Origin of the sequence: Paraferrimonas sp. SM1919, assembly GCF_010993985.1 — a bacterium.
In the GTDB taxonomy this organism is placed as follows: domain Bacteria; phylum Pseudomonadota; class Gammaproteobacteria; order Enterobacterales; family Shewanellaceae; genus SM1919.
This window is the reverse complement of the sequence record NZ_WINH01000021.1, coordinates 1-57,671: the sequence shown is the minus strand read 5'-3', so window position 1 is coordinate 57,671 and position 57,671 is coordinate 1. Positions and strand designations below refer to the sequence as shown.

58 protein-coding genes and 1 pseudogene (1 of these 59 running past the window's edge) are annotated in these 57,671 nt (G+C 43.7%); 24 read left to right on the top strand and 35 right to left on the bottom strand.

Annotation, left to right across the window (positions count from 1 at the left end; genetic code table 11):
* From GFB48_RS13245 to GFB48_RS13215, 7 genes are all read left to right on the top strand, one after another.
* Positions 1 to 344: the 3' portion of a flavin prenyltransferase UbiX gene (locus GFB48_RS13245; protein ID WP_163936595.1), read on the top strand. 274 nt of this gene lie to the left of the window's left edge; the window shows 344 of its 618 coding nt (coding positions 275–618); the start codon falls outside the window, past its left edge; the stop codon is at positions 342 to 344.
* Between the two features lie 21 nt (positions 345 to 365).
* Complete coding sequence (gene hpt / locus GFB48_RS13240) at positions 366 to 896, top strand: hypoxanthine phosphoribosyltransferase (protein ID WP_163936592.1); 531 nt, start codon at positions 366 to 368, stop codon at positions 894 to 896.
* Positions 897 to 914: 18 nt separating this feature from the next.
* Entirely contained in the window at positions 915 to 1,850 is a 936-nt protein-coding gene (locus GFB48_RS13235; protein WP_163936589.1) for an ABC transporter ATP-binding protein, read from the top strand.
* On the top strand, positions 1,850 to 2,620 hold the full coding sequence (locus GFB48_RS13230) for an ABC transporter permease (protein ID WP_163936586.1): 771 nt from the start codon (positions 1,850 to 1,852) through the stop codon (positions 2,618 to 2,620). Before GFB48_RS13235 ends, GFB48_RS13230 begins: the two co-directional genes overlap by 1 nt.
* On the top strand, positions 2,620 to 3,270 hold the full coding sequence (locus GFB48_RS13225; RefSeq protein ID WP_163936584.1) for a tRNA (guanosine(46)-N(7))-methyltransferase TrmB: 651 nt from the start codon (positions 2,620 to 2,622) through the stop codon (positions 3,268 to 3,270). The genes GFB48_RS13230 and GFB48_RS13225 overlap by 1 nt, the downstream gene beginning before the upstream one ends.
* 11 nt (positions 3,271 to 3,281) lie before the next feature.
* Entirely contained in the window at positions 3,282 to 3,533 is a 252-nt protein-coding gene (locus GFB48_RS13220) for an accessory factor UbiK family protein (protein WP_163936580.1), read from the top strand.
* Positions 3,534 to 3,683: 150 nt separating this feature from the next.
* Positions 3,684 to 6,500: a TonB-dependent receptor gene (locus GFB48_RS13215; RefSeq protein ID WP_240464876.1), complete on the top strand. Its 2,817-nt coding sequence runs from the start codon at positions 3,684 to 3,686 to the stop codon at positions 6,498 to 6,500.
* Between the two features lie 182 nt (positions 6,501 to 6,682).
* On the opposite strand, the gene cysQ is transcribed toward GFB48_RS13215, so the two are convergent.
* From cysQ to greB, 10 genes are all read right to left on the bottom strand, one after another.
* Positions 6,683 to 7,495: a 3'(2'),5'-bisphosphate nucleotidase CysQ gene (cysQ, locus tag GFB48_RS13210; RefSeq protein WP_163936574.1), complete on the bottom strand. Its 813-nt coding sequence runs from the start codon at positions 7,493 to 7,495 to the stop codon at positions 6,683 to 6,685.
* A gap of 21 nt (positions 7,496 to 7,516) precedes the next feature.
* Positions 7,517 to 8,071: an ADP compounds hydrolase NudE gene (gene nudE, locus GFB48_RS13205; RefSeq protein WP_163936571.1), complete on the bottom strand. Its 555-nt coding sequence runs from the start codon at positions 8,069 to 8,071 to the stop codon at positions 7,517 to 7,519.
* Positions 8,072 to 8,181: 110 nt separating this feature from the next.
* Positions 8,182 to 9,261: a BamA/TamA family outer membrane protein gene (locus GFB48_RS13200; RefSeq protein WP_163936568.1), complete on the bottom strand. Its 1,080-nt coding sequence runs from the start codon at positions 9,259 to 9,261 to the stop codon at positions 8,182 to 8,184.
* A 60-nt stretch (positions 9,262 to 9,321) separates the two neighbouring features.
* The gene (locus GFB48_RS13195; protein ID WP_163936565.1) at positions 9,322 to 9,705 is read right to left on the bottom strand and encodes a VOC family protein; all 384 of its coding nucleotides are present in this window, start codon (positions 9,703 to 9,705) and stop codon (positions 9,322 to 9,324) included.
* A 79-nt stretch (positions 9,706 to 9,784) separates the two neighbouring features.
* Positions 9,785 to 10,072, bottom strand: coding sequence for a GIY-YIG nuclease family protein (locus tag GFB48_RS13190; protein ID WP_163936563.1), 288 nt, complete (start codon positions 10,070 to 10,072; stop codon positions 9,785 to 9,787).
* A gap of 6 nt (positions 10,073 to 10,078) precedes the next feature.
* The gene (locus GFB48_RS13185; RefSeq protein ID WP_240464875.1) at positions 10,079 to 10,954 is read right to left on the bottom strand and encodes a 23S rRNA (adenine(2030)-N(6))-methyltransferase RlmJ; all 876 of its coding nucleotides are present in this window, start codon (positions 10,952 to 10,954) and stop codon (positions 10,079 to 10,081) included.
* Positions 10,955 to 11,000: 46 nt separating this feature from the next.
* Positions 11,001 to 11,624 carry a Yip1 family protein gene (locus GFB48_RS13180; protein WP_163936560.1) on the bottom strand — a complete coding sequence of 208 codons (624 nt, stop codon included), beginning with the start codon at positions 11,622 to 11,624 and terminating at the stop codon, positions 11,001 to 11,003.
* A gap of 11 nt (positions 11,625 to 11,635) precedes the next feature.
* Positions 11,636 to 12,970: a two-component system sensor histidine kinase EnvZ gene (envZ, locus tag GFB48_RS13175; protein WP_163936557.1), complete on the bottom strand. Its 1,335-nt coding sequence runs from the start codon at positions 12,968 to 12,970 to the stop codon at positions 11,636 to 11,638.
* A complete protein-coding gene (gene ompR, locus GFB48_RS13170) occupies positions 12,970 to 13,692 on the bottom strand; it encodes a two-component system response regulator OmpR (protein ID WP_163936554.1) in 723 nt (240 codons plus the stop codon). Before ompR ends, envZ begins: the two co-directional genes overlap by 1 nt.
* A gap of 160 nt (positions 13,693 to 13,852) precedes the next feature.
* Positions 13,853 to 14,329 (bottom strand): transcription elongation factor GreB, encoded by a 477-nt coding sequence (greB, locus tag GFB48_RS13165; protein WP_163936551.1) that lies wholly within the window; start codon positions 14,327 to 14,329, stop codon positions 13,853 to 13,855.
* 123 nt (positions 14,330 to 14,452) lie between these two features.
* Here greB and GFB48_RS13160 point away from each other — a divergent pair, with 123 nt between their 5' ends.
* Together GFB48_RS13160 and GFB48_RS13155 are read left to right on the top strand one after the other, a co-directional pair.
* The gene (locus GFB48_RS13160; RefSeq protein WP_163936548.1) at positions 14,453 to 14,782 is read left to right on the top strand and encodes a potassium channel family protein; all 330 of its coding nucleotides are present in this window, start codon (positions 14,453 to 14,455) and stop codon (positions 14,780 to 14,782) included.
* Positions 14,783 to 14,888: 106 nt separating this feature from the next.
* Positions 14,889 to 17,201, top strand: a complete 2,313-nt coding sequence (locus GFB48_RS13155) for a Tex family protein (RefSeq protein WP_163936545.1) — start codon at positions 14,889 to 14,891, stop codon at positions 17,199 to 17,201.
* A gap of 1 nt (position 17,202) precedes the next feature.
* On the opposite strand, the gene GFB48_RS13150 is transcribed toward GFB48_RS13155, so the two are convergent.
* From GFB48_RS13150 to bioH, 4 genes are all read right to left on the bottom strand, one after another.
* Positions 17,203 to 17,691: a hypothetical protein gene (locus tag GFB48_RS13150; protein WP_163936542.1), complete on the bottom strand. Its 489-nt coding sequence runs from the start codon at positions 17,689 to 17,691 to the stop codon at positions 17,203 to 17,205.
* A 76-nt stretch (positions 17,692 to 17,767) separates the two neighbouring features.
* Positions 17,768 to 19,210, bottom strand: coding sequence for a cardiolipin synthase (gene cls, locus GFB48_RS13145; protein ID WP_163936539.1), 1,443 nt, complete (start codon positions 19,208 to 19,210; stop codon positions 17,768 to 17,770).
* A gap of 7 nt (positions 19,211 to 19,217) precedes the next feature.
* Positions 19,218 to 20,105: an endonuclease/exonuclease/phosphatase family protein gene (locus GFB48_RS13140; protein ID WP_163936536.1), complete on the bottom strand. Its 888-nt coding sequence runs from the start codon at positions 20,103 to 20,105 to the stop codon at positions 19,218 to 19,220.
* Positions 20,084 to 20,824: a pimeloyl-ACP methyl ester esterase BioH gene (gene bioH, locus GFB48_RS13135; RefSeq protein WP_163936533.1), complete on the bottom strand. Its 741-nt coding sequence runs from the start codon at positions 20,822 to 20,824 to the stop codon at positions 20,084 to 20,086. The genes GFB48_RS13140 and bioH overlap by 22 nt, the downstream gene beginning before the upstream one ends.
* 17 nt (positions 20,825 to 20,841) lie before the next feature.
* Between bioH and GFB48_RS13130 the strand changes: the two genes are divergently transcribed.
* Entirely contained in the window at positions 20,842 to 21,570 is a 729-nt protein-coding gene (locus GFB48_RS13130; protein ID WP_163936530.1) for a ComF family protein, read from the top strand.
* A 113-nt stretch (positions 21,571 to 21,683) separates the two neighbouring features.
* On the top strand, positions 21,684 to 22,262 hold the full coding sequence (gene nfuA / locus GFB48_RS13125) for a Fe-S biogenesis protein NfuA (protein WP_163936527.1): 579 nt from the start codon (positions 21,684 to 21,686) through the stop codon (positions 22,260 to 22,262).
* Positions 22,263 to 22,304: 42 nt separating this feature from the next.
* On the opposite strand, the gene GFB48_RS13120 is transcribed toward nfuA, so the two are convergent.
* Positions 22,305 to 23,654, bottom strand: coding sequence for an MATE family efflux transporter (locus GFB48_RS13120; protein ID WP_163936524.1), 1,350 nt, complete (start codon positions 23,652 to 23,654; stop codon positions 22,305 to 22,307).
* 15 nt (positions 23,655 to 23,669) lie between these two features.
* On the opposite strand from GFB48_RS13120, the gene GFB48_RS13115 reads away from it, so the two are divergent.
* Positions 23,670 to 24,710 (top strand): polysaccharide deacetylase family protein, encoded by a 1,041-nt coding sequence (locus GFB48_RS13115; protein WP_240464873.1) that lies wholly within the window; start codon positions 23,670 to 23,672, stop codon positions 24,708 to 24,710.
* Here GFB48_RS13115 and GFB48_RS13110 read toward each other — a convergent pair.
* From GFB48_RS13110 to GFB48_RS13090, 5 genes are read right to left on the bottom strand one after another with little or no spacing between them, the layout of a single operon-like run.
* Positions 24,707 to 25,339: an SCO family protein gene (locus tag GFB48_RS13110; RefSeq protein WP_163936522.1), complete on the bottom strand. Its 633-nt coding sequence runs from the start codon at positions 25,337 to 25,339 to the stop codon at positions 24,707 to 24,709. The genes GFB48_RS13115 and GFB48_RS13110 overlap by 4 nt on opposite strands.
* Entirely contained in the window at positions 25,336 to 26,235 is a 900-nt protein-coding gene (gene cyoE, locus GFB48_RS13105; protein WP_163936518.1) for a heme o synthase, read from the bottom strand. The genes GFB48_RS13110 and cyoE overlap by 4 nt, the downstream gene beginning before the upstream one ends.
* Positions 26,223 to 27,203 carry a heme A synthase gene (locus tag GFB48_RS13100; protein WP_163936515.1) on the bottom strand — a complete coding sequence of 327 codons (981 nt, stop codon included), beginning with the start codon at positions 27,201 to 27,203 and terminating at the stop codon, positions 26,223 to 26,225. The genes cyoE and GFB48_RS13100 overlap by 13 nt, the downstream gene beginning before the upstream one ends.
* Positions 27,204 to 27,752, bottom strand: coding sequence for a hypothetical protein (locus GFB48_RS13095; protein WP_163936513.1), 549 nt, complete (start codon positions 27,750 to 27,752; stop codon positions 27,204 to 27,206).
* A 3-nt stretch (positions 27,753 to 27,755) separates the two neighbouring features.
* Positions 27,756 to 28,481, bottom strand: a complete 726-nt coding sequence (locus tag GFB48_RS13090; RefSeq protein WP_240464872.1) for an SURF1 family protein — start codon at positions 28,479 to 28,481, stop codon at positions 27,756 to 27,758.
* Here GFB48_RS13090 and GFB48_RS13085 point away from each other — a divergent pair.
* Complete coding sequence (locus tag GFB48_RS13085) at positions 28,459 to 28,668, top strand: DUF2909 family protein (RefSeq protein WP_240464871.1); 210 nt, start codon at positions 28,459 to 28,461, stop codon at positions 28,666 to 28,668. The two genes, GFB48_RS13090 and GFB48_RS13085, sit on opposite strands and share 23 nt — an antisense overlap.
* A gap of 3 nt (positions 28,669 to 28,671) precedes the next feature.
* On the opposite strand, the gene GFB48_RS13080 is transcribed toward GFB48_RS13085, so the two are convergent.
* From GFB48_RS13080 to lexA, 6 genes are all read right to left on the bottom strand, one after another.
* Positions 28,672 to 29,547: a cytochrome c oxidase subunit 3 gene (locus GFB48_RS13080; protein ID WP_163936505.1), complete on the bottom strand. Its 876-nt coding sequence runs from the start codon at positions 29,545 to 29,547 to the stop codon at positions 28,672 to 28,674.
* A 2-nt stretch (positions 29,548 to 29,549) separates the two neighbouring features.
* The gene (locus GFB48_RS13075) at positions 29,550 to 30,107 is read right to left on the bottom strand and encodes a cytochrome c oxidase assembly protein (RefSeq protein ID WP_163936503.1); all 558 of its coding nucleotides are present in this window, start codon (positions 30,105 to 30,107) and stop codon (positions 29,550 to 29,552) included.
* The gene (gene ctaD, locus GFB48_RS13070; RefSeq protein WP_163936500.1) at positions 30,107 to 31,711 is read right to left on the bottom strand and encodes a cytochrome c oxidase subunit I; all 1,605 of its coding nucleotides are present in this window, start codon (positions 31,709 to 31,711) and stop codon (positions 30,107 to 30,109) included. Before ctaD ends, GFB48_RS13075 begins: the two co-directional genes overlap by 1 nt.
* Positions 31,712 to 31,722: 11 nt before the next feature.
* Positions 31,723 to 33,225 carry a cytochrome c oxidase subunit II gene (gene coxB, locus GFB48_RS13065; RefSeq protein ID WP_163936497.1) on the bottom strand — a complete coding sequence of 501 codons (1,503 nt, stop codon included), beginning with the start codon at positions 33,223 to 33,225 and terminating at the stop codon, positions 31,723 to 31,725.
* Positions 33,226 to 33,547: 322 nt separating this feature from the next.
* Positions 33,548 to 34,039 carry a hypothetical protein gene (locus GFB48_RS13060; RefSeq protein WP_163936494.1) on the bottom strand — a complete coding sequence of 164 codons (492 nt, stop codon included), beginning with the start codon at positions 34,037 to 34,039 and terminating at the stop codon, positions 33,548 to 33,550.
* Entirely contained in the window at positions 34,036 to 34,656 is a 621-nt protein-coding gene (lexA, locus tag GFB48_RS13055; RefSeq protein ID WP_163936491.1) for a transcriptional repressor LexA, read from the bottom strand. Before lexA ends, GFB48_RS13060 begins: the two co-directional genes overlap by 4 nt.
* A gap of 279 nt (positions 34,657 to 34,935) precedes the next feature.
* Between lexA and plsB the strand changes: the two genes are divergently transcribed.
* From plsB to GFB48_RS13030, 5 genes are all read left to right on the top strand, one after another.
* On the top strand, positions 34,936 to 37,341 hold the full coding sequence (gene plsB / locus GFB48_RS13050; protein ID WP_163936489.1) for a glycerol-3-phosphate 1-O-acyltransferase PlsB: 2,406 nt from the start codon (positions 34,936 to 34,938) through the stop codon (positions 37,339 to 37,341).
* 9 nt (positions 37,342 to 37,350) lie between these two features.
* Positions 37,351 to 38,583 (top strand): tryptophan permease, encoded by a 1,233-nt coding sequence (mtr, locus tag GFB48_RS13045; protein ID WP_163936486.1) that lies wholly within the window; start codon positions 37,351 to 37,353, stop codon positions 38,581 to 38,583.
* A 188-nt stretch (positions 38,584 to 38,771) separates the two neighbouring features.
* Positions 38,772 to 39,815 (top strand): plasmid segregation protein ParM domain-containing protein, encoded by a 1,044-nt coding sequence (parM, locus tag GFB48_RS13040; RefSeq protein WP_163936483.1) that lies wholly within the window; start codon positions 38,772 to 38,774, stop codon positions 39,813 to 39,815.
* A 50-nt stretch (positions 39,816 to 39,865) separates the two neighbouring features.
* Positions 39,866 to 40,477 (top strand): hypothetical protein, encoded by a 612-nt coding sequence (locus GFB48_RS13035; RefSeq protein WP_163936480.1) that lies wholly within the window; start codon positions 39,866 to 39,868, stop codon positions 40,475 to 40,477.
* 232 nt (positions 40,478 to 40,709) lie between these two features.
* Positions 40,710 to 42,047 (top strand): Na+/H+ antiporter NhaC family protein, encoded by a 1,338-nt coding sequence (locus tag GFB48_RS13030; protein WP_163936477.1) that lies wholly within the window; start codon positions 40,710 to 40,712, stop codon positions 42,045 to 42,047.
* A gap of 70 nt (positions 42,048 to 42,117) precedes the next feature.
* On the opposite strand, the gene GFB48_RS13025 is transcribed toward GFB48_RS13030, so the two are convergent.
* The 7 genes and pseudogenes from GFB48_RS13025 to GFB48_RS13000 all read right to left on the bottom strand — a co-directional run bounded on the left by GFB48_RS13025 (position 42,118) and on the right by GFB48_RS13000 (position 48,391).
* Complete coding sequence (locus GFB48_RS13025; RefSeq protein ID WP_163936475.1) at positions 42,118 to 42,597, bottom strand: hypothetical protein; 480 nt, start codon at positions 42,595 to 42,597, stop codon at positions 42,118 to 42,120.
* A 37-nt stretch (positions 42,598 to 42,634) separates the two neighbouring features.
* Entirely contained in the window at positions 42,635 to 45,769 is a 3,135-nt protein-coding gene (locus tag GFB48_RS13020) for an efflux RND transporter permease subunit (protein WP_163936472.1), read from the bottom strand.
* A gap of 9 nt (positions 45,770 to 45,778) precedes the next feature.
* On the bottom strand, positions 45,779 to 46,723 hold the full coding sequence (locus tag GFB48_RS13015) for an efflux RND transporter periplasmic adaptor subunit (protein WP_256377994.1): 945 nt from the start codon (positions 46,721 to 46,723) through the stop codon (positions 45,779 to 45,781).
* 72 nt (positions 46,724 to 46,795) lie between these two features.
* Positions 46,796 to 46,852, bottom strand: a pseudogene (locus GFB48_RS17765) (heavy metal-binding domain-containing protein); the annotation flags it as partial.
* Positions 46,853 to 46,911: 59 nt separating this feature from the next.
* Positions 46,912 to 47,379, bottom strand: a complete 468-nt coding sequence (locus tag GFB48_RS13010; protein WP_205597738.1) for a heavy metal-binding domain-containing protein — start codon at positions 47,377 to 47,379, stop codon at positions 46,912 to 46,914.
* A gap of 122 nt (positions 47,380 to 47,501) precedes the next feature.
* The gene (locus tag GFB48_RS13005; RefSeq protein WP_163936465.1) at positions 47,502 to 47,828 is read right to left on the bottom strand and encodes a hypothetical protein; all 327 of its coding nucleotides are present in this window, start codon (positions 47,826 to 47,828) and stop codon (positions 47,502 to 47,504) included.
* Positions 47,828 to 48,391: a chorismate lyase gene (locus GFB48_RS13000; protein ID WP_163936462.1), complete on the bottom strand. Its 564-nt coding sequence runs from the start codon at positions 48,389 to 48,391 to the stop codon at positions 47,828 to 47,830. Before GFB48_RS13000 ends, GFB48_RS13005 begins: the two co-directional genes overlap by 1 nt.
* Before the next feature lie 150 nt (positions 48,392 to 48,541).
* On the opposite strand from GFB48_RS13000, the gene GFB48_RS12995 reads away from it, so the two are divergent.
* Entirely contained in the window at positions 48,542 to 48,928 is a 387-nt protein-coding gene (locus GFB48_RS12995) for a flagellar basal body-associated FliL family protein (RefSeq protein ID WP_163936460.1), read from the top strand.
* Positions 48,929 to 48,969: 41 nt separating this feature from the next.
* Here GFB48_RS12995 and glpG (GFB48_RS12990) read toward each other — a convergent pair whose 3' ends face one another.
* Positions 48,970 to 49,812, bottom strand: coding sequence for a rhomboid family intramembrane serine protease GlpG (gene glpG / locus GFB48_RS12990; protein WP_163936457.1), 843 nt, complete (start codon positions 49,810 to 49,812; stop codon positions 48,970 to 48,972).
* Positions 49,813 to 50,018: 206 nt separating this feature from the next.
* On the opposite strand from glpG (GFB48_RS12990), the gene GFB48_RS12985 reads away from it, so the two are divergent.
* Entirely contained in the window at positions 50,019 to 50,609 is a 591-nt protein-coding gene (locus GFB48_RS12985; protein WP_163936454.1) for a hypothetical protein, read from the top strand.
* Between the two features lie 156 nt (positions 50,610 to 50,765).
* On the opposite strand, the gene glpG (GFB48_RS12980) is transcribed toward GFB48_RS12985, so the two are convergent.
* Entirely contained in the window at positions 50,766 to 51,608 is an 843-nt protein-coding gene (gene glpG / locus GFB48_RS12980) for a rhomboid family intramembrane serine protease GlpG (RefSeq protein WP_163936451.1), read from the bottom strand.
* Between the two features lie 645 nt (positions 51,609 to 52,253).
* On the opposite strand from glpG (GFB48_RS12980), the gene GFB48_RS12975 reads away from it, so the two are divergent.
* The 4 genes from GFB48_RS12975 to GFB48_RS12960 all read left to right on the top strand — a co-directional run bounded on the left by GFB48_RS12975 (position 52,254) and on the right by GFB48_RS12960 (position 57,534).
* Entirely contained in the window at positions 52,254 to 53,300 is a 1,047-nt protein-coding gene (locus GFB48_RS12975) for a sensor histidine kinase (RefSeq protein ID WP_163936448.1), read from the top strand.
* A complete protein-coding gene (locus tag GFB48_RS12970) occupies positions 53,297 to 54,052 on the top strand; it encodes a LytTR family DNA-binding domain-containing protein (protein ID WP_163936445.1) in 756 nt (251 codons plus the stop codon). The genes GFB48_RS12975 and GFB48_RS12970 overlap by 4 nt, the downstream gene beginning before the upstream one ends.
* Positions 54,053 to 54,222: 170 nt before the next feature.
* Positions 54,223 to 56,625, top strand: a complete 2,403-nt coding sequence (locus tag GFB48_RS12965) for an immunoglobulin-like domain-containing protein (protein WP_163936442.1) — start codon at positions 54,223 to 54,225, stop codon at positions 56,623 to 56,625.
* A 738-nt stretch (positions 56,626 to 57,363) separates the two neighbouring features.
* On the top strand, positions 57,364 to 57,534 hold the full coding sequence (locus tag GFB48_RS12960) for a hypothetical protein (protein ID WP_163936439.1): 171 nt from the start codon (positions 57,364 to 57,366) through the stop codon (positions 57,532 to 57,534).
* The last annotated feature ends 137 nt before the right edge of the window (positions 57,535 to 57,671 follow it).

Genomic DNA, 57,671 nt, shown 5'->3' with positions numbered 1-57,671 from the left:
CATCGGCCCCTAAGGCGATGGTTGTTTGCCCTTGCTCTACTGGTTCACTGGCGGCCATAGCAACAGGCATGAGTAATAACCTTATTGAACGAGCGGCCGACGTAATACTGAAAGAGCGAGGGCAGCTTATTTTAGTTCCAAGGGAAATGCCTTATAACGCCATTCACCTAGAACATATGCTAACGCTGACCAAAATGGGCGCAACGATTATGCCTGCGTCCCCTGGTTTTTATCATAACCCACAAACCATTGACGATATTGTGGATTTTGTTGTTGCAAGGATCATGGATCATCTGGGCATCAAACAACAACTTATGCAACCTTGGGGTTATAACCCTAAGTAACTGTATTTAAGCGAGTACTTTATGCAACATACTATCGAAACCATGATCAGCGAAGCTGAAATTTTACAGCGCGTTGATGAACTAGCAAAGCAAATCAATAAAGACTATGCCAATTCCAAGGGAATTTTAATGGTCGCCCTTTTAAAAGGTTCGGTCACCCTGATGGCAGATTTATGTCGTCGCTTAAATGGCGATATTGAACTCGATTTTATGTCTGTTTCAAGCTACGGCACATCAATGGAATCAAGCCGAGATGTGAAAATCCTCAAAGATGTTGAAAGTGATATTAATGGCCGTGATGTCTTGATTGTGGAAGACATTATCGATACTGGCAATACGCTTTCAAAGGTCTGTGAAATATTTCAAATGCGCGCTCCTAATAGCGTAAAAATCGTGACTTTACTCGATAAGCCTTCTCGCCGTGAAGTTGAAGTACCTGTAGACTATGTCGGTTTTGCGATACCTGACGAATTTGTGGTTGGCTATGGCATTGATTATGCCCAACGCTATCGCAACTTACCTTACATAGCCAAAGTCGTTCCGACTGAATAATATTTAAATTAAGGGATTATGACTCATTCATCGAATTTGGCGCTTTCCATTAGCGCTCTGACTAAAACCTATGCTGGCGGTACCCAAGCCCTTAAAGGCATTGACCTTGAAGTTCAGCAAGGTGATTTTTTTGCATTACTTGGTCCAAATGGCGCTGGTAAGTCCACCAGCATAGGAATCATCACTTCCTTGGTGAACAAAACCTCAGGCAAAATTGAAGTATTTGGCCATGACATTGATCGTCAACTAGAAGCCGCCAAACAATGTATTGGACTGGTTCCTCAAGAGTTCAACTTTAACCAATATGAAACCCTAATCCAAATTGTGGTTAACCAAGCTGGTTATTATGGCATCCCAAGGACTGAAGCCTACAAGCGTGCTCAAAAGTACTTAACACAATTGGATTTATGGCATAAAAAAGATGCCCCCGCCCGTGAGCTATCTGGTGGAATGAAACGCCGCTTAATGATTGCCCGCGCGCTCATGCATGAACCTAAGCTATTAATTTTGGATGAGCCTACTGCCGGGGTAGATATTGAACTTCGGCGCTCTATGTGGGACTTCCTGCAAAAGATTAACCGTCAAGGGGTAACCATTATTTTAACGACTCACTACCTCGAAGAAGCTGAGATGTTGTGTCGCAACATTGGCATTATCGACCAAGGCAAGTTGATTGAATGCACCAGTATGAAAAACTTACTCAGTAAGCTCAATGTTGAAACATTTGTATTGGATTTAGAGCCACAAGCAGAGCAATTTGCACTACGCAACATCAGCCATCGCTGGGTAAATGATCACACCCTAGAGGTAGATGTTGCCAAAGAAGAAGGCCTTAACGGCGCTTTTGAACAACTTAGCCAAGCGGGCATCAAAGTATTATCTATGCGTAACAAAGCCAACCGCCTTGAAGAGCTGTTTGTATCGCTAGTTGAGCAAGGCAAGGAGCAAGCATAATGAAAGCCAATTACTGGGTCGCTTTTACCAGTATTTTTATTAAAGAGTGGAACCGTTTCACCCGTATTTGGGCGCAAACTCTGTTGCCACCAGCAATCACCAGTACCCTGTACTTTATGATTTTCGGCACCTTAATTGGTGAGCGTATCGGCCCTATGGGTGGCGTAAGCTACATGGAGTTTATCGCACCTGGCCTGATTATGATGACGGTGATTTCGAACTCCTATGCCAATGTCTCTTCGTCATTTTTTAGCGCTAAATTGCAACGTAATGTTGAAGAATTATTGGTAGCCCCAGTGCCTAACTATGTAATTATTGCGGGCTATGTGGGTGGCGGGGTAGCCCGTGGTTGCTTAATCGGTTTGATTGTTACTTGTGTTTCATTATTGTACATCGATCTCAATATACATAATGTTGCCTTAATCATGATTACGGTACTACTAACCGCCACTTTATTTGCTTTAGCTGGGTTAGTAAATGCCATCTATGCTAAGACCTTTGATGACATTAGTATTATTCCTACCTTTGTGCTAACACCATTAACATACTTGGGCGGGGTATTCTACTCACTGTCATTACTGCCTGAATTTTGGCAGGGCGTATCGTCACTGAACCCAATTGTCTACATGATCAACGCATTTAGATACGGTTTCCTAGGGTTTGCAGATTTCAGTGTACCTTTCTCACTGGCTATTATTATTGGCTTTATTGCTGTGCTATACGCTATTTGTCACTACCTTATCGCAACCGGGAAAGGGTTAAGAAGTTAATGAACGATTCAAGGGTGATCACCACCAACCAAAATGGCCTAAACGAACAGTTGGATGAAGTGGTATTAAAGCACTTACAAACCCCGTTTAAAAAGCCAATATCGACCCATACCCAAGCTGCATTTGACGAGCTCGATGCAGTAGTAAAAGCGTCAACCAAGCCGCTTATCTTGGATTCTTGCTGCGGTGTGGGTGAATCTACCCGTGAGCTTAGTAAACGCCACCCTAAGGCGCTGATTATCGGTCTGGATAAATCTGCCCACCGCCTTGGCAAGCACGAAGCCAGTTCAGAACATGGTGAGTATTATCTGGCGCGAGTGGACTTAAATGACTTTTGGCGCTTGGCTGTTGCTGCAGGCTGGCAACCAAGCCACCATTACTTGTTGTATCCCAACCCTTGGCCAAAGGCGAAACACCTGCAAAGGCGTTGGCATGGAGCATCGGTATTTCCAAGTATTATTGCCCTAGGTGGTAAACTGGAATTACGCAGCAATTGGGCGATATACTTACAGGAATTCCAGCGGGCGTTGGAATTGGCAGGGCACCAAAGTCAGTTCAACGAGCTACTAACGGATAACCCAATCACGCCATTTGAACGTAAATATCAAGCAAGTGGTCAACAACTTTGGCAACTTCAATGCACTTTATAAGGTAAACAATAATGATTAATCCACAAAAACTGGAAAGCCTTGCCAAGCAGTTGCATGAATCTATGCCTGAGGGCATTAAGCAATTTGCCAACAATACTCAAGAAAAAGGACTAGGTCTATTAGAGCAACAACTGCAAAAGCTCGATCTTGTCAGTCGCGAAGAGTTTGAACTGCAAAAGCAAGTACTACAAAAGACACGCGCCAAGGTAGAAGCCCTTGAGCAAGAACTGGCAGCACTCAAAGCCAAATTAGAGCGAGACTAGGGTATATTACCCCAATGAAAGCCCTTTCATAGCAATAGGCTCCTTCTAGGAGCCTTTTTTTTTGGCTAAATTCCTGAGCTTTACTATCTTTTGAACAGTTAATTCTAATGTGGCAGTTATGCCCATAAGCACTTTCAAAGGGGAGTATTGATGAATTTTCGCTTAAACCAACTTACCAGTGCCCTCATCGCCATATGTTTAACCCCAAACGTCACCTTCGCCAATGAAGATGAGAACTATGTAGAAGTTATCGAGGTTAAAGGCTTTAGGGGCAGTATATTTAAAGCCTTAAATGAAAAGCGCACCAGTGACACCGTTGTTGATGCCATCTCTGCAGATGATATGGGCGCCCTACCTGATGCTTCCATTGCCGATGCTCTTACTCGGATGCCAGGGGTAACTGCGGTGCGCACTGGTGGCCAAGCCAGCGGCTTGAACATTCGTGGTTTAGATGGCAGTTTTATTCAAACCACACTCAATGGCCGCGAGCAGGTCACTACGGGTGGTAAGCGGGAAATTCAATTTGACCAATACCCCTCCGAGCTCATCAATCAGGCACAGGTGTATAAATCCCAGAAAGCCTCACTCATCGAAGGTGGCGTCGCCGGTACCGTTGAGCTGCAAACGGTTAATCCGTTAGACAAAGAACAAGATCATAACTTTAGTTACAACATAAGAGGTAGCTATAACGACCGAGCCAGTCAAGTGAGTGACGCTGACGAGTACGGCCGCCGTATCAGTTTCGCTTACCAAGGTAAATTCTTAGAAGAAACCCTCGGATTTTCCCTTGGCTATGCTCACCTGTATCAACCTTCTGTTGCAAACCAGTTTGTCGGGCTGAGATTTAACGATGGAAAAGCCACCATTGATGGTAAAGAAGTTAATATTTCCGAGGGCTTTGAGCTACAACAAAAAGGGGGCCAGGAAACTCGCGACGGCTATATGGCTTCATTGCATTACCTACCCAATGATAATTGGAAGATTGTCGGCGATTTTTTCTACTCTAAGTTTGATTCAGAAACCTTTTCCCGAGGTTTTAGGGTTAAACACCTAAAAAATGGCGATATTGTTGATCCTATTATTACCCAGGGCAGCGACAGCTATTCGATGACAGGGGGAACGGTTAACTCTATCCCAGGGCAAAACTTCTCAATTTTTAATATCAACGATAACGGTTCCACCTTCTCTAAACTTACCAATGCTGGTTTAAATATTGAGTGGAATGACGGCGATCGCTGGCTTGTGGGCTTTGATATAGCACTATCAAAAGCCGATGGTGAATTTGTAAACGGGGGCACTCGTGCCGTTATTTATGATGACTTCGCCAATCAAACTCGCCGCGCGGAATCGGTGAGCTATCGATTAAATCGTCTTAATCCAGCCAGTGTAAGCATGACCGAAAGCTACACAAACCTAAATACACTAGGTTTAAAACAAGTTGGAATGTGGCCTTACAACCAACAAAATGAACTCTATTCAGCCAAGTTTGATGCCAGTTACCAGTTCGATTTAAATTATTTGAGCAGCATTGAATTTGGTGTCAGATATGCCGATAGAAGTTACCAAGCGCAGCGCTCACAAGCTGGCTATGGTAATGAATTTGACAATAACAACAGCAACCAACCCGTGCTTCAATTGACGCCAAACATGGCTAAGACTGTCAATTTTTCAGGTGAATTAGGTGGTTACCCTGATTTCACGGCTATTGATTTTCAACAAGCCGTGGCACTAGTCAATCAACAAAATGCCGTTAACGGACAACCACCGTTTATGCCAACTCAAAATTGGGAAAATAATTGGACTATGATCCAGTCTGGGGGCGTAAAAGAAAAAACGATTAGCGGTTATCTTCAAGCAAACCTAGATTTCGAATGGGGCGATACACCTGTGACAGGTAACATTGGGGTTAGAGTAATCAATAGCGATCAATCCAGTGATGGCTTACAGCAGGTGGGCCCAGGTAAAGGGGTGGCAATTGCAGATGGCAAAGGCGTCATCAGTGATGAGTATCTGCCCATATTGCGTGGCAAAAAATATACCGATGTGCTGCCATCCATTAATCTCAATTTTATGATCACCGATGATTCACAGATCCGCTTTGCTGCGGCATCCGTCATGGCCCGCCCACCCATCAATAAAATGAAAGCGGGTATGGGTTCCTGGTATAGTCCCGATTGTGGTGATACCCCTATTGATTCTAATACCCAGCGTTGTTATAACGCCTGGGGGAATACCAGTCCACTACTCGATCCTATGTATGCCGACCAAATTGATCTGTCCTATGAATACTACTTTGGAGATGGTTCTGGTGCCGCTACCGTAGCGCTGTTTTATAAAAATATTAAATCCTTTATTGAAAATAAAACCGAACGCAACTTTGACTTTACCCAAGCAGGCATTTATGTCCCTGACACCATCACCCAAAACGGCCAAGAATATCAGGTAGTAAAAAAAGGCGGGCAATACCAAACCGCCTACAACAATACCAAAGGTGGCTATATCCAAGGGGTCGAATTAGCGTTAACTCATACCTTTGATTACTTACCAAGTTTTTTAAGCAACTTAGGTTATAACGGCAGTTATTCCTATTCCGATTCTGAAGTGAAATACAGCACGGACTTATCCGGTGGCAATCGTTTGATCCCGCTTCCTGGGTTATCTAAACATGTGTTTAACAGTACCCTATTTTATGCTGATGGTGGCTTTGATACCCGCTTAAGCGCCCGTTACCGCAGTAGCTATGTAGGGGAGCAGGTGGCGGTAGAACCACAGCTGACCTATTTTGAAGCGGAAACCATTTTAGATTATCAGGCCAGTTATTCCTTCGACAACGGTTTAAAAGCCTTATTTCAGGTGAATAACCTTACCGACGAGCCGAATAAAACCTACTTTGGTGAACCCCAGCAAACCGGCACCATCCAATACTTTGGTCGCCAATATTACTTTGGGGTGAATCATGCGTTTTAGACGAGCACGGCTATGGTAGGCTACTGGACGGCTTCGCGCTGACAGCAAAAAAGCGACCATTGAGGTCGCTTTTTTCATTGGATTACGGACAGTATTCAGTCAGCGGTATTGTGCCTACTTGGCACTCCAAGAGCCAAGCTCGCAGTCAGCCGGTGACGCTCTCGAAACGAAGTGTCCTGGTTTTAAGCCTTAATAATATCCTGCCAATCTAAGTTTGGTTCACCAATCACCACAAAATTCGGGTTTTCAAAGCTTTCCCTCTGGTTGTAACTTAGTGGTTGCAGTTCAAAGTTGGCAATACGGCCACCCGCTTCTTCGACAATACATTGGGTTGCGCCCGTATCCCATTCACCGGTTGGCCCCAAACGCATATAGCAATCAGCACCACCTTCGGCAATTAAACAGCTTTTAAGGGCGGCACTGCCAAGGGGGATCAGGTCATACTTTAAATCTGGGCTAAAGTGTCTTAATAGGAATTCGGTTTTTTGCACTCGCGATACTGCTAAGCGAAGACCAGTAAGCTTATCCACTTTAAAGCTAGTACTATTAATTCTATTAGTTTGACCGTCGGCTTGACGCTTAAAAGCCCCTTGACCTTTGACTGCGTAGTAGCAAACATCTGTCATTGGCGCATACACTACGCCCATTGCTGGTTGATTCTTTTCAACCAAGGCGATGATCACAGCAAAATCACCACTACGAGAAATAAATTCTTGAGTACCATCTAATGGATCGACCAACCAATAACGCTGCCATTGGCTTCGCACAGATAATGGGATCTCGGTATCTTCTTCAGACAAAACAGGAATATCAGGTGAGAGCTTAGCTAACCCCTCAGCAATAATTTTATGGGCAGCGAGATCGGCACTGGTAACAGGAGTATTGTCAGATTTGATTTCCTTATCATATTGACCCGCTAGATATATTGCCTTGATCGCCTTAGCGGCGTCCTTCGCAATTACTATTGCGCCTTCAATCAGCTGATTTTTATCCATAACCACTCCTACCACAATAAATTAGGATCTATCTAACTCTTGTTTTGCCAAAAATAAAGCGGCCACTGACCGAGCTTCATTAAAATCACTATCTGCCAATAACTTTGCTGTATCTGCGATCGCAAAATGGACACATTCTATAGGCTCGGGCTCATCACCCGGTAACTTACTTGGATACAAATCCAGAGCCAAGAAAATATGCATTTGACTACCAAAAAATCCAGGCGCCATAGCAAGAGTCTTTAGAGGGATTAACTGCTTGGCTCCAAAGCCTAGCTCTTCTTGCAATTCTCTGTTTGCCGCTTGAACAGGCGTTTCACCAGGATCAATTAATCCTTTCGGGAATCCAAGCTCATATTTTTCAGTACCAACGGCATACTCACGAGCAAGCAACCATGTTTGACCAGCTAAAACAGGTACTATCATCACCGCACCAGAGTTATTACCACGCATTCTTTCATAAATGCGCCGCTCACCATTACTAAAGGCTAAATGTACTTGTTCTATATTAAACAAACGACTTTTGGCGACAGACTCTGTAGCCAAAATTTTAGGTTTTTGCAACGGCTTATCCATAATTTAGCAGTAACTTAACTCATATTGATAATATTAAGTGTACCTCAACCACATTGAATATGAAGCGCTCAATAACACAATATATAAAAATTTTTGTACTGCTCATCTGATTAAAATGCTTCACCCATTCTTAGATAAAAACTGTGTTCAAATTCTGAAGCCGCCACATCAATACCAATATTCAACTTTTCTTTTGCGCTCAATAAATAACGGATCCCCGTGCCACCAGAGACAAAGACTTTGTCATTTACCGATGAACTTTGCTTTTTCTCGATACCGGCAACGCCAGCAAACCCTACCCAGGTCCATTTACCAGCGAACTTCCAACGGTATTCCGATTGTAACCAAGCGGCACTATTGCCCCTTAATTGTTCCCACTGAAAACCACGCATCTCAACATTCACTTGGGCATAATCCGGTGAATCGCCTAATAGTTGCTTGTAAGCACCATTAAAGGCAAGTACATGATTGGGCTGCAGCTCAATATAATGGGAGGCTTTAGCTGATAACTGATGGTAGTTATGCTGAGAACCCAGCGCCTCTAAATAATGCCAGCTTGAAAACTCGATATTCCAACCCTTAGTGGCGTTAAATTGATTATCACGGCTATCGTACTGGGCCAAACCACCAAAACCCGCAGATTCCCCTTTCATACGACGCTCAAAGTCTTCATTTTGGTCTGGGTTAGGCCCCTCCCCCTTAGCTTGGGTGTGGTAATAGGTAAACTGACCACCAATGTACCAGTTATCAAAAAATTGCTTCTGCAACGAGCCAAACACAAACTGAGTTTTGCCATTGTATGGCAATGGCACAGGCAATGGTTTATCAAAACCGAAATGCTTTACATGGGAATTGATATAACCATACATGCCTTCGGCTCGCCATTTGTCATCTTTAAAATAATGCTTGTGGCCACCGAAGAACATAAAGCTATCGGTATCGGTATACTGGGTATAAGCCCAACTGGTCGATGCAGGCGTGTCGTTGTTAATACGGTCATGCAAGTACATGGTATTTAATGCTAAGCCACTGCCTTGGCTTGGAGAAGAAGTCGGTACGGGAGCAATAAAGAACTTGTCCCAAAAGCCCGCTGGCTTTTCTTTTTCAGGGGTTGGCGTTGCAGCTGTTTCGGCTGTAGCCAGCAAAGGCGTGACTAAAATGGGCAATAAAAGTGAACGAAGCAGTTTCATAACTGTAGGGATCCTTACATGATGGCTTAGGGCTAACCAGCCCTGAGACTCGTCCCCTAATTATAGGCTGCATGAATGCAAAGCAATTTTATTCCCTTCAGAATCTAAAACTGTGACTATGTTCCCATGTACACCAATATTGTTAATTTCCGTCAATACTTTACCCCCATTGGCGGACACCGCCGCAATGGCTTCATGCAAACGCCCATGACAACCAAAGTATAGAAGCATGCCCGCATCTGGGTTTATTTTTTCAGGCTCAATGACTAATGCGCCACCATTCTGGTTGGCATACATAAAGACGCCAAAGGTTTCACCGTTAAGCTCTTGAATAGAAGTCTCTGCACTAAGCACTTCACCATAAAACTTTAGCGCTCGCTGCAAATCCTTAACAGGCACATCCACCCACACAATGGCGTTATTTTCAGTATTGTAATCAGACATATTGTCCCCTCTGCTGATTTAGATAACTCACTTAAAGCTAACAGAGTGAACAAAAAATAGACAGAACTAATAGACTTTGCTAATCAAGCCACTTATGGAGGTATTCTGGGAATAATGCAGGCTCGGCCACCAACTTCTCTTTGCTGGTTTTGTGCAGACGTTTTAACTGGTATTCCACCTTTGATGCTTGTGAGCGGTCACCCACCTCAGCACTAAAAACCAAGGATAACGGCCCTTTTCCCTTGAGAGCTTTTGCCCCCTGTGGCTTTGATTGATGCTCACTTAAACGCCTTTGGGGGTTAGTGCTAATACCGCAATATAATGCATTATTAGCACTGCGAACCAAATACACACTCCATGTAGACACTCGCTGTTATTCCCCTTCAACTACCCAATCTACTCTGCTACTGCCTTGACCGTCGGCATCAAGTACATCCAGTAATTTAGGCACCAGTGATTCTAGCTGGGTATCGAGCTGCCACGGTGCATTAATGATCATCATGCCTGAACCATGCATGCCAAATTCAAGCTGCTGGGCCTCTACTGATAACTCTGCACGAAGTAGGTTATTTATGCTTAATTGGCTTAACTTATAGGCTAACCACTCAGAATAATCTCGCTTCTCGGCCAGTATTGGGTACCAAACTGCAATGACAGCTTTAGGCCAACGCTTTAACGCTTTTTGCACGCCATCAATGACTGCCTGATAATCGGTTTTCAACTCGTAAGAAGGGTCAATAAGCACAAAACCACGGGCTGGGGTTGGTGGTAATAATCCCACTAAGCCCTCAAAGCCATTACGATGATGGATATGCACCCTATTATCAAATCCTAGGTTGTTTCTTAATTCATTAATCTCGTTATTATGCAATTCAATTAACTGCATATTGTCCTGTTGACGGAGCAAATAGCGGGCGATCTCAGGTGAGCCGGGGTAATGCAGCAACTGACCATTAGGGTTATGGTGACTAATCACCTCAAAGTAATCACTTAGCTCAGGAAACTCTTGCTTAAGAGGCCATAATTTGGCGATACCACCTTGGTACTCTGCCGTTTTTTGTGCTTGTTCAGACTCTAACGAATACAAACCCGCGCCACTATGGGTATCGAGATAACAAAACGGCTTATTTTTCTGTTTAAACTTATTTAACAGCAGAACTTGGGTGGCGTGTTTTAACACATCGGCATGGTTGCCAGCATGGTAGCTGTGGCGGTAGCTGAGCATAGATTTTCCAAACAATAAAGGCATCTAAATGATGCCTTTATTGTAGCTAATGTGAGTTTTACTATAAAGGCTAGTAAGGACTAAACATCTTGAAGAACTCACTTAAAGCAACCACCACTGCCACAAAAATAACTAAAAACAACAGAATATTTGCCAGCGCTCTAAGAATACTGAAGCCTTGTAATTCACTGATACCAACACACATAACGACCAATGACCAAATACCAACAACAATACTCGCTAGGCTAAATATCAGCAACAAAGTAATTACCAGTCCACTGGGGTTCTCCATCAAATATTCTGAGTCAACGTAGCCATTACCCATTAAAATCATGAGTAAAATCAACAGTGGCAACATTAATACTTGAATTAGACTGGCCCACGCTGATAACTCTACCAAAGAATTAAAACTTGCCTTGCCACCTAACCATTTTCCGGTCATGCTTAACAGCCAAGCTGAAACATATATCCCGATAATGCCCGCAATACTGGCAACGATTAGGGTAACCAGCAACATGCTGGTTAAAGATTCAAAGTATTCACTGGCAAAGTTATTAGAAAATCCTTGGGTGATCCCTGACAAAACCGCCAGAGGAATAATAAAGCCACTGTAATCGCTCAGTTGCAATGCTTTTATAGCTTCACGAGGATAAAACCAAATTTCTTTCAGTGGGTGCCTAAGTTGTTGTTCCATAACTTCTTTCCTTATTTTTTGATACTAATAATTATCTCTGCCTTTATGCCACCTTCAGCTCTGTTAGTCAACTTAACCACCGCATTATGCATTGCCGCAATTTTTTTTATTATCGCCAATCCAAGTCCAGAACCACCCGTACCTCGGGCCTGATCTCCCCTAGCAAAGGGCTCAAAAAGACCTTCTATATCTTTTTCGGGAATACCTGGGCCGTTATCTTCAATACTAATGCTGATGCTATCAGCGTCTTGCCAACAACTAAGCCTTAACCAACCATTGCCATAACGATAAGCATTCTCTACTAGATTATTAAGTAACCTTTTAAAAGCCACTTCATAGATCTCACTCTGTGCAACTGTATTCAAATCAAGCTCAATTTGGTCAAAACGATTCTGTTCTGCTTGAGCCATTTCCTGCAGTAGATCACTAAGGTTATGCTGACTTAGTATCTCTCCTTGATCGAGTCGAATATAAGCAATGAATTGATTAATGATCTCATCCATATCTTCAATATCATGAACAATACCATCCTTTAAATAATCTTCTTCGACCATCATTTCTGTGGCCAATCTAATCCGTGTTAATGGCGTTCGCAGATCATGAGAGATGCCCGCCATCAATAGTTGCCTGTCTTGTTCAAGTTGCTTCATGCTTTTGGACATCTGATTAAAAGAACGGGTCACTTGTTCAAGCTCAGTTGAACCATACAAAGGAATAGGGGCAGGATAATGCCCTAAAGAAACATCTATCGCGGCCTTTTCTAGTCTTCTCAAGGGTTTTGTTTGCTGTCGCGCAAACAACCAACCTCCTAATACTGATAGCGCACCAATCAGCATTAGATATAGGTTTAATAAAGATATATTTGAATCACTGGTGCCTGGTAAAGGGATCCTCAACCATACACTTGGCGCCTGAGGGGGATTTATCCATACTTGGTATTGCTCACCAGTTTGCACTCGAACTTCAGCTTGGCCACCGAGTTGCTTAGACATTTGCTGGGATAAAAAACCGTAGCGGCTGGCTTGCATTAACCCAGCTTGTTTGGCTTCTTTCCAAGTGAAGACCTCCAGTTCTCCAGGTCTTGCCCTTGCTTTAAGGGCATCGCTTACGGTTAACGTTAACGTATCTAAACCTAAATCCAATTCCTCAGAAAATAAGATATTTACTTGACGACCCATTAATTCATTGAGTTGTTCATAGTTTGGTTTAATCACGTAAAGAGTAACGGTTACATAAGACACTATTTGATTAATCATCAATACCAGACCAATCAATAGTGCCGTTTGCCCAAAAGCACTGCGGGGCAAAAAATTTCGCCACCAGCTTTTAGGTTTATTTGATGCCATTAATTACCACTGCCATCGGGAATAAACACATATCCTAAACCCCAAACAGTTTGGATATACCTTGGATTGGATGGATCTTGTTCAATCATTCGACGCAGTCGAGAAACCTGCACATCAATTGAACGCTCTAATGCAGAGTAATCTCTACCACGGGCAAGGTTCATTAGCTTATCTCGAGACAGTGGCTCACGAGGGTGTTTCACTAGAACCTTAAGAACGGCAAATTCACCGCTAGTTAATGCGATAGTGTTATCACCATGAATCATTTCACGGGTGGCTAAATTCAGGGTGTAATCACCAAAACTGATCTCTTGCTGCTGTTGGGAAGGTGCCCCAGGTGCCTCTTTAACCTGACGACGCATTACTGCCTTGATGCGGGCTAATAATTCACGGGGATTAAATGGTTTAGGTAAGTAATCGTCAGCCCCTAACTCCAAACCAATGATTCGATCGACCTCATCACCCTTAGCAGTCAGCATAACAATAGGCAGCTGCTCATCCTTTTGGCGCAAACGTTTGCAAATCGATAAGCCATCTTCACCAGGAAGCATTAAATCTAGAACTAAAAGATGAAAATTTTCTCGCTCTAATAATCTATCCATTTGCTCGCCACTTGAAGCGCTTCGCACTTGGAAACCTTGCTCTACAAGATAGCGTTCCAGTAAAGCTCTTAACCTTGCATCATCATCGACCACTAGGATTTTGGCAGTTTCCTGAGTCATAATTGTTCCTTAAAAGCTGATTTTGTAAGTCATATATTGACCAATATACTCGCCAATAGCCGTAAGTCAAAGTTGTGCTCAATCAAAATAGCTTAGAAAATTGTTACATTTTTTATATAGTTAACAGAATTTAATACTGTCGCAAATCGAGCAATACTGGTTAATCGGCTTGATAACTGATATCCAAGACAGTCCAAACCACGACACCACTTGGGGTTTGGACTTCTGCCTCGTCATCGACCTCTTTTTTTAGTAAGGCTCTGGCCATCGGTGAATCGATCGATATGTAGTCTTTGCGGCCATATATCTCTTCAGGGCCAACAATGCGAAAACGCTTAATGACTTCATCATCGTTTTCTACTTCTACCCAAGCCCCAAAGAACACCTTGCCATCTTGTTGAGGTGAGTAATCAACCACTTTCACGTTTTCTAAATATTTTCTTAAAAAACGAACGCGACGATCGATCTCTCTTAACCTTTTTTTGTTGTATTGGTAATCGGCATTCTCAGAGCGGTCTCCCAAACTCGCGGCCCAAGCAACTTTCTTAGTCACTTCAGGACGCTCCTCACGCCAAAGAAAATCATGCTCTTTATTTAACTTGTTAAAGCCTTCGCGAGTAATAATATTTGTTTTCAACGTTTTTAAACCTCTTATTGGATGGCACAATAGTAGCAAATAAGTGTTGTTTATCTAAACCCATTGACCTGCAAACGCTAACTGTTATAACAATGATTAACTTTACTTAAGAAAAATACCATCATGGCTTTTACTATTGATTTCCTCAAGACCTTGTGGGTTGCATTGCAGCTGTCCAGTCCATTATTAGTTGCCTTTATGTTGCTGATTAGCTTGCTGGGGCAAATTGTCGGCCATATACAACAATGGCCTAAATTCGAAACCTTCTACTGGTCATTTATCACTGCTTTTACTGTTGGATACGGTGATAGAGTGCCCAGCCTTAAAACAACCAAAATCATCGCCCTATTTATTTCGTTAATTGGAATCATGTTTACTGGCGTCGTTGTTGCCATCACCGTTGAGGCAGCAACCCATGCTTTTAAAATACATCATGACCTGCAACTTAACTGAACACGACGGCTAACCACTGATTTTTTATACAGTTGAGTCTTCCCAAATTCTGCCGCTATGCTAAAGTGCTAGCCATAAGGATATTAAATTCAATTAAGAGACCCAGATGCAGTCTATCCCTCATATCATTGCTAGTGAACTGCAAGTTCAACCTAGCCAAGTACAAGCGACTATCGCCCTATTAGATGAAGGGGCTACCGTGCCATTTATCGCCCGCTATCGTAAAGAGAAAACCGGTGGTTTAGACGATACTCAATTACGTAACTTAGCAGAGCGCTTAACTTACTTAACCGAACTTAATGATCGTCGCCAAGTGATCCTGGCAAGTATTGAGCAGCAAGATAAGCTTACCCCCGAGCTAAAAGCAGCTATTGAAGCGGCCGATACCAAAAACCGCCTTGAAGATTTATATCTGCCATATAAACCTAAGCGTCGTACCAAAGGGGAAATCGCTAAAGAAGCTGGACTTGAGCCATTGGCAGACATGCTTATCGCTGATCCTACCTTAGATCCGGAACATGAAGCACAAGCATTCTTAAATAATGACCAAGACATTAACGATACTAAAGCAGCCTTAGATGGGGCGCGTTATATTTTAATGGAACGCTTTGCCGAAGATGCCAACCTATTACAAAAAGTTCGCGACTACTTATCGCGAGAAGCGACCGTTGAGGCAAAAGTTATCGCTGGCCAAGAGGCGGCTGGTGAAAAATTTCGAGATTATTTTGAGCATTCTGAGCCATTAAGCCAAGTGCCTTCACACCGTGCATTAGCCATGCTCCGAGGTCGCAATGAAGGCATATTATCTATTGCCTTAAATGCGGATCCTAGTGCCCAAGACAATATGCAACATGCTGCCGGGGAGCAATTGATCCGTGAACACCTAGGAATTGTCGCTTCAGGTCGTGCCGCTGATAAATGGTTAACGACAGTGATCAGTTGGACTTGGCGAATCAAAGTTGCCTTGCACCTCGAGAATGAACTTATTAGCAAATTGCGTGAAAATGCTGAAACTGAAGCCATTAAAGTTTTTGCTCGTAACTTAGGCGATTTATTAATGGCCGCTCCTGCGGGCCGCAAGGCGACCATGGGATTAGATCCCGGCCTTAGAACTGGGGTAAAGGTCGCCTGTGTAGACAACACCGGCAAACTGGTTGCCCACACCACAATTTATCCCCATGCACCACAAAATCAATGGGAAAAATCTAAGCGAGCATTGGCAACGTTAGCGAAAATGCACAAAATCGAATTGATTGCAGTGGGTAATGGAACGGCTTCTAGAGAAACTGACAAACTCGCCGGTGAATTACTTAGCGATATACCAGAGTTAAAAGCGCAAAAAATTATGGTAAGCGAAGCTGGAGCTTCTGTTTACTCAGCCTCAGAACTTGCTGCCAAAGAGTTCCCAGATTTAGACGTATCAATTCGTGGTGCGGTATCGATTGCCCGTCGTCTGCAAGACCCATTGGCTGAGCTAGTAAAAATCGAACCCAAGGCCATAGGTGTGGGTCAATATCAACATGATGTAAGTCAATCACAACTTGCCCAATCCCTTGATAACGTAGTAGAGGATTGTGTTAACGGTGTCGGTGTCGAAATTAATATGGCATCCGCACCATTACTGGCTCGTGTTGCCGGACTATCTAAGACTCTTGCGAATAATATTGTTGCCTATCGAGATCTTAATGGTGCCTTTAAAAACCGTAAAGAACTATTGAGTGTTCCGCGCTTAGGCCCTAAAGCTTACGAACAAGCTGCCGGATTTTTACGCATTCAAGGGGGCGATAACGCCTTAGATAGCTCTGGTGTTCACCCTGAAACCTATGAATTAGTACAAGCCATGGCCCAAAGCGTGCAATTAGATGTGGCTAGCCTTATTGGTAATCGCGATAACCTACGCAAAATTGATGCTAAAGCCTTTGTATCTGAAGATTTTGGTCTGCCGACCATTAATGACATTCTCAAAGAGCTGGAAAAACCTGGTCGCGACCCTCGTGGTGAATTCAAAACCGCTGAATTTAAAGAAGGGGTAAATACCATAGCTGATCTCTATCCAGAAATGATACTTGAAGGGGTGGTCACTAACGTTGCTAACTTTGGTGCCTTTGTTGATATCGGTGTTCATCAAGATGGTTTAGTGCATATTTCTGCACTGAGCGACAAGTTCATTGACGATCCATCTAAAGTGGTAAAAGCGGGTGATGTGGTAAAAGTAAAGGTAATGGAAGTGGATGCACCACGCAAACGTATCAGTCTGACAATGCGTCTTACTGATAAAGCGCCAAGCCCTATGGATAAACAAGCCAGCCCAAGGGATCGTAAACCTATTCGCACCCAAGCAAAAGCACCGTCTCAACCAAGTCAAAACGGCGCTATGGGAAATGCTTTTGCTGACGCTTTGGCTAAATTAAAAAAGTAACTTAAACACATTGAGTAAATTTAGCTGTAGCTTTTGATAGAGAGCTTGCCAAATAACGACCGCTGACAACCTGCTCAGCGGTTTTTTTATTTACACACCGCTGCACAGGTTGTGATGGTAATTGACTATATTGAACCGGCTGCAACGATTCGGCAATTTTGACATCTTTACGAGCAATAACTGGTCGAGCATAGCTCATCCAGTGCATGATGGTAAATGTCTGACCTAGCTGCCAAGTTAATGTTGGTGGTTGATTATCTGATAATGCGTCATCAAGCTCATCCGAACGATTAGCACACAGCCACTGTTTAGATTTCGGTTGTTTATAAGCTGGTTGTTTTTTGGGATCTATTGCCTGCTCAGCCGCGGTCTTAGCTAATTTTTTAGCAGGGGCGAAGGTAACCGGCTTTTGCGCTTGCACGGCAAGCCTGTCCGCAGCTACAGAAGAGGTCGCTATCGGTACTTGAGGGTAATTAGATACTAAAAACATAGATACCGGCCAATAGGTGTATGATTATCATACAATTATCACCCAGTATCGTTTAAATATCAAACAAGTATTTACCCTACAGCAATGGACCGAACATATAAAAAAACTGCTCCAAAAGCTTTTTATAAGTCGGTCGCTGTCGCCAATTAGCTAAGCTCAGCGGTTTGGCACTTTGCAGGTAACTCTCTAAAAGTTGATGCAACTGCTGACAAAATGCTGGCGAGTCAATTGCCAGTGACACTTCAGAATTTAATCGTAGCGAGCGAATATCTAAATTTACGGTTCCAATCAAACTGTGCTCACCATCAACAAGCATGGATTTGGTATGTAACAAACCACCATCAAACTGATGAATTTCTACCCCAGCCTCTAGCAATTCGGCAAAATACGAACGACTCGCCCAACCAACCATTAGAGAATCATTTTTTAATGGCACAATCAGTTGTACTTTTACTCCCCGATAGGCTGCCATCTTAAGAGCTTCAAGCAAGGATTCACTGGGTACAAAATAAGGGGAGGTTAATATAATGGATTTTTGCGCATGATGAATATTTAACAATAAAATTTGTTGGATCACATTTTCAGGCAAACCATGGCCAGATGGGATAACTTGTAACGCATAGTTATCCTCATAATGTTGTGATGACTGGCGAGAAATTTCTTGCAGATAACGTTGACCGGTTTCAAATTCCCAATCCCATGCTTGCACACTGCTTAATACCGGTACACTTGGGCCTTGTATACGCACCATGATATCAATCCACTGCCCCACACCAGCACCCGTCTTAAAGTAACGCGCATCCACTAAATTCATTGAACCGGTATAAGCAACTTTGTCGTCAATAACGACAATTTTACGATGTTGTCTTAAATCCAGTCGACGCATAAACATCCGCAAAGGATGTACCCCTAAGGCTTTAACCACTTCAATACCTTCGCCTTTAAAACGAGCTGGCCATTTAGTGCTAAAAAACACCTTAGAACCGGCAGCATCAAGCAATAAGCGAATTTTCACACCACGTTTACTGGCCTCTATAAGGGCGCTGGCAACTTCATCAGCAAGACCGCCTGGTTGCCAAATATAAAACTCCATCGCGATGGAAGTCTGTGCCTGATTAATATCGTCGATTAAGGCGCTTAAAATTAACTCCGTATCACTAAAAAGTTTGATGTCATGGCCAAACTGACTTGGGATCCCTAATCTGCGCAAACTGAGTTCATGAATTGGACGGGCATGAGCTGACAATTGCTTGCTATTGGGCTTTATATCTTCAAACCAACGACGATAATGACGAAACATATTTAATGCTCGTTTAGAGCGCATTTGACCAAGATTAAGCTCACCAAATAACAGATAAACTGCCACGCCAACAATAGGAAGAATGTAAATTAATAATAACCAAGCGATTGAGACTCCAAAGGCCCTCCGCTTAAGCGCTATGCGAAAGGAAACGGTTGCTACCAGCAACCAATATAAGCCCACAATAATTATCGAAAGAACTTGATAAAAATGATCCATATAAACTTTACTTTCCTTGTATGTTTTTAGGTCTTTGTTGTCGGCCACTGCAATCTGGTTGCTTAGCAACTTGATCGAGTGTCTGAACCTTTTTAATTAACTCAAATCTGGCTAACATCGGATTATGATCCGAACCCCATGCTTGGGCTAACGCCCATGCTTTTATAGGCTTTAGATGTTCCGAATAAAAAATATGATCAAGTTTATCTCCTAAGAAGCGTTTAATCTGTTGGTCATTTTCAAACTCTAATGGTTTTAATTGATGCCGCTTGGCTAACTGCTCAAGTAGCATTAGTCGGCTATCGCTCCAACTATTAAAATCACCTACTAGCAAAGTCGGCAACTCTGCAATCGACAATTCCACCTGTAACTGCTGCAATTGTGCGGCATAACTTGCATCAGAGACAAAGTTAATTGCATGTACGTTGATCACCCTTAACATATTTTCATTATCAAGTTTATATATACTCATTATGGCTGCCTTAGGGGTCGCACTAATAGGCTCTAAGACATCACTCAAAAGTGGTTTTGCCTGCAACAATTGCCATTTCGATGTATTTAAAACACCTGAGAACTGACCTGATGATAACAATAGATTAGGTGTATATTGCAGCCCATATTCCTGTGGCCAAAACGCCTGTAACGGTGCTAAGTTGACTTCTTGTAAAGCGCTTACATCAACAGCATATTGGTTTAACAGAGTTAAATACCCTTGCTGCCAATTAGGATCATCGGCTTGCTTATAAATATTCCAATTTAATAGTGTAAATTGTCCAGTATTATTTTCTTGGATTGATGTCGATTGCCAACATTGCAATTGCGGTGTCTTTATTGGTTCAACACAGCCACTGCCCAACCAAACAAAAATTAAGATTAAAAATGCTCTTGCAGCCATTGACTTAACCCCTGTTCAAATTCCTGTTGATGAGAGACAAAAGGGGCATGAGACGCTTTAGCAATAATAAAATCCTGACTTTTAGCATTATGCTGCCACCTATTGGCCACTTTCACAGGTACCAAGCCATCGAGTTTGCCCCAGACCCTTAACCAAGGTTGGTCGATAGTGGCTAATTGCTGTCTCAGATCCACATTTGCTAGGAAATCTAACCCTTGCTGTAAAGCGATGGGAGCTGCTAGTGGCCTAGCTAATACAGATTTTTTTAACGAGCGGATATCATCTTTAGCAGAACTGCTGCCCATAGCTTGTAAAGCCATAAAACGTTCTATGGTGGTCGCGTGGTCGGTCGCTAATTGTCTGCCAAATTGACGCAGCACCGATGGCCTCATCCCAGGCCAATCCTCACGTTCACTAAAACTTGGAGAGGCCGCGATGGTAACTAAGCCGCCAACCTGAGAAGGCAAGCGTTGAGCTAGGGCCATTGCCAACATCCCGCCTAATGACCAGCCTGCTAACACGCAACGCTCAGGCAACTGCTGCTGAAGTTGCTGGCACCAACAATCAAATTCTGCCTCCACCGGTAGTGCATCACCATGACCCGGCAATTCAAGCAAGATTACCTTATGGCCATTATACTGATTGGATAAGTGTTTAAACACACTATCATTCATGCCCCATCCATGGATAAGAACTAAGGGTAATTTTTCATTATTCATTTTGTTTGGTGTCTTTTATGCTGTTACCTAAATTGCGCCAAAAATGGCAAAACCTAGGCCATAGCTTATTGCAAGGAATGGCCAAGAGTGTACCTAAGGCCTGCTTGTTGTGCCAGCAACCCCATCAGCAAAAGTATGCTCTATGCCAATATTGTTACCTCGAATACTGTCAACCTTGGGCCCATTGCTTATCCTGTGATAAACCGATTTCAAAAAATGCATTGCTGTGTGCAGCTTGTTGCCAACCAAAGCATATCGTCATTAGCGCCTGCCATTACCACAGTCCCCTAGGGCAACAAATTCCAAGTTTTAAAAGTGGTTGGCAGCTCGCTCTGCAACCGGTGTTATGCCAATTATTACAACAACGAATCCGCCTCTTCAAGCAAGCATTTCCACAAATTAAAATTAATAGTTTAGTGCCCATTCCTAGTCATATTTACAAATTAAAAGCCAGAGGCTTTAATCCTGCTTGGGTGATTGCCAATGATTTATCAAACAGACTTAGCACCCCATTAGTGGATGATAAATTATTTAAAATTAAACCAACCCAAGACCAAGCCGGATTAGACAACAAGCAGCGACAAAGAAATTTACTGGGTAGTTTCCATTGCCGTCATAATCTTGCTGATGCCAATATCGCCCTAGTCGACGACGTTTATACCACTGGTGCCACCATTAACGAAGCCGCCAAAGCGCTCGGGCTTAAGCAAGCTATTGTTTGCTGCTGGGCGCGAGCCAAGCGCTAAAATAACCCTCTCTGGGATTTTCAATTAATCAGAATAGGTGTATGATTAGGCAAAACTTGACTAATTTAGTCGGATATTTACCAAATTAAATATTTTATTGGAGTCCGCCCCAAATGATTGCTATTTCAGAAACGGCCCAGCAACACTTTGCAAAGCTTCTTGCCGACCAACCTGAAGGGACTAACATTCGAGTATTCGTAATTAATCCAGGTACTCCAGGTGCTGAGTGTGGTGTTTCTTATTGCCCCGCTGACGCTGTGGAAGATACCGATATTACCATCGAATATTCTGGCTTCAACGCTTTAGTCGATGAGCAAAGTGCTCCCTTCTTAGAAGAGGCCAGTATCGACTTACAAACCGATCAAATGGGTTCGCAACTGACCTTAAAAGCGCCGAATGCAAAGATGCGTAAGGTTGAAGATGACGCTCCCCTTATTGATCGTATTAACTACGTAATTCAAGCTGAAATTAATCCTCAACTTGCTAGCCATAATGGCAATATTAGCCTGATGGAACTCACCGCGGACGGTGTTGCCGTTATCCAGTTTGGCGGTGGTTGTAACGGCTGTTCAATGGTAGATGTTACCCTGAAAAACGGTATTGAAAAGCAACTACTGGAACAATTCCCTGGGGAATTAACAGGTGTTCGTGATATCACCGAACATCAGCATGGTGATCATTCTTACCAGTAACCAACGGCTAAAAAATTAAGGCCGCTGTCCGCGGCCTTTTTGTTATCGAATAAACCTATCATTGGCCATACTGATATAGTAATGCCCAGCCAACGTTATCCCTCTCGCTAACATAAATAGGGTGAGTGCCCCCCAGAGAGCATGATTGCCATAATCTAAATTCAACCAGTGCCATACTGGAAAAAACACCCCTAGGCTAGAAACCAGCATACTGTCACGCATTACTTGGCCCTTGGCTGCACCAATATACACCCCATCAAACAAATAACAGGTGACCGCTAATAACGGCATCCACACCAACCAAGGCAAGTACACCAATGCCGTTTGCTGTACCTCGGTAATTGAGGTCATGGCCCCTAATATGGCTTCACCAAAGCCTAAAAATACCAATGAGAAGCCAAGGCTGGCTAATAGACTCCATAACAAAGAGTAATTAACCGCCTGTTTTACCTGATGCTTGTCTTTGGCTCCCACACCTTTACCCACCATGGCCTCGGCACTATAGGCAAAGCCATCCAGAGCGTAGGCGGTCAGCATTAAAAAGTTTAATAAAATGGCATTGGCGGCCAGCTCTAATTCACCAATATTGGCCGCTTTAAAGGTCATAAAAGAAAAGGCAGCTTGTAAACATAAAGAGCGAATAAAGATATCGCGATTTAAACTCATCAGTTGCAACATGGCTTTAGGCTGCAAATTAAGCCAAAGTTGTTGCCATCGTGCTGATAACTGTTGTCTAATGGTGGTAAGTGTAAAACTAGCCAGTAGCATAAAACTGCCGATTTCAGCCACTAACGACGCCCAAGCTGCGCCCTTTACGCCCCACTTCAGCACCAGTACTAAATACAAGTCTAAGCCTAGATTTAATAGGTTAGCCAATACCACCGAATACATGGCCGCCTTGGGGTGATGACGCCCTAATAACCAGCCTAGGAACACTAGGTTCATTAAACTAAAAGGCGCGCTATACACCCGTATTCCATAATAATCTTTAGCAGCCCCAAGCACCAAAGCACTCGGATTTGAAAAGTAAGCTGCGGCCCCTAGCCACACATCCTGCAAAGCCACAATCAGCAGCGCAAAGACCAAGGCCAGCAATAACCCTTGTCCTAAAATATGCAGCTGCTTGTCATTATCTTTAGCCCCTAGGGCTTGCGCCACTAGCCCTGTGGTACTCATGCGTAAAAAGCCAAGCAGCCAGAACAAGAGTGTCAGCACCATAGAACCAAAGGCCACACCCGCTAAATAATGAGCCTGATCTAAATGCCCCAATACCGCTGTATCTACCAGCCCCAGTAACGGAGTGGTGATATTTGACACGATCATGGGAAAAGCGAGCGCCAATACTTTATAATGCATTTTTGAATCGTTAAAAAAAGCTCGGCTTTGTTTCATTAAGGGGCACTCTAAGTGTTGAATCGATTATTGTTTATTTTGGCGCTGGCCTTTACCAGCCCAAGCTTTGCGACTGTTATTCTAATGTATCACCATGTGGCTGAGGATACTCCAAAATCCACCAGCGTGACGCCTGCCCAGTTTGCAGAGCAGATGCAGTACATTAAGGATCAAAAGTTCGATGTTATTCCTTTGTCTAAGTTCGTCCAAAGCCATAAACAGGGCATTGAACTTGCGGATAACACCATGGTGATCACCTTTGATGACGGCTATCAGGATATCGCCGACAACGCCGCGCCAATTCTAGAGCAACACGGCTTCCCATACACCTTATTTGTGTCAATTGCGCCGATCGAATCTAAACGTAAATCCATGATGGATTGGCAAACTTTGAACCAGCTTGCCAAACAAGGGGCAGAAATCGCAAACCATAGTTATCAACATGATCACCTTGTTCATCAAGTGAACAACGATCCTGACTGGTTAGCCAAGACATTAGCCGATATCGAAAAAACGGAAACATTAATTAAACAAAATACAGGGCAAAACCATAAAATATTGGCTTACCCTTATGGTGAATACAATCTTGAACTTACCGAGGCCTTAGCGCAACGAGGTTATGCTGCTCTGGGGCAGCATTCAGGAGCCGCGGGTTTGAGTTCAGATCTTCAGGCTTTACCGCGTTTTCCTGTGGCAGGTCCTTTTGCCAACCTTAACAGCCTTAAAGTCAAAATGCATTCGCTACCAATGCCGATAACGGGCTTAAAAGGTCATCAAATGCAGCTCACTGTTGAGCAAACGCGCCCCTTACTCTCAGTTTCTTTGGATCCCAAAGACCTACAAATCAAGCAACTACGTTGTTTTATATCGGGGCAGGGTCAACAGCAGGTGAATTGGGTGGACAATCGCAGCTTTACTATTCAAGCTGAGAAAGAGCTCCCCCCTGGGCGTTCACGCTATAATTGTACAGCGCCAAGTCTGACCAAGGGCCGCTACTATTGGTTCTCACAAGCTTGGCTTAGACCAAAAGCAAACGGCCAATATCCTGAGGGTTAGAGATTCATTGCCTTACCAGCCAAAATATTATTAATATCGCTGGCCGCATAGTCAACTTTAAGCTGGGGCAATTGTCCTGACTGCAATTGGCTCGGCTTAATGATAGCTGCAAGGCGGCCGAAAGGATCAATTAAAGCCAGCGAACCACTATGCTCGACAAGGTAGTTCTGCTGGCTATTATCCCCAACAGAATAGACCAACCCTAATTGTCTAGTAAATGGATAAAGATCTTTATGCTCACCTGTTACGCCCACGAAATTTGGATTAAAAAATTCGATATATTCCTTTACCGCTTGTGGGCTATCCCGTGTCGGATCTACCGCCACAAACACCACCTGAACCTGTTGATCTAACTTGTTACTGATGGCCGATAATTTTGCCATGGTCAGAGGGCAAATATCCGGACAGGAAGTATAACCAACAAATATTAAGCTCCAAGTATTGAGTAACTGCGCATTGGTAAAATGTTGGCCGTTATGATCGATGAGTTTAAAATCAGTCAGAGGCCGAGCAACGGGATAAAGTAAAGCTGAATTAAGGGGCAATTTAGCATTGCTAAGGTAATGGGCATAGCCCCCCAACATGGCGCTGACGAACAGCGCCACTGCCACAACTACACGCTTACTCATGCCATCACCCAGTAATGGTCAGCCAGTAGTGCTACGAATAGCAACATCAGTTGAATAATTGAGTATTTAAATAAATCCATTGCTTTTGCATTAGAGTCAGTAAATTTTAGCTGCCAAGCTTTAACAATAAAGATGCTGCTTAATACCGTCGATATTGCTAAATATAACCAGCCCGACATACCCACAATCACTGGTAATAAACAGCAAATAGCCATCAAAAAGGTGTATAGCAAAATACAAGTTTTGGTAAATTCGACTCCATGGGTCACTGGCAGCATGGGCACATCTACTTTGGCATATTCTTCTCTTCTGGCTATTGCTAATGCCCAAAAGTGCGGCGGTGTCCAAGTGAAGATTATCATCACCAACAGCAATGCATTACCATGAAACTCTCCACTTATCGCCGTCCATCCCAGCAAAGGTGGCATAGCACCCGCTAAGCCGCCTATAACAATATTTTGTGAAGTAGCACGCTTTAAGTAAGCAGTGTATAGCACGGCATAGCCCAGCAAGCTGGCAAACGTCAGCCAAGCAGTTAAAGGGTTCACCCCGGCATATAAAATGACAAAACCAAACGCCGCAAGCAGCACTGCAAAAGTAGCAGCTTTAGGGGTTGAGACTTCACCTTGTGGTAATGGTCTTTTAGTCGTGCGTGACATAATTGCATCGATTCGTCTATCAAGGACATGGTTAAATGCAGCAGCGGCCCCCGACATTGCTCCAATTCCAATTAGCCCAAGGATCATAGGCTCTAATGGAATTGCCGATGATTGCACTAAACACATACCCACTAACACCGTGAGCAACATCAATAACACCACTTTGGGTTTAGTCAGTTGATAGTAACTACGCCAGTTAAATTGCCATTTTGGGGCAGGGGTGATCAGCTTTTCCATGTTAACCTCCATTGCTGCCAACGCAGCTGATAATTAATGCCAATTAGACTCAGCAACAACAAAGCTGCCACTAGGTTATGGGCCACGGCCACACTTAATGGCAGCAATAGCACCACATTTAGAATTCCAAGGGTAAATTGCACCAGTAACAGTGCCAGCATAGCTTTGGCCACTGGCTTTATTTGATTCGATGATTGCTTAAGTAACCGCCAAGCTAATATCATCAACAACCCAAAGGTAATGATGGCGCCAAAACGGTGGCTGACATGGATAGTCATCCGGGCATCATAATCTAACACCCCAAATTCATAACTTTGATGCTTACCTTGGTTAGGATTAAATGCCGAAACATCTAAGCGTTGTTGCCAACCCTGTTCACAAATAGGCAAAGCGGTACAGGCCGTAGCGGCATAGTTGGTCGAGGTCCAGCCCCCTAAACTGATTTGCGCAATCAAGACTACTAGTCCTGCTAGCGCCAGTTTATGACCAGAAGCGGGCACATCTTCTGGGTCGCTATCTGCTAAACGTAATCGCCACAGGTACAACAGCGATAGCACCGAAAAGCCGCCAATTAGATGGCCTAACACCACCAGCGGCATTAGGTTAGCGGTTACTGTTAACATCCCCAAATAACCTTGGAACATCACCAGTAACAACAGTACTAAAGGGAGTTTTTTGGCACCATCTGGGCTACGCCATGACTTCACTGCTAATAGCAGTATGACTAAGCCTAATAAAGACGCAATATAGCGGTGAATCATCTCTAGCCAAGCTTTATAAGCTTCAAAAGGACGATCTGGAAAAGCCGCTAGGGCATCACTATCTACTGCCGCTGCGGTCACTGTTAATTTGCCATAACAACCTGGCCAGTCTGGACACCCTAAACCAGCGTCCTCTAAGCGGGTCGTTGCTCCCATGACGATAACAGCCAAGGTCAGTATGAGTGCGAAATTAATCCATTTCTTCATTTAACCCACCTTTGATAGTTTTAATAGTTTACGAAGGTCAATCAACATATCACGGTTGATCATTTTTAAGCCCTCAGGATCTGAACCCAAATCGTAACTCATCATAATGTTACCTAACGGGTCGGCTATCATTAGCCTTTTCGGTGGCAACCCTGTCAGCGGTGATAGCGCGCTTATAAACGCAAGCTCCTGCCACTCGGAGACATTCACTTGCTTTGGGATTTTGATGCTTTCAGGTTTGAAAATAGATAATTTAACCCTATCTTGATTTCTGCCTAGAGCAACAAAACTTTGATGCATTAATCGCAGTTGTTGCTGGCAAAATTCCATGCAATCGTTATCGATTTGATAAATCAATTGCCATTTACCAGGGGCGGGGTTGATCATATCTAGCTCTGAAAAATTAATTGCCGGTGCCATTAATACTCCCCGATTGGTCACCCCTCCTTGATACCAAGATTGACTTAGATACAACTTGGCCAAAACCACAGGCATGGCAAATGCCAATACCAGCATGATAAGTGGTTTGATTTTTTTATTGTTACTCATCGCTTACTCCTTAGCCCACTTGCGCCAGATCAAAACACTCAAAAAAGCTTCAACGATGGCCATCAATGCCCATTGCAGGCTATAACCAAAATGCTTTGCTGGTGACATCACTTGATAACTAAAATTACTGGGTACTGCTTCGCCATTAACTTGATTTGCTATTGCGATAAAATTCAGCAATGGCCAGTTAAATTGCTGCTGTATTTGCTTAAGATTGATCGTTTGTATTCTTTTAGGCCAACCCTCTTCCGCCAATAACAGTCTGTTAAATTGATTAATAGAAGGTTGATACACTTGAGCTGTAAACTCTATGTGTTCGGGCACAGAGTTAATACTTGGCAGTTCATTTCTGCTTAATCCAGCCACCACAAAACCTAAATCAACCAATAACCACTGACCACTAGCAAGCTCTACTGGTACCAATTGTCGATAACCTACTTTTTTGTTAAGCACCTGATTATCCAGTAACAGAGTTCTATCAAAGCGAGCTAAAGCTTCTCCATAAATCCTTTGACCATCACTAAGGTTATGATTTAGGTTATTGATATATATGGGGTTAAGATTTTGCTGTTGATAATGTTGATCAATTCGTAATTGAGCCTGTTGGCCGCGTTCGAATTGCCACAGACTTAACCAACCAAGCAATAAAAACAAAATTACCGTAAACCCCATAAAGCCCAGCTTTAGGGATAACTTAGGAATGATTATGCTAGGATTTAAACTACTCATTATTGCCTTACTGCTTATCATTATTATTAGTTTGGCACTTGCTATGCGCTCAATGTTAAAACCACAAAACAACAAACCTATGAGCCATTATATTGGTCGCAGATTGATTTTCTCGGTCGCGACCTTGCTAATTATTTTGCTGGCAATGGCCTTAGGCTGGATTACTCCCAACCCAAGACCTTATTAACCTTTAGAGAATGTAGACAAATACAAATAACAACAACCACACTACATCGACAAAGTGCCAATACCAGCTACCCGCTTGAAAACCAAAATGGTTTTCAGGTGTAAAGTGGCCTTTGATGACACGCAATAACAAAATAAACAGCATGATGCCGCCTAAAGTTACATGTAAGCCATGAAATCCTGTAAGCAAGAAGAAGGTATTACCATAGACCCCAGAGGCGAGAGTCAATCCCATCTCACGGTAAGCATGGATATATTCTTCAACCTGCAGCACTAGGAATGCTGCGCCTAGAAGTACGGTTATCGCTAGCCAAATGGTTAATGCTTTACGTTTGCCTTGCTCTAGGTTCACATGGGCAATATGCAACGTTATCGAAGAAATTACTAAGATAATGGTGTTATACAATGGCAACCCCTGCCATGGCATCGCTTCTGTGGTGCTGCCGTCAGGCGTCATCACCAATGGCCAAACGGCTTCAAAATTTGGCCATAATATCTGACTCGTCATTTCATTATTGCCAGCACCGCCTAACCAAGGTACGGCCACCATTCTTGCGTAAAATAAAGCCCCAAAAAACGCTGCGAAAAACATCACTTCAGAGAAAATAAACCAGCTCATTCCTTGGCGGAAAGAACGATCCATTTGCGCTGAATACAGGCCACTCATGGACTCATCAATGACATTTTTAAACCAGCCAACCAGCATAAATAATAAGGTAACAATGCCGGCATAAAGCATATAGCTGCCCCAGCTGGTCGCGGTGCCAATTTGCTGTACCGTCGAGCCTGCACCTACGGCAATTAAAAACAAAGCAAAAGCCCCGACTATCGGCCAATAACTTTGATGAGGAACATAATAATTTTGATATTCACTACTCATAGTTAAACTCCAGGATCATCTGTGCTGTTAGGCAGCTGATCACTAATGTTATAAAGGGTATAAGCCAGAGTTAGGGTTTTGATTTCTTCAGGTAGAGCTGGATCGATGAAGAAAATTAGTGGCATATTCACACTAGCCCCTGCCGTTAACTGCTGGCTTTGAAAGCAGAAACATTCAGTTTTATTGAAATAAAGCGCCGCTAGCCCGGGCGATACTGAAGGTACCGCCTGGCCAAGAGTCATTTCGCTAATTTGGTTTTGAGCGATAAATGACACCTGTTTAAGCTCCCCTGGATGCACTTGAATCTTTTTAACTTCAGGTGCAAAGTCCCAAGGCATTCCAGGACTCACATTGGCAATAAATTCAATGGTCACTAAACGCTTTTCATCAACATAACCTGCCTCATAAACTATCGCTTCCTTTGCCGTTTTACCGTTAATACCAGTAATCTCACAAAACACGTCATACAAGGGTACTAAGGCATACCCAAAACCAAACATGCCTACTACTGCGGCAAGTAGAATTCCAATAAGTTTAGGAGTGGCTATTTGCTGCTGCATTATTTCACCTTAGGCGGGGTACTAAATGAATGATAAGGTGCTGGACTCGGTAACTCATCCCACTCAAGTCCTTCTGCACCTTCCCATGGTTTTGCCGGAGCCGGCTCGCCACTTCGGATACATTTAATGACCACTGCTAAGAAAATCAGCTGTGATAGCCCAAATACAAATCCACCGAGGGAAACAATTTGGTTAATATCTGCAAACTGTAATGCATAATCAGGGATACGCCTTGGCATACCCGCCAGCCCCAAGAAATGCATAGGGAAGAACAATACATTGACAGAGATGAGAGATATCCAGAAGTGCCATTTTGCTAAGGTTTCGTCATACATCTTGCCTGTCCATTTAGGCAACCAATAATAGGCTGCTGCCATGATCGAGAAGATTGCTCCAGTAACCAAAACATAGTGGAAATGCGCCACCACAAAATAAGTATCGTGGTATTGGAAATCTACCGGAGTAATCGCCAGCATCAATCCAGAAAAGCCGCCTATGGTGAACAAAATGATAAAGGCAATGGCAAATAGCATCGGTGTTTCAAAGGTCATGCTACCGCGCCACATGGTGGCAACCCAGTTAAATACTTTAACCCCGGTCGGCACGGCAATTAACATGGTTGCGAACATAAAGAACAGTTCAGCAAATACTGGCATGCCCGTGGTGAACATATGGTGTGCCCATACAATGAAGGACAGCAGCGCAATAGAGGCCGTGGCATATACCATAGAAGCATAACCAAATAGCGGCTTGCGAGAAAATGCAGGTACAATTGCCGAGATAATACCGAAGCTTGGTAAAATCATGATGTACACTTCAGGATGCCCAAAGAACCAGAAAATATGCTGGAACAACACAGGGTCCCCGCCACCTGCTGCAGCAAAAAAGCTGGTACCAAAATATTTATCGGTCAATACCATGGTCACCACCCCTGCAAGTACTGGCATTACCGCAATCAATAAGAAAGCGGTAATCAACCAAGTCCAAACAAACAGTGGCAGCTTCATCCACGTCATACCAGGGGCACGCATATTAACAATAGTAACAATAACGTTGATGGCACCCATAATTGAACTGATACCCATAATATGCACCGCAAATACAAATAGTGCGGTACTGTCAGGTGAGTAGGTTGTCGATAATGGTGCGTAGAAAGTCCAACCAAAGTTTGGACCGCCACCTTCCATAAACAGTGATGCTAACAAAATACTAAAAGCAAAGGGTAGAATCCAAAAGCTCCAGTTGTTCATCCTGGGTAGCGCCATGTCTGGTGCACCAATCATCATGGGGATTAGCCAGTTTGCCAAGCCCGTAAAGGCTGGCATTACTGCACCAAAGACCATAATAAGCCCATGAACAGTAGTCATCTGATTGAAAAAGTTAGGATCCACCAACTGTAAACCAGGCTCGAACAATTCGGCGCGAATGACCATCGCCATTGCTCCGCCAACAAGAAACATAAGAAAACTGAACCACAGATATAAACTACCGATATCTTTATGGTTGGTGGTCAACACCCATCGCATCAAGCCCTTAGCAGGACCGTGATGTTCATGATGGTCATCGACCATGACGCCATCTGCGCCGTGAGATAAACTAGTCATGAATTACTCCTTTACTGGCCAGACTGCGCTTGTACTTGTTCTTCGGTGACTAACTCACCTGAATTATTACCCCAAGCATTTCGCTCATAGGTAACCACTGCCGCAATTTCCCTAGGGCTAAGCTGGCTGGCAAAAGGCATCATGCCTGTACCCGCAACCCCTTTAACTACCACATTAATATGGCCAGACGCCGGACCTTTAATCACTGGCGAACCGATTAATGATGGGAATGCTCCAGCAACACCAGTACCCGTAGGTAAGTGACAAGAGCTACATTTAGCTAGGTAGACCTTTTCACCCTCAGCCATGGCAGATTCCATCGTTAATGGCGCTAATGGCTCAGCAGGTTTAGCTTCCGCCTGCGCCACCTGCACCTCAGGCTCAACGACGACGGCAGGTTCAACACCAGCAACATCTGCCGCTTGAGCACTATCACCCTTGTTGTTCCCCCAAGCATTTCGCTCATAAGTCACTACCGCCGCGATCTCAGTATCGGTTAACTGACTGCCAAAGGCCGCCATCGAGGTGCCAGACACACCGTTGACCACGATATCAATATGCTTAGCAATATCACCGTTAATTACCGGAGAACGAATAAGAGAAGGAAATACTCCTGGAATACCTTTACCATTTTCTTGGTGACAAGCAGCACAATTAGCCAAATACACTGATTGCCCCTGACTCATCAGTTCATCCATAGATAAGGTTTTGTTGAGGTCAGCTGCGGCTTGAGCGGCGGCCTGAGCGTTAAGTTCGAGCTGTGCAACTACCCAGCTATCGAATTCTTCAGGTGGTACTGCCTCTACCACTACTGGCATAAATCCATGGTCTTTTCCACATAGCTCAGCACACTGTCCTCGGTATGTGCCTGCTTTATCGACTCTGGTCCAAGCTTCGTTGATAAATCCTGGATTAGCATCTTTCTTAACAGCAAATGCTGGCACCCACCAAGAATGAATCACATCATCAGAAGTCATCAAGAACCGTACTTTCTTATTAGTGGGTATCACTAATGGCTTATCAACTTCCAATAAATAATGCTCACCTTTGTCGGCTTTATTAGAAATTTCATCTTGAGTAGTGGACATCACACTATAGAATTCGATGTCTTGATCTAGATATTTGTAGTGCCATTTCCATTGCGAGCCCGTTACCAAAATAGTAAGGTCAGAATCACTAGGATCTTCCATTTTTATTAAGGTTTGGGTTGCCGGGATGGCCATACCAATAAGAATTAAGAAAGGAATTAAGGTCCATAGCACTTCCACTTTAACGCTCTCATGGAATTTTGCTGCCACAGCCCCTTTGGATTTTCGGTGTTTATACATGGCAATGAACATTGCCCCAAACACTAAAAGACCTATTACACAACAGATGTAGAAAATCAGCATATGAAGGTCATATACCTCATTGCTGATCTCTGTGACCCCACGGGTCAAATTTAGCGGCATGTCGGCCGCAATTGATGTCGGTACAAATAGTAACGCTGACACCCATAACAACATTCGCGTCACAAGCTTTCTCCCTTTTGATTGCGTATAGCAAACACAAAGAAAAGCTTCACAGTCCTACTCATCTCTATGAAAACCTTTCGTTCCCAGAAATAGTGAGGGCTAAATATCAAGAGACTTGATAAAACTGCCTAGCCCAATTGCCAAAGGCAATCGACTAACGACCGAAATCTAACGTACTTATTGAATTATTATGGTAAGCACGGCTACAACAGAAAAGACGTTATAGCTATTAACCTAACCATTGGAGAAGGAATTGGCAAGAGGAATTTTCATTGCAAACTAGACTTCATACCAGCATGAAAACTTCCTCTTAAACAGAGGTTTAGTGCAGTTCTGCAGTAGAATATACAGCCATCTGTGTAGAATTAGAGGCTAACAGTGAGCAGGCACTCACCCCTTGAAATACAAACGTTGCACAGCGTGCGCTTTTATTTAAGCGTTGCATACGCTTCACATCAATTTGATTTAATGTTTCTGTGAATGCAATAACAGCACTGCAATTTTTAGAAACCATCGCTTGTTCCGTAGCAAATATTGCATCGAACTGGTCTTTAGGGTGTACCATCAACACTCTATTTAAGTTAACGCCTGCAGTTGCCAGTTGGCGTTTAAATTGCGCAGTGGCATTACCAACTAACATTATCCATTGGCCAAGTTGACTCAATTGACTTAATTTTGCCAGAGCTTCAGGTAACACCTGCTGATATTCCTTAGCATTGGCAATAGTCAACTGCACGGGCTGGATTTGTTGTGATTTAATCTCATGACCCCAAAGTCCAGGGTGGCTTAATTTAGATTGGTATGAATTGATCATAATTTGCCTCCATTTCTAATTACCCCAACTGCTAAACCTTCAATGGTTAGTGCTTGATAGTTTAAGTCGACTTCAATGGGTTGATATTCTGAATTTTCAGCATGCAAATAAACCTTGCTACCTTGCCGCTCAAAACGTTTAACTGTCACTTCATCTTCTACTCGCGCAACGACCACTTCGCCATTGCGAACTTCTTGTTGCTTATGTACCGCTAATAAATCACCTTCATTGATACCAATATCGACCATTGAGTCACCACGTACACGTAACAAGAAATCCGCTCTCGGACTAAACATGTTGGGATCGACCCGGTAGTGGTTTTCTATATGCTCAATTGCGGTGATTGGTGCCCCTGCAGCCACTGAACCAATTAACGGTAAGCCATCCTCATCGTTAGCAGAATCATCATTAACAATACGAATACCTCTTGAGGTTCCGGCTAATATTTCAATCATGCCTTTTTTCTTAAGAGCTTTTAAATGCTCTTCCGCAGCATTAGCACTTTTAAACCCCAAGGTGGTTGCAATTTCAGCTCGTGTAGGCGGCATACCAGTATCATTAATATGATTGCGGATTAGCTCTAATACCTGATTTTGTCTTGGAGTTAGTGGTCTCATGATGAAGCCTGTTTGTTTATACAGTATGCTGTCAGTATATACAGTATTTGAATATGTGCAAGCTTTAACCAAAAAAATTTTATAAATCAATAGAATCTGACGCTATAAAGCGAGTCAGCATTAGAAAATAAATAATGCGCTGTTGAGGATTAACGCGGCAGGCGTGTACTTTTTAAGTGCTCATTTTTAATTTTAACTGAACCAAATCTGCTTTCTTTAGGCGTATTTAAAGTTTTTTTGGTATCATCTACACACTTATGCTTTTTTGTTGATAGTTTCATGGTTATTAAAGAATCACTTTTATTTCGTTGTTTACGATGGCTTCAAAAACTTGTTGTCAAGACGACATTCATCCCAGCTAAGCCCCTTGAAGAGCTAAATATTGATCCTAACAAACCGATTGCTTACGTTTTAAAGTCTGACTCTAAAAGTGATCTTAACGCAATTCATTATGCTATTGAGAAACTCAAACTACCCAGCCCACTAACCCCCCTTGAGCTACAGAGCCAGCTCGCGCCAAGAGTCGTATGTCTTGAGTACTCCCACGAACTTAAACATGGTAAAACGGCCAATCAAAGATACCTTGAAGACTTTTCTAAACTGCTCGAGCTACATCAACTTGATCACGACCTAGATGTCCAGTTAATACCTGTTAGTTCTTTTTGGGGACGCACCCCAGGTCATGATGGCGACAATATGTCATCATCATTAATTGAGCGCCAAAAACCTTCACGTCTGCGCAAGCTATTGATGATTCTGTTTTTAGGTCGCCGTAACTTCATTCAACTTTCTAAAGCGGTTTCAATCCGTTACATGGCCGATAACCACGGTACCGATGAACGCATCGCGCAAAAGTTAGCGCGGGTTGCCAAGGTCCACTTCCGTCGTCAACATAGGGTATTAAACGGCCCACCATTGCCTAAGCGTGAAGTGCTGTGTGCAGAGTTAATGAAATCCGATGCGATTAAAAAGGCTATTTTAGATGAAGCCAAATCTAAGAAAATCAGCCAAGAAAAAGCGACAGAAAGAGCCAAACAATACTTAGATGAAATTGCCGCAAACTATTCAGATTCTCTGGTAAGAACGGCTGACCATATTCTAACCTGGCTATGGAACAAGTTGTATCGAGGTATTGAAATTACTGGAGTAGAACGCATACGTCAGCTGTCCCACGATGGCCATGAAATCGTCTATTTACCCTGTCATCGTAGTCACATGGACTACCTGCTTCTATCTTACTTACTGTATTACCAAGGTATGATCCCACCTCATATCGCAGCGGGTATTAATCTTAATTTTTGGCCAGCAGGCCCTATTTTCCGCCGAGGTGGTGCTTTCTTCATTCGTCGTAGTTTTGCTGGTAACAAGCTTTATACCGGTGTTTTTAAAGCCTACCTAGACCAACTGTTCAATAAGGGTTATTCAGTAGAATATTTTACCGAGGGTGGTCGCTCGCGTACCGGTCGTTTGTTACAGCCTAAAACCGGCATGCTCGCGATGACGGTACAATCTATGATGCGTGGGGTTGATCGTCCAGTGACTCTAGTTCCTGTGTACTTAGGCTATGACCATGTCATGGAAGTGGCGACTTACCATAAAGAGCTTAAAGGCGCGAAAAAAGAGAAAGAATCGGCTTGGCAGGTACTTGGCGCACTCAAAAAGCTGAAAAATTTTGGCCGCTGCCATGTCAACTTTGGCGAGCCTATTACGCTTCATCAGTTCTATAACAAAGAAGTACCCAACTGGCGTGCGGATATTGCTGATGATCCAGAACAAAAACCAAACTGGTTAACGCCATCAGTCAACATCCTCGCAACCCAAGTGATGCGAGGCATTAATGATGCCGCCGCAGTAAGTGCGGGACCTTTAACCGCTATGACTTTATTAGCCAGTGATAACAACGCTTTAGAACGCCCAACTCTGGAAAAACAATTAGATATTTACCTGCAATTACTGCGTAAAGTGACTTATTCAGAGACTTCAACTGTTCCGAATGTTAATGGCAAAACCTTGCTTGCTCAAACCCTTGAGCTGGATAAACTGACTTTAACCCGTGACGACTTAGGGGAAATGGTGAGCCTCAGTGAATCTGAAGCTATCAGCATGACTTATTATCGCAATAATATTCTGCATATGATGATCATGCCAGCCATTGTTGCCAGTATTATTTTGCACGAAAGCAACCTTAGTAAAGAAGAGATCATTAAGCATTCGATGCAATTCTATCCAATGCTGCAGGCCGAGCTGTTCTTAAACCATCCACAGCCAGAGCAGTACTTGGGTGAACTAATCGATGCCTTAATCGAGCTAGAACTTGCCGTTGCTGGTGACAGTATCCAACCTAATGAGCAGTTAATCACAGAATTACAATTATTAGCAGGCATTGCCTCAGAAACTTTGCAGCGCTACGGCATTCTATTTAACCTATTAGCCTTAAATCCAGAAATTGACAGGCCTACCTTAGAGAAGACCTGTCAGCAATTGGCGAAACGTTTAGGTTCAATTAATGGCATCAATGCCCCAGAGTTTTTCGATAAGAAGCTCTACAGCACATTAAGTGTTAAGCTAAAAGAAGTCGGCTTCTTTGAAGATGACGCCGGCAAAATTATCGATGCCCAACAAACTATTAATCACCTTCTTCCTAGCTCGATGTTGCATACCATCCAAGCAGGGCTTAAACAATAAAGGATTGTCATGAGCAGCCAAACTAAATCGCCATCTTTACTGGGTGGTGCGATGATCATTGCCGCTACCACGGTTGGTGCCGGTATGTTTTCATTGCCTGTTGTGACTGCAGGCAGTTGGTACACATTATCGATTGCCATGCTACTTGTGGTTTGGGGAGCCATGTTGATTTCTGGACTTTTGGTGCTAGAAACCAACCTTCATTTTAAACTGGGCTCTAGCTTTGACACCTTAACTAAAAAAACCCTAGGACAGGGTTGGCGTGTTGTGAATGGTCTCTCTATTGCTTTTGTGCTTTACATTCTGACTTATGCTTACATTAGTGGCGGTGGTTCAATCGTCAACCATAGCATTGGCCAATTGGGCATACAGCTTCCCCAGCAATTGGCTGGATTAGTCTTTGCTGCTGTGCTTGCTGGTATTGTTTTATGGTCCACCCGAGCTGTCGACAAAATTACCTCAGTAATGCTTGGTGCTATGGTGATCACTTTCTCTCTGGCCATAGGAAATTTAATTGCGGGAAGTTCGGTTGAGCTATTAATAAAACCTGATGGCGAACAGGTTTTCACGCCATATCTATGGGCCGCTTTACCTTTCGCCCTAGCAAGCTTTGGCTATCATGGTAATGTCCCTAGCATGGTTAAATATTATAATAAGGATGCCAAAAAAGTTGCGTTAACTTTAGCCCTAGGAACCGGCATTGCTCTGGTTATTTACATCGCTTGGCAAACGGCGGTGATGGGTAATCTTGCACGCTCAAGTTTCACCGAAATCATTGCTCAAGGCGGCAATATGGGTGTACTCGTCGGGGCCTTAGAACAAGTCATCAATTCTGATGTTTTAGGCAGTAGCCTTAAATTGTTCGCTAATCTGGCGGTGGCTTCTTCCTTCTTGGGTGTAACTCTTGGGCTGTTCGATTTTATTGCTGATTTATTTAAATTTGATGACAGCAACTTGGGTCGATTAAAAACCGCAGGGGTAACTTTTATACCGCCGACCATTGGCGGGATTTTATTCCCTGATGGTTTTTTAATGGCCATCGGATTTGCTGCCCTAGCGGCTTGCATCTGGACCTTGATTGTTCCCGCGATGATGGCCTATAAAGTCCGCCAGCAATATCCTTGTCATGGTTATCAAGTTTTCGGCGGCACGCCTTTATTAATTGTTATCGGCATTATTGGTTTAGTCATTGGCAGCTGCCATTTATTAGCTATGGCCAATTGGTTACCTCGTTTTGGTTAGTTAATTTTAAGCCACCATGTCAAGCACCGTTTACGGTGCTTTTTTATTAGAAATACTTGTTATTCAAGCCGCTTTATTAGTGATAAAGTTAAGTCGCCCTATAGCTGTAAAATCCATTCACTTTTCTCATCTAGTATGTATTTAGCTATAAATCATTTTCTAGGACGAACAATAATAAGAGGCGGTATATGTCTAAAGCTCCATTAAAAATTGCCATTGATGATGGCTCTACTAACGTTAAAGTATGTTGGTATCAAGGGGGTAAAATCAAATCGGTAATTTCACCTAATTCATTCCGTAAAGATTGGAAAAGTGCAGCACTTCGTGCTGAAACAAAAGTTTATAACTATCAAGTTGGCACCACTAAGTACACCTTTGATGCCACTTCTGATAAAGCGTTATCCACTACCCACATCGATTATCAATATGACGATCAAAACTTACTTGCAGTTCATCATGCGTTACTGCAAACAGGTCTTCAGCCACAGCCAGTAGAAATCGTTGTAACACTGCCTATTACTGAATACTACAACGCTGATGACTGCCAAAAGAATGAAGCTAAGATTGAACGTAAACGTCAAAATCTGCTTAGGAAAATCACTTTAAATAAAGGTGAAGTTTTTGACATTGTTGATGTTAAGGTGATGCCAGAAAGCCTGCCGGCCGTGCTTTCTACATTACTGAGCGCCAATGTTCATGAGTTTACTAAATCACTGGTCATAGATCTTGGTGGCACGACCCTAGATATGGGCATAGTTGTCGGTGAGTATGACGATGTTTCAGGTATTTACGGCAACAACGAAATTGGTGTTTGCATGGTAACCGATGCTGCCCGTAAAGCATTGGCTGCCGCAGATTCTGATGCCAGTTACTTAGTATCGAACGAACTGATCAAGAACCGTCACGATGATGAATTCGTAGAAGCAGTATTAAATGATCTCAGTAAAAAAGAGATTGTCCTTGAAAAGATCGAAACCAAAATTGCAGAGCTAGGAAGCCAAGTAGCATTTGAAGCGAAAAAATTTGCTAAGCACCCTCATCGAATCTATTTAGTTGGCGGCGGCGCGGCATTAATAGAGCCTGCCATCCGCGAAGCTTATGCCACTTTAGGTGACAAAATCCAGTTAATGGATGATGCTCAATTGGCATTGGCTAAAGAGATGTGTCTCTACCATACTGCCCCAGATACTGAATCAGCAGCGCAACATGCAGAAGCAGAAGCTGTAGCTTAATTATTAATAAGGCCAAGCAGCTTCAAGCTTGGCCTTTTTAAGGATGAATTATGTCTCAAACCCAGCGTTTAAAATTTCAATTTCAATTAAATCCAGAGCAATACCAATCTGATAAAGCTTTAATGTTAAAGCTTAAAAGATGGAGCAGCGAAACTAGAAAGCTCAATAATAATTCTTTACCTTCTAATATTGCTGAAGATTTCCATAAAAAGGTATATAAAGCTGGTTTACTTAGTTACCTAGTTAACCCTGAGTTTTGCCAATCTTTAGGCAATGCACTAGTAAAACAAGACCTCTCACAGGCTTTACAAAATACCCTTGAAAGTCATGAAATCATAGCCACACAACCCGAACTATCTTTAGAACAAATCAGCCATCAACTTAAATCTCTGCAAGGCCAGGAAAACAATGCTCAACTTGATGAAGTGCTTGAAGTGTTAAAAAGGCAACATCAGCAACAGTTAGAAGCGATTGAGAATCTTTATAAGTCACAAATTGATACATTAAGCGCTCAACTCAAAGCGCAACAAAAATTGATCAGTAATCTTTCCAGTGGTGCCAAGGTTGACAGTACAATGCCCCAAGAAAACCAGCAAGCTCAGTCAGATCTTTCTGAAACGATGGCAAAAGTGGCAAAAATCAAAGCCAAAGGGCTATGGTAAGCTCTGGCACAAAAATTCCTAACGCCATGATTTTAATCATAAAAGTTCGATATTTTACTAGAGAATAACCCCCAAGGGGTGTAAGCTGTTTTCGAATCGTTAACCTGTGGTACACCTTTGTAGGTGGTTTGTAAATGTTGTTAACAATGATTTGCTTATAACTTTGTCCTATCAAAATAATAATTAAGACAGATACCACAGTGCCAAATTTCATAATTAAAGAGGCACCTTTATGTTCGAAAACTCTCTTTGGGCGCTACTACCTACTCTAGTCGTATTAGCAGTAGCGATAAAATCTCACCGACCTGTCTTTTCATTAATGTGTGGTAGCTTAATTGCCGTTGCCATGCTCGCTCCAGCTGATCCATTAACCCATTTATACGATATCACTCTGGCCGTGATGGCTAATGACACTATCGGTTGGTTAATTGTGACCGTTGGCCTATTTGGCTCGCTGATTGCGCTGCTCGTTAGCTCGGGGTCTGCCTTAGCATTTTCCAATGCCCTAGCCGCTCGTGTAAAAACCCGTCAAGGAAGCCTGTTAATGACTTGGCTGCTGGGTATTATTATCTTCATCGATGATTACCTAAATGCTTTAACGGTCTCATCATCGATGCGAAAAGTTACTGATCAAAAAGGTGTTTCGCGTCAAATGTTAGCTTACGTTGTTGATGCGACATCGGCTCCAATTTGTGTATTAATCCCGCTATCTACTTGGGCGATATACTATGCTGGTCTACTAGAAGAAAACGGCGCGGCTGCCGCTGGTGAAGGCATGATGGCTTATATTAATGCTATCCCCTATATGCTCTATCCGATCATTGCACTGATTCTTGTACCTCTAGTGGCCATGGGCATTGCTCCGTTAATGGGCAAAATGAAACAGGCTGAAGCTGACCCACAAGCATTTGGTGAATTGGATGAAGATGGCGAAGAGGCCGTTGTGCATAACGATAAAGCCTCTATCTGGCACTTTGCTCTTCCATTAGCTGTGCTAATTGGTGTAACCATCGCAACCGGTGTTAATGTCACCATTGGTGTTGCAACTGCAATTGTAGTTACCCTTGCTTTTTACCAATTCTCTGGTCTTATGAAATTTGGAGAAGCCCTCGATCACATTGGTGAAGGTCTAAAAGGGATGGTTATCCCACTTGCGATCGTTACCTCAAGCTTCATTCTTAAAGAAGCTAATGATCAATTGAAAATGACCGAATATGTGATCGCAGTTGCTGAACCAGTCATGAGTGGTGCTTGGATACCTGCATTAAGCTTTATCATTGTTGCATTATTGGCTTTTGCTACTGGATCTTTCTGGGGTGTCTTCGCCGTGGCTGCGCCAATTATTTTGCCACTTGCTATGGCTGCCGACGCTAATATGCCGCTCGTTATTGGTGCTATGGTTTCGGCTTGTGCGGCCGGTTCTCACGCTTGTTTCTACGGTGATTCAACGGTACTTTCTGCTAAAGGTTCAGGCTGTACCGTAATGAGCCACGCTTTAACTCAGTTACCATATGTACTGCTAGTCAGTGCCATCTCTATTGTAGGCTACCTAGTACTAGGCATGCTTTAAAACCTAAGCTTTAAAGCAAAGGGCCGCTAACTTAAGTTAGCGGCCCTTTTTTATTCTGAATTTTCGATGCCTACCTATACACAATCTCTTCTTTGAAATTCTGCGACAACAGACTCAAGTTAACAAAGGGACTACTACTATTTTGCTTATTAGAGAAAAAGGTCAGTGGTACCGACATGCCTAAACCAATGCTTTCGTGATTAAAGGATAGATGGGCAATAGAAATACCAATTTGCAAGGTTTTAGTAGTACTAACATAACTGGCATACATGCCATCTTGATGCCTTAAGCCGACAATGCCTCCAAACTCAGAATCTTGATGCCATTTTTTGGCATAGGACACTCCAACAAAAGGCACCAAAGACGACTTTTCAAGCTCAAATTGATAACCGAGGCTTACATCCATCGCCGAGATTTCCGGCACCTTATAATGGCAGTGCTCGCCCTCTTGTGGACTCCAATGGCAATTATCGTCCTCAAATGAAGTATCGTGAGCCACCGCAGTGCCTGCAATCAACAGGCAACTGAATGCTAATGCGCTATATTTCATAAATCCCTTTTAATCTAAATCCTTGATAATTAAGCCACTATAATACCCTACTGATTGTTCGTTTAGTCAACAGGTAATAGCCACAGGGGATCACCAACAAACTTAATAATGGTGCACTGATCATGCCGCCCAGCATAGGCGCCGCAATTTTTTGCATGACTTCGTTACCTGAACCTGCGCCCCACATGATAGGCAATAGTCCAAACACAATGGTTAATACTGTCATCGCCTTAGGCCTGATACGCTGGCAGGCACCGCGGACAATGGCAGCGCGTAACTGCTCAGCTGACAAAGCACCATATTGAGCCTGGTCTTCACCAATGGCCTGCTTTAGGTATACCAGCATCACCACCCCAAATTCCACCGCTACGCCGGCCAAGGCAATTAACCCCACGGCCACCGCCACCGAAAACGCATAGCCTAAACCCTGTAATAACCATAGGCTGCCCACCAGCGCTAGCGGTAGGCTGGCTAATACCAATACTACCGGTCCAAGTTTCTGAAAATGCGCCAGTAACAGCACTAAAATCAACAATAAAGTTACCGGTATCACTTGCGCCAGCTTAGCCTCAACCCTTTGCATATATTGGTACTGGCCGGCAAATTCAAAACTGTATTTGGCTGGCAGCGCCAGATCTTGCAAAGCTTGCTGGGCCTGCTCAATATAATCCCCTACTGTGGTGTTGTGAATATCCACAAATACCCAAGAAATCAACTGACCATTTTCACTTTTAAGCATGGCAGGGCCATCGACAATACTGATATCGGCCAGCATCCCTAGGCTTAAGTAATGCCCCTCTTTGGAGACCACAGGCAAACTTTTCAACTTAGCCAGATTGTCCCTAAGCTCCCTTGGGTAACGCATTAAGATAGGGTAACGCTCACTGCCCTGAATCGACTGCCCAATGCTTTGACCACCGATGGCATAACGCACCACATCATGGATTTGTTCAAGGTTGAGGCCATAACGAGCAGCCGCCGCTAATTTAGGGTTAATTTCAATATAGCGGCCACTGCCAGCACGTTCACTAAAGGCGCTGCGGGTGCTATCAAGCTGCTGTAAACGCGTCGTGATTTGCTCGCCTATTTGCTCTAGCACTGAGACATCCTCACCGCTAATACGCACCCCAACCGGGGTTTTCACCCCAGTAGATAACATATCAATGCGGGTTTTAATGGGTTGTACCCAAGCATTAGTTAAACCCGGTACCTGCACTGCCGCATCGAGCTCGTTAATAATGCTCTCCAAGGTCATACCCTTACGCCACTTATCTTGCGGCTTTAAGGTTATGGTGGTCTCTAACATGGTCAGAGGCGCAGGATCCGTTGCGGTTTCGGCGCGACCTACCTTGCCAAATACACGCTCGACCTCTGGCACCGTTTTAATTAGAGCATCGGTTTGCCTTAATAGCTGTGACGCTTTATCTGCACTAATACCCGGCAGGGTAGTTGGCATATACATCAAACTGCCTTCATTAAGCTCTGGCATAAACTCATTGCCCATTTGCTTAATGGGATACCATGCGGAAGCACACACAACCAGCGCGAGCACTAATACAGTTTTAGGGTAGTGAATGAGTCGACTTAGTAAGGCTTGATAACCCTTAGTTAACCCGCGATTTAATGGGTTGGCTTGCTCTGGGCGTAGCCGCCCTTTAACTAGATAACCCAATAACACCGGCACGAGAGTAATCGCCAGTAGGCAGCTTGCCGCCATGGTAAAGGTTTTGGTGTAAGCCAATGGTGCAAATAGCCGACCTTCCTGCGCCTCTAGGGCAAACACTGGCATAAAGCTAAGGGTAATAATGGCTAATGAGGTAAATAAAGCGCCCCCAACCTGTTTAGCGGCGCTGCTGACAATGGACCAATGTTCTTTAGAGCTAGCAACACGGCCATGCTTGGTTTGGAACTGGTGTAAATGCTTATGGGCGTTTTCCAGCATCACAATCGCCGCATCCACCACCGCACCGATAGCAATGGCAATACCGCCTAAACTCATAATATTGGCACTGATGCCAATGGCATTCATAAGCATAAACGCCAGCAATACCGACAAAGGTATGGATACCACTGCCACTAAGGTTGAGCGGGCATGTAACACAAAGATGAAACAGACCAGAGCCACCATCAGCATTTCTTGCCAAAGTTTATCGATCAGATTGGCCACCGAACTTTCAATCAGCTGGGATCGGTCATAAGTGGTGACTAACTCGACCCCTTTTGGTAAGCCTTGGCTCAGTTGTGCAAGCTTTGCTTTAACCCGATTAATTGTCGCCAGCGCGTTTTCGCCGTGACGCATCACCACTATGCCACCGACCACTTCACCTTCACCATCAAGGTCACTAATGCCACGGCGAGAACTTGGGCCTAAGCGAATAGTGGCAACATCTTTCAGCATTAATGGGGTAGAAGAGTCACTGCGAAGCCCCAATTGCAATTGCTTAAAATCATCTAGGGTTTGCAAATAACCCGTTGAGCGCACCATATACTCTGCTTCGGCCATTTCCAGCACCGAGCCGCCCACCTCGTTATTACCTAGATTAATGGCATTTTTAACATCGCTTAAGCTAAGGCGATACATGGCCAACTTAGCTGGATCCACTATCACCTGATAGCTACGTTCCATGCCACCAACCGTGGCGACTTCACTCACCCCTTTGACCCCTTGCAGGGCAAGTTTTAAATACCAGTCTTGCAGTGATTTAAGTTGGCTTAAATCATGCTGGCCACTGCGATCGACCAAGGCGTATTGGTAAACCCAACCGACCCCAGAGGCATCCGGGCCTAGTGCGGTTTTTGCCCCCTGTGGCAGGTTTGCTTGCAACTGGGTTAAGTACTCATTTACCCGCGAACGTGCCCAGTATAGGTCGACATTATCGTCGAAAAGCACATAAATATAGGAGTCACCAAAGAATGAATAGCCCCGTACTGCCTTTGCACCCGGCACCGCCATGAGACCACTAGAGAGGGGAAAGGTGATCTGCTGTTCAATCAGTTTAGGGGCTTGGCCCGGATAACTGGTTTTAACGATCACCTGCACATCGGACAGATCCGGCAAGGCATCCACCGGCGTTTTGATTATGCTTTGATAGCCCATAAAGCTAAGTAATGCACATAACGCCAGCACCACTAACCGCTGCTTAATGGCCCAATCAATGATTAAGTTAATCATGATTTACCCCTAATGATCGTGCGCAAGGCGCGCCGCGCCACCACGCAAGCTGGCTTCAGAATCAATCATAAATTGACCCGAAGTGACCACCACATCGCCCAAGCTTAAGCCGGATGTCACTTCGACCTTGTCACCATTTTGATGGCCCACAGTGACGGCAACCGCCCTAAAGCCATTATCTGTCATGGTTACCACTCGGTTATGATGCTGGGTTTGAATCAAGGCTTCTACGGGAATGGTAAGCACATCCGGTTTTACCGGCAACATAATGCTAACCTGTGCCAAAGCATTGGGTTTTAGATGTTTATTCGGGTTATTTAGGCTTATCCTTACCCGCTGACTACGCAACTTTTGATCATACTCTGGATACAAATAACTCACTTTTCCTTCAAACGTGCTGCCATCTTGCAGGGTTACCTGGGCATCTAATCCAGTTTGTAGCAAAGTTTGATTCTCTCCAAATACATCCGCGTGCACCCATACTTTATCAAGCTGAGCGATAGACAGTATCTCACTAGCAGGCTCAATGTACATGCCCTTACGTGCGCCCATCTTCACTACCACACCATCATTAGGGGCAAAAAATGGCACCGTATATAAGGTTTGCTGAGTTTGGTCTAGCTGTTTAATCAAGCTTTCATCAAAGCCTAACAGGTTTAATCTAAATCTGGCTCGCCTTAAAATTTCCTTCGAATTTGCTAGGCCATTGCTGGCCAATACCGCCCTTAGCGCCAGTAAATAATCATCTTGAGCAGTGATCAATTGCGGTGAATACAGGCTATAGAGCTGTTGACCTTTAGTGACCTTATCGCCAATGGTAAAGACACTAAATTGCTCCATCCAGCCATTAACGCGGGAGTGAATATGGGTCACCATCGACTCATCAAAACTGACTTCACCCACCGCCTGCAACTGCATGTTAAAGTCTTCACGACTGACCTTTGCCGTACGCATGGCAAGGTTAGCTTGCATGCTTTGGCTAATTTCAACTAAAGCCGAAGCCTGTGGTTGCTGCCTAACTAAGTCCATGCCACAAATAGGGCAGCGGCCTGGACTATCTTGACTGATTTGCGGGTGCATCGGGCATACATAGGCCGCACTTACGCTTAATGGATTCTCGGGCTCAGCATTGAATGAACCCGCTAGTGCTTTTTTGGCTGATGATGCTCATGGTGCTGTTGAGATTGTTCTGTCTTTTCTGCTTTCTGAACTTTCTCCAGCCACATACCGCATTTCGGGCAGTTCGAACGTTTATCGTCGGTCACCTCTGGATGCATTGGGCAGACGTAATCTTCGCTCGAAGGATGTTGATGCTCAGCCTTTTCGACTTTCTCCAGCCACATGCCACATTTCGGGCAGTTAGAGGGTTTATCGTCGGTCACCTCTGGGTGCATTGGGCAGACGTAATGCTCGCTCGCATGCTGTTGATGCTCAGCCTTTTCGACTTTCTCCAGCCACATACCGCACTTAGGGCAGTTAGAGCGTTTATCGTCGGTCACCTCTGGGTGCATTGGGCAGACGTAATGCTCGCTCTCATGCTGTTGATGGTCATGGTGTTGGTGAGCATGTTCATTGGCCATTAGCGGTGAAAAGGTCTGTGCTAATAGCAAAAATAGACCGCAGAAAAACGCTACAGCCTGAGTCAAAGTTAAATTTTTCATAGGGTTTCTTAATTTAAGTACAATCAAAATCCGCTAGACATTTGGCCTAGCAGTTCGTAAGGGGCTTTAAATTAAGAATGTTTAGGAGGGGGCTTAAGCCGCTCAAGGGCAAGGGAAGCAAAATCCTCACGAGCTGAAAGCAACTGAGTATTAGCCTTAATAGGCGGCTCGATGATTAATCCAGGCAAGCTGGCGGCTATCTGGGCATAGCAGAACTGGCAATGATTCTCTGTTTCGCAGCAGTCCATCGTCATGACTTGGCTGGACTCAGTGTGACACGGCATAGATTGAGATTGGTTTAACTCCATTTTTAACGGCATTAAAACCTGCATAGCGGCACTCTGGCTAGAAACCAGTATGCCTAAAGCAAATAATAATGAGTAAAAATAGGTTTTCATCAAGCGCTCAATTTATCCTGTTGTAAAAAATCCATCGCTGCTGGCAGAAATATTTCCGCCACATGCAGAGTACCATACTCACAGCTAAAGGGTCTACGTCTGCCCCATAATAGCCGAGTACAGCCTGAAATCTTTTGAATTTCACTGTGCTGTGGCACTTGGCAGAACTGCAGTTGACCGTGTTCAAAGCTTTGACTGCCATAGAGCAATTCACCTAAAGGTTTTTGCCCTAGCTCACCAAAGCCTAGCTGGGTAATATTAAAAATGGCCTCTGGGATTAACGTTCGGGCAAACACCCAAGGCTGATCGTCAATGTATAACACCACTTCACGCAACCAGTAATCTTGCTCGGCAAAGCCCATCATTTCCAGTCGTGGAAACGGGATGCGGCGCTCACCTAGCAGCTCTACCCTGAAAGGCTTATTTAACGATTTTAATCTTTGGGTCAAGCTGTCGGTACTGATTAGCCAGTGTCCAAATACGCCGCTAGGTAGTGAATGTTGTTGGGCTTCACCCCAATGCAGTTTCTCACCGCAGGGAAAGCTAGGTAGCAATAACGCCATAATCTAAACTCAAATAAATACCCTTGCAGTCTACCATATTCTGTTGCTTAAGTTGCTCTTTGATTAAATTCAATCCGTGTTGGAATTCTAACCTAGCAATCATTTAATAACTATGTAAAATCTATTTAACAGTCTGATATATTGATTATTATGAAAACAATTGCAATTATTTTGGGACTCCTATTGAGTCTCTCAAGTGTCAGCTTAAAAGCCGCCGATACCGGCTATTATTCATTTGAGCCTGATATCACTACTAACTATATCAAAGCCGGTAAAAAGCTAGGGTACATTCGACTGACCATGGAAGTCATGGTCGCAGATAGCCGCGATCTCAAATATGTAAGCCTGCATGAGCCTTTACTTAGAGCTGCTGTAATAGAAATTCTAGGCAAGCAAAATGAAAAACAAATTAAGTCACTGGAAAATCGTCCAGTCATTAGGAAAGCTTGTTTTGATAAAATCAATGAACTATTGAACCAAGAGGTTGGCAGACCTATAGCAGCGCAATTATTGTTCACCAAATACCTTCATGAATAATAGCCACTAGCAAACATCTGGCCTGGATGATCTGGGCCTATTTACTGAGACTTCTGTCTGCTGACCTTTAACCAACCCTGCAATAAACCGACAATTAAGCCACCTAAATGAGCATAATTGGCCATATTTAAATCTAAAACCTCCATAAATCCGAGCACCATCCAGCCAATCACAAACAGCAGGTAGGAATTTGGAATCGCGACACCTAATTTTGGAGCCTTAGTACCTATCATCCACACATAACCAAATAGTCCAAACACCACCCCTGATAAACCACCAAAGTTTGGCCCAACTAAATAATACTGCAGCAAACTTGGGACTATACCCGCGGCCAATAATAAAAGACCCAGTTCTTTTGTTCCCAATTTACGTTCAACCAATCCTCCTAATAACCACCACCAGAGTAAGTTCATCAATAAGTGCAGTAAAGAAAAGTGCAATAATGAAGGGGTAAAAAAACGCCAAAACTGGCTAAAATCAGCCTTGCTTAGATCGTTAAAAAAGAATAGTGAATCATAAACTTGATTACCTAAACCAACAAAAATAGAAGCAAAAATGACTGTGCATAACAACATCACCATTAAGGTTAACGGGCCTGCGCCACGTTTTATTTTTAACCAATAACTGCTTGTTTTAACATATTTAAAGTTGGGTGAAGTGGTACCAACATCCCATGATGCCTGTAAATATTTATCATCATTTGGATTATTGATAAATTGCTGCCATTGCTGCTGCACAACAGCTAATTGCTGCTCAAGACACAATAACTCTATACCATCATCACCTTGTTGCATCTTTACCGTAACTTGCAACGAAAGCATATAATCTATAAAAGTTTGAGCAAAGCGAGGGTTGTCGACGATAGCAAAACTGATGACCTGCATAGACTGATCGCCCCTAATGGATATTTTGGTCAGCTTAACAAGCTTTTATGCAAGTTTCACTTTCAACTTGAAACAAATGCATTCAGGATGCTTGTTAAGCGTTACAAACTGATTTAAATTAAAGTCATTGTGAATGGAATCCAATGATGAATCACATAATAAAAATAACAATAAAAATACTAATTGCTATTTATTGAGGGAGTATTATGAATAGTCAATCTATGTCCGCTTTTTTTAAAGATCACCTACAAGCCCCACTTACTAATGTTCAATGGTCATGGGGCTCTGAAAATGAGAAAGGAATTTACCTCAGGATCTGGCAAGATGAAGTCGAAGGTAGAGAAGCCTTACTTTATCTTTGCAATGGTGATACTCGCGTTGGCCAGCAAGAACGTTCTCGTCATATTGAGGCGATTAAACACGGTAAACCTGCTTATGTGGTCTTGATTACCCAGTGGCAAGAAGACGCTAAGGGTAAACGCCATATTGATGCTTACAAAGAGTGTGTCTACCCTGTCACCAGCTTGCTGTTTAGGGAAAATGGTGATGTATACGCAGACATTAACTTTAATAACCCTAGATACCCTGAATGCATAGGTGATGAAATCGATACTGCTGGTATTGAGGCTGCAGTCGCAAAAAATGTGAAAGCCTTTGAAACCATGCAAAAAGCCCGTGAAAAATTTGGTTGGCGACCAACCCGTATCAGTGAATGTGGTGAACAGGTATTGTTTATTAGTAAAGATGGCTCTAAAAATGCCAAAATGGTCATCGAAACCGGGCAGTGGATCCGTTAAGTACCTTCCGAACGATAATTTAAGGCCCCTTTTCTGGGGCTATTTTATAGCGACCAATAAACCCAAGAAAATAGCACATTGACTAGCATGTCAAAGCGCAGGAAACCCAGCTAATGAAGCTCGGGTCGTACAGCAGGGCCTGCAAACTATTGTTCACTAAGTTCCTGCACGATTAGCCCTAAGCCAACCTTGCAATACGCCCACCAGCAAACCGCCTAGGTGGGCATAATTAGCCATATTCAGCCCTAACACTTCCATAAATCCCAGCAGCATCCAGCCAATCATAAACATAAGATAAGAATTAGGGATGGTTATTCCCAATTGTGGCGCCATCCTGCCAAGCACCCAAACATAACCAAACAAACCATACACCACCCCAGATAAGCCACCAAAGTTTGGCCCCTCCAGCAGATACTGCAATATACAAGGCACCACACCCGCCGCCAGTAACAGCATAAGTAACTCTTTTGAACCCAACCGGCGTTCAATCAAACCGCCAATCAGCCACCACCAAATTAAGTTACCCAATAAATGTAATAACGAGAAATGCAGCAAAGATGGAGTGAAAAATCGCCAAAACTCAGTAAAGTTAGCCGAACCTAAATCCTGATAAAAACTCAGCACACCATAAACGCTATTGCCCAAACCAATAAATGCCGAAGCAAAAATGGCACTGCATAACATCATAATCAGCAACGTCAGTGGCCCGGCGCCCGCTTTAATGCGCTGCCAGATACTCTCACCCGTGGCATAGCGAAATCCAGGTTCTGTGGTGCCCACATCCCAGGATGCACTGAGGTACTTGTCATCATTGGGGCTTTGCATAAACGCCTGCCACTCGGGCTCAACCACATGCGCTTGTTCGCTAAGGCATAACAGCTCAATAGACTGCTGTTCGCCCTGCTGCATTTTTACCGTGATCCCCTGGGACTTCATGTAATCGATAAAGGCTTGGGCGTAACGGGGGTTTTGGACGACGGCGAAAGTGGTGATTTCCATTTTATTGTTCTCATTTTAAGCTGAGCTCGGCTTTTCTAGTATATCCATGGAGATATCTGGTTGTCGAAATTTGATTTTTTTTAAGCTGCGCTGAATGTTTGATCGTTTTTAAGCTGCGCTTGGCTGTTCAAGCCTTTCCACGGACTTGTCGGAGTGCCGATATTTGCCTTGTTATAAGCTGCGCTTAGCTTTTCGAGCTGGGAGTCGCGGTGGCGACGGCACGTCAGGGGAAAACAACAGCTTTTTCCCCCGACACCCCCTGAGCCGCCCCTTACTTTGCTTAACCAGAATTTTTCATTCGTCATTACGCTGACGGCTAGATTCGCCCTCCATGGCTCAAACTAGCCTTACAGACCATCCATGGTCTGAACAGCTATTCCTCAATCAAATTCTTCGCAAAGTCAGAGGGGAGTTTGAGTAACGTTACGTTATCTGAGGTGGTACTCCTATCGGCTACTGGGTGACGGGGCGGGGGCGCCTTTCCTGAAGTTATTGATTTCGTTTGTAGGAGGGCCTAACTGCGGGTGTGTAAATTTGTGTATGAGTGGTGTTGTATCATGTGTGAGGTGTACGCGTTGGAGGTTTTCTGTCACAAGTGAGCGACTATAATGGCGCTTTAATTAGTTAACTGGATAAACGTTCATCATGCCGATGTCTGCTATCAACAATAAAACTCTGATCAATAAAGACAATCTGCAACAGTGGGTGTTCCTTCTTTTCCTTCCGGCGATTAATCTAATTTTTACCACTGCGTTTATCTATGACATTGGAGTACCAATTGAGGACACTGTTGCTTACTCCGCAGCAAGGCTCTGGCTGGTTTTTGGTCTGGCTTACTTTGTGATTAGTTTTATTGAGAAACACTTCTCTTTAGTACTGAGGTTGGACGGTTTTTTGCAACAGTTGGTGCTGTATATAGTTGTGATTGGGATCATCTCACAACAATTTGCCCTTATGATTGAATTTCCTAGCCACCTGGAGATTCCCAAGCCATCGATTGGCGCAAGAATAGTGATTATTTTGGAGGTAAGCATTTACTTGGTTATCGTCCGTAGCGTTAATCAACAGCAGCGTGCATTGGGGGCAGAATTTGCGCTGCGCGAAGCAGAGCTTAATGTGCTGCGTTCCCAGAGCAATCCTCATTTTTTGTTTAATACACTGAATCTGATTATTGCGGAAATAAGCCACAACCCCAATAACGCTAAAGAAATTGTTTTTGACCTATCAGACTTGCTTCGTAAAAGCGTTAAAATAGCTCAACAAACCGAAACGACAGTGTCAGAAGAACTGAAACTGGTTTCGCTTTATTTGACGCTACAGCAAAAGAGATTCAAAGACCGTCTCACGTTTGAAATTCGTCAAGACCCTTTGACGACAAAACTGACAATACCTTCATTGTTACTACAACCTATTATCGAAAACACAGTTAAGCATGCAATAGCACCATTCTCGGCCAAGGGGCATATAGCGGTAACTACAAGTCTCTCGAACGATAAATTACTTATTACTGTCACAGACACCGGCCAAGAATTTGATGATAACCAAGTGAATGATGGAATGGGTTTCAAAATCCTACGCAAAACCCTCGATTTGCACTATCCCAATAGCTATAGCTTGGAATTAAAATCGACAGATTCTGGTGGGAAATTTTCACTAAGTTTGCCTATTAAGTCGGAGAAGTTCAGTCAATGAATAAAGATGTAGCGCCAAAGCGCGTGATGATTATTGATGATGAACCTGCGGCTAGGAGTAATCTAAGGGACGCCATTGATTCATTTGATGAGCTTAGCATCATTGACGAAATTGGAGACGGTAAGACCGCAATACAGGCCATTACCGAGCAGCGCCCCGATATCGTGTTTCTTGATATCGAAATGCCAGAGATAAATGGGTTTGACGTTGCCAGAGCTACCTCTCACCTGAATTATCAGCTGGTTTTTGTGACCGCTTATGACCAGTACGCCCTGGACGCCTTCGACACCAATGCCATTGATTATCTTCTCAAGCCTGTCAGACCATCCCTTTTGGAAAAATGCATTAACAAAATAATCTATCAAGAGAGTTTGGTGCTGGAAGATTTAAAAGCTCAAAAAACAACCAGCGGCAGTCTCGTTCTATCCGATGGCAACGAGTGTAGAGTCCTTGAGTATCAAAACATTAATTACATAGAAGGGCTAGGCCGATATCGTCGAATCCATCTAACTGAAGCAGGCACAGAGATTCATCGTATGCCGACGATTTTATCTGATACCACCTTGGATGAATTTGAATCTCAATTGCCCCCTCAGAATTTTGTGCGCTTACATCGAAGCTATATAGTCGCGATACAGCAAATTGTCGGTTTGAGTACCGAGTCACGACGTCATTTTGCAAAGCTGAAATATAGCGGCCTCAAAATTCCCGTTTCTAGAAGCAAGGTCAGTGAGCTCAAAGCGATACTATAGATCGCTTTGATTAAAACATAGAAGTCGTTATTTAAAACACAATTCAAACACCCAGTCGTACATCTGAAACACCAGCCTATATCGTTAAAAAGACGACTATTGCTATATTCACAACCATTCCCAACGAGGCAGCAAAGCCATTGTTTTGTATAAGAATAAGGTGAATAAAAATGAAGTTGAAGCTTTCAACAATCAGTATATCAATAGCAGCAATATTGGCTCTTAGCGGTTGTGGTTCAGATGATAATGATACCACTACCTCAACCGACAATACCCCACCAGTCATTACCCTGGTTGGCAACGAAAGTATCGAAGTAGTCTATAACGCCAAATTTGGTGACTTAGGTGCACAAGCTAATGATGATACCGATGGGGCAATCACGGTAACAACCCAAGGAACCGTCGATACCAGCACGGCTGGTACCTATGAGATAACTTATACGGCAACCGATGCCAGTGGTAACTCGTCGCAAGCAACCAGAACAGTGGTGGTGCTAGAAAATACCTCCCAAAGCGCAACCATTACCACTCCTGAAGGACCGTTTTCATTGTTTTTTGACGGCGCATTAAAAGGTGCCGATTATTGGTCTGAAGAACCACAAATCTTGTCAGCAGGCATGGGCTTTGATGGTATTATCGCCATTGATGTTCCAGAAATAACAATGGATACTGTCATTGCGGCTGGCGGAGCTTGGTCATCAGACATTGATTGCGGTACAGGCGCTCAAAACTACACAACAGCGTCAACTCGCGATCAAGTGGCTAATGGTTATATTCATCAGACGCCTTATGGCGAGCTAAAAAATGGCGCGATTGGTCTTGATGGTTTACCCATTGTCCTGAGTTGGCCGATTGATACCAGCACTCTTAGTCTGACGGATTTTCAATTTACCTTAAACACGGGTGATATTGTCAGGCCGTGGGCTATCGGTCCCCTACCTAACTTTGAAGAAAATGAACGAAACACACCGGTCGCTTTTGGTGAGTTTGGCAACAGATTACCAAGCGACCATCCTGATGCCCGCTTCCCGATTAAGCTTGAAATTGTTGAAGATGACACGCCATTGATAATGGTTGGCCCAGGCGGTAAAGCCGTCAGTGCTGTAGGACTGACCTGGGAAACCGATTCCAGCCCGTATGATGAAAATAACGGTCCAAGATTAGTCGGCGCCAAGTTAAATCGCATCGACGGACAAATGGAAGGAGAAGGCGTCAGTTCACTACAACCATTTCTTCCAGCCAATGACGCCACCGTCTTATACGATGAAGGTGATTTCATGCTGAGAATGTTAACCACAGGTGGTTTTTCACCAAATGGTGTAAGTGCTCTAAAACCTAATGAATTTGAACGTTTCTTTCGAATTCACGCAAAAGGTGTGGATGGCAACACGGTCATCATCGATAAAGTAGGAGAGGAATATGTTGTCCAAAGCGGCACGCTTAGAGTCGTTGGCTTGTCCGATCTAGGCCGGCCAGAAATTGGCGACGTGACCTTTGATGCTTGTTACTCTGAAGACAGGGATAACTACATCGACATCATTCTGGTTGGCGATGAAGCAGCAGCAAGAAACATTACCACACTTGAAATCCCAAGTTTAGAAGAAGGATATTCAGCCTTTTATAACCCAGGTGGGCCAGGTAGCACTCCTTTTGAAGGTGTGACTTACTCAGCCCCAGGCCCACGTGATCTTGAATCAGTAATCATTGCCTTGGACGACCCTATGCGTGTGACTTACACCCCAGGATCTGACAAGGTTGAAACGCCTGAGAACCTAATGACTTTCCAATTTGACGGTATTGAGCGCGAATATTTATTGGACGTGTCTAGCAATTATTCTGGCGATAAAGCTGTACCTTTATTGTTTGATTTTCACGGCGGAAACGGCACAGCACAGCAGCAATACAGTGATAGTCAGTTCAGCCAGGTGTCTGAAACTGAGAACTTTATACTCGTTACACCGCAATCCATTAATGGCTGGAATGTGACTGGATTTCCACTAGGTGGCGATGCTAATGATCTGGGCTTCATCGATGCCTTAATTAAGGAGCTATCAAGCAGTTATAACATCGACAGTAATCGTATTTATGCGACTGGCTTTTCATTAGGCGGCTTCTTTTCCTTTGAATTGGCTTGCCAGTACAGCGACACCTTTGCGGCAATCGCCCCGGTTTCCGGTGTAATGACGCCAACAATGGCTGGCGATTGCAAGCCTGAGCGCCCAATCCCTGTGTTGCAAACCCACGGCAGTGCAGACCGGCAACTGCCTTATGCACAAGCTCAAACTGCCTTGCAGTGGTGGATCGACTTTAATCAAACAGACGTGGAACCTGTTATCACGGATTTAGAAGACACATTCCCTGAAAATGGCACCACCATTCAACGTTATGTGTATGCCAATGGAACCAATGGTGTATCTGTTGAACATTTAAGAATTGAAGGTGGTCAGCATATATGGCCAGGATCTGAAGGGGACAGCGACATTAATCTGGCTGAAGAAATATGGCGCTTTTTAAGCCGCTATGATGTCAATGGCACTAATCATCCGCATCATTGTGAGGTTGGATTCTTTTAAGCTGTGCTTAGCTTTTCTAGCTGGGAGTCGCGGGGGATTTCAGCCTTGTTTAAGCTGCGCTTAGTTGTTTGAATCTGCGCACGTTATTCTCGTCGGGGTGTCGATATGGTCTCGTTATAAGCTGCGCTTGGCTGTTCAAGCTGGGAGTCGCGGTGGCGACGGCACGTCAGGGGAAAACAACAGCTTTTTACTTCAGGCATCCCTGCCTTACGCCCTGCGGGTCTGCTAAAGCAGCTCAAAATTGTTCCAGACAATTTTGCCCCCGACACCCCCTGAGCCGCCCCTTACTTTGCTTAACCAGAATTTTTCATTCGTCATTACGCTGACGGCGGATTATTCCGGGCATCCTGCCCTCCACCCTTCGGGCCAGCTAAAGCTGTTAAAGTTTGTTCCAGACAAAATTTTCGCCGTCCATGGCTCAAACTAGCCTTGCAGACCATCCATGGTCTGAACAGCTATTCCTCAATCAAATTCTTCGCAAAGTCAGAGGGGAATTTTGAGTAACGTTACGTTATCAGAGCCGATACCTCTAACAAGCATTTACCTAGTGTTATTTTCAGCTTTCCTAAAACGCGAGAACAAATTGCACTTTATTTCAACAAGTTAAAGTGACATATTATTTGTAAGTTAAATGTCACGCGGAAGCATATCGAGCTTCCGCTTAATAAGCTGTTATGTTTACAGGTGATTATGAATTTTCAAATCAGCAGGTTTAATACAGAGATTGGAATTTTCCGCTTGTCAGGCGAACTCGAACAGATCAATAGCACCCACAAACTGAACTACAAAAAAGCAGAGTTTATGGGGACTGATGGTTGGGTTGAATTAGATTTAAGCTCTGAACATGGTCAAAAGATTTGCTCTCAGATTGAAACCGCAGTCATAGAGCATCTTTCGTCAAACAGTTGAGTGCTTTTAGATTCGATTTCGTGGCATAGAAATATGCAGCATGTGGTGAAATTGTAAACATAACAAATAAGGATAGGCCGCGCGCAGCCGCGACCTTATCCCGATTGTTGAACAAGCCCGAAGCTAGATGAGTCTGC

Excerpts from the sequence above, each read along its gene's own strand:
- GFB48_RS13200 (WP_163936568.1), bottom strand. The coding sequence starts at position 9,261 with ATGAAACTGCTTCGTTCACTTTTATTGCCCATTTTAGTCACGCCTTTG.
- cyoE (WP_163936518.1), bottom strand. The coding sequence starts at position 26,235 with ATGGAAAAGCTGATCACCCCTGCCCCAAAATGGCAATTTAACTGGCGT.
- GFB48_RS13080 (WP_163936505.1), bottom strand. The coding sequence starts at position 29,547 with ATGAGTAGTGAATATCAAAATTATTATGTTCCTCATCAAAGTTATTGG.
- bioH (WP_163936533.1), bottom strand. The coding sequence starts at position 20,824 with ATGAATAATGAAAAATTACCCTTAGTTCTTATCCATGGATGGGGCATG.
- GFB48_RS13060 (WP_163936494.1), bottom strand. The coding sequence starts at position 34,039 with ATGATCAATTCATACCAATCTAAATTAAGCCACCCTGGACTTTGGGGT.
- GFB48_RS13015 (WP_256377994.1), bottom strand. The coding sequence starts at position 46,723 with ATGCGTACGGCAAAGGTCAGTCGTGAAGACTTTAACATGCAGTTGCAG.
- GFB48_RS13100 (WP_163936515.1), bottom strand. The coding sequence starts at position 27,203 with ATGAAGAAATGGATTAATTTCGCACTCATACTGACCTTGGCTGTTATC.
- GFB48_RS13025 (WP_163936475.1), bottom strand. The coding sequence starts at position 42,597 with ATGAAATATAGCGCATTAGCATTCAGTTGCCTGTTGATTGCAGGCACT.
- GFB48_RS13195 (WP_163936565.1), bottom strand. The coding sequence starts at position 9,705 with ATGTCTGATTACAATACTGAAAATAACGCCATTGTGTGGGTGGATGTG.
- envZ (WP_163936557.1), bottom strand. The coding sequence starts at position 12,970 with ATGGCATCAAATAAACCTAAAAGCTGGTGGCGAAATTTTTTGCCCCGC.
- GFB48_RS13030 (WP_163936477.1), top strand. The coding sequence starts at position 40,710 with ATGTTCGAAAACTCTCTTTGGGCGCTACTACCTACTCTAGTCGTATTA.
- GFB48_RS12965 (WP_163936442.1), top strand. The coding sequence starts at position 54,223 with ATGAAGTTGAAGCTTTCAACAATCAGTATATCAATAGCAGCAATATTG.
- GFB48_RS13220 (WP_163936580.1), top strand. The coding sequence starts at position 3,282 with ATGATTAATCCACAAAAACTGGAAAGCCTTGCCAAGCAGTTGCATGAA.
- GFB48_RS13095 (WP_163936513.1), bottom strand. The coding sequence starts at position 27,752 with ATGAGTAACAATAAAAAAATCAAACCACTTATCATGCTGGTATTGGCA.
- lexA (WP_163936491.1), bottom strand. The coding sequence starts at position 34,656 with ATGAGACCACTAACTCCAAGACAAAATCAGGTATTAGAGCTAATCCGC.
- GFB48_RS12985 (WP_163936454.1), top strand. The coding sequence starts at position 50,019 with ATGAATAGTCAATCTATGTCCGCTTTTTTTAAAGATCACCTACAAGCC.
- GFB48_RS12995 (WP_163936460.1), top strand. The coding sequence starts at position 48,542 with ATGAAAACAATTGCAATTATTTTGGGACTCCTATTGAGTCTCTCAAGT.
- GFB48_RS13180 (WP_163936560.1), bottom strand. The coding sequence starts at position 11,624 with ATGGAACAACAACTTAGGCACCCACTGAAAGAAATTTGGTTTTATCCT.
- GFB48_RS13155 (WP_163936545.1), top strand. The coding sequence starts at position 14,889 with ATGCAGTCTATCCCTCATATCATTGCTAGTGAACTGCAAGTTCAACCT.
- GFB48_RS13225 (WP_163936584.1), top strand. The coding sequence starts at position 2,620 with ATGAACGATTCAAGGGTGATCACCACCAACCAAAATGGCCTAAACGAA.
- GFB48_RS13235 (WP_163936589.1), top strand. The coding sequence starts at position 915 with ATGACTCATTCATCGAATTTGGCGCTTTCCATTAGCGCTCTGACTAAA.
- mtr (WP_163936486.1), top strand. The coding sequence starts at position 37,351 with ATGAGCAGCCAAACTAAATCGCCATCTTTACTGGGTGGTGCGATGATC.
- GFB48_RS13130 (WP_163936530.1), top strand. The coding sequence starts at position 20,842 with ATGCTGTTACCTAAATTGCGCCAAAAATGGCAAAACCTAGGCCATAGC.
- nudE (WP_163936571.1), bottom strand. The coding sequence starts at position 8,071 with ATGGATAAGCCGTTGCAAAAACCTAAAATTTTGGCTACAGAGTCTGTC.
- ompR (WP_163936554.1), bottom strand. The coding sequence starts at position 13,692 with ATGACTCAGGAAACTGCCAAAATCCTAGTGGTCGATGATGATGCAAGG.
- GFB48_RS13085 (WP_240464871.1), top strand. The coding sequence starts at position 28,459 with ATGCTAGGATTTAAACTACTCATTATTGCCTTACTGCTTATCATTATT.
- GFB48_RS13000 (WP_163936462.1), bottom strand. The coding sequence starts at position 48,391 with ATGGCGTTATTGCTACCTAGCTTTCCCTGCGGTGAGAAACTGCATTGG.
- glpG (WP_163936457.1), bottom strand. The coding sequence starts at position 49,812 with ATGCAGGTCATCAGTTTTGCTATCGTCGACAACCCTCGCTTTGCTCAA.
- ctaD (WP_163936500.1), bottom strand. The coding sequence starts at position 31,711 with ATGACTAGTTTATCTCACGGCGCAGATGGCGTCATGGTCGATGACCAT.
- hpt (WP_163936592.1), top strand. The coding sequence starts at position 366 with ATGCAACATACTATCGAAACCATGATCAGCGAAGCTGAAATTTTACAG.
- GFB48_RS13020 (WP_163936472.1), bottom strand. The coding sequence starts at position 45,769 with ATGATTAACTTAATCATTGATTGGGCCATTAAGCAGCGGTTAGTGGTG.
- GFB48_RS13090 (WP_240464872.1), bottom strand. The coding sequence starts at position 28,481 with ATGAGTAGTTTAAATCCTAGCATAATCATTCCTAAGTTATCCCTAAAG.
- parM (WP_163936483.1), top strand. The coding sequence starts at position 38,772 with ATGTCTAAAGCTCCATTAAAAATTGCCATTGATGATGGCTCTACTAAC.
- GFB48_RS13160 (WP_163936548.1), top strand. The coding sequence starts at position 14,453 with ATGGCTTTTACTATTGATTTCCTCAAGACCTTGTGGGTTGCATTGCAG.
- GFB48_RS13035 (WP_163936480.1), top strand. The coding sequence starts at position 39,866 with ATGTCTCAAACCCAGCGTTTAAAATTTCAATTTCAATTAAATCCAGAG.
- GFB48_RS13150 (WP_163936542.1), bottom strand. The coding sequence starts at position 17,691 with ATGTTTTTAGTATCTAATTACCCTCAAGTACCGATAGCGACCTCTTCT.
- GFB48_RS13005 (WP_163936465.1), bottom strand. The coding sequence starts at position 47,828 with ATGAAAACCTATTTTTACTCATTATTATTTGCTTTAGGCATACTGGTT.
- GFB48_RS13120 (WP_163936524.1), bottom strand. The coding sequence starts at position 23,654 with ATGAAACAAAGCCGAGCTTTTTTTAACGATTCAAAAATGCATTATAAA.
- GFB48_RS13215 (WP_240464876.1), top strand. The coding sequence starts at position 3,684 with ATGAATTTTCGCTTAAACCAACTTACCAGTGCCCTCATCGCCATATGT.
- glpG (WP_163936451.1), bottom strand. The coding sequence starts at position 51,608 with ATGGAAATCACCACTTTCGCCGTCGTCCAAAACCCCCGTTACGCCCAA.
- nfuA (WP_163936527.1), top strand. The coding sequence starts at position 21,684 with ATGATTGCTATTTCAGAAACGGCCCAGCAACACTTTGCAAAGCTTCTT.
- GFB48_RS13230 (WP_163936586.1), top strand. The coding sequence starts at position 1,850 with ATGAAAGCCAATTACTGGGTCGCTTTTACCAGTATTTTTATTAAAGAG.
- plsB (WP_163936489.1), top strand. The coding sequence starts at position 34,936 with ATGGTTATTAAAGAATCACTTTTATTTCGTTGTTTACGATGGCTTCAA.
- cysQ (WP_163936574.1), bottom strand. The coding sequence starts at position 7,495 with ATGGATAAAAATCAGCTGATTGAAGGCGCAATAGTAATTGCGAAGGAC.
- GFB48_RS13140 (WP_163936536.1), bottom strand. The coding sequence starts at position 20,105 with ATGGCTGCAAGAGCATTTTTAATCTTAATTTTTGTTTGGTTGGGCAGT.
- GFB48_RS13110 (WP_163936522.1), bottom strand. The coding sequence starts at position 25,339 with ATGAGTAAGCGTGTAGTTGTGGCAGTGGCGCTGTTCGTCAGCGCCATG.
- GFB48_RS13075 (WP_163936503.1), bottom strand. The coding sequence starts at position 30,107 with ATGCAGCAGCAAATAGCCACTCCTAAACTTATTGGAATTCTACTTGCC.
- GFB48_RS12975 (WP_163936448.1), top strand. The coding sequence starts at position 52,254 with ATGCCGATGTCTGCTATCAACAATAAAACTCTGATCAATAAAGACAAT.
- GFB48_RS12970 (WP_163936445.1), top strand. The coding sequence starts at position 53,297 with ATGAATAAAGATGTAGCGCCAAAGCGCGTGATGATTATTGATGATGAA.
- cls (WP_163936539.1), bottom strand. The coding sequence starts at position 19,210 with ATGGATCATTTTTATCAAGTTCTTTCGATAATTATTGTGGGCTTATAT.
- GFB48_RS13185 (WP_240464875.1), bottom strand. The coding sequence starts at position 10,954 with ATGCCTTTATTGTTTGGAAAATCTATGCTCAGCTACCGCCACAGCTAC.